The organism is Streptomyces sp. NPDC008001, from assembly GCF_042958085.1.
GTDB lineage: Bacteria > Actinomycetota > Actinomycetes > Streptomycetales > Streptomycetaceae > Streptomyces.
Window position 1 is genome coordinate 1 of record NZ_JBIBIZ010000014.1, and the last position, 57,354, is coordinate 57,354.

Annotated in this window: 50 protein-coding genes and 1 pseudogene (1 of these 51 only partly in view); 16 read left to right on the forward strand and 35 right to left on the reverse strand. The window is 72.1% G+C overall.

What is annotated here, in order from left to right; all coding sequences use genetic code 11:
• The 5 genes and pseudogenes from ACFZCD_RS31415 to ACFZCD_RS31435 all read left to right on the forward strand — a co-directional run.
• Window positions 1-195, forward strand: a pseudogene (locus tag ACFZCD_RS31415) (2-oxoglutarate ferredoxin oxidoreductase subunit alpha); the annotation flags it as partial.
• Window positions 188-1,237: a 2-oxoacid:ferredoxin oxidoreductase subunit beta gene (locus ACFZCD_RS31420; RefSeq protein ID WP_391836458.1), complete on the forward strand. Its 1,050-nt coding sequence runs from the start codon at window positions 188-190 to the stop codon at window positions 1,235-1,237. The pseudogene ACFZCD_RS31415 and the gene ACFZCD_RS31420, both read left to right, overlap by 8 nt.
• Window positions 1,238-1,362: 125 nt before the next feature.
• Window positions 1,363-3,327: an APC family permease gene (locus tag ACFZCD_RS31425; protein ID WP_391836459.1), complete on the forward strand. Its 1,965-nt coding sequence runs from the start codon at window positions 1,363-1,365 to the stop codon at window positions 3,325-3,327.
• Between the two features lie 116 nt (window positions 3,328-3,443).
• Complete coding sequence (gene rarD / locus ACFZCD_RS31430) at window positions 3,444-4,430, forward strand: EamA family transporter RarD (RefSeq protein WP_391836460.1); 987 nt, start codon at window positions 3,444-3,446, stop codon at window positions 4,428-4,430.
• A 60-nt stretch (window positions 4,431-4,490) separates the two neighbouring features.
• Window positions 4,491-5,861, forward strand: coding sequence for a M28 family metallopeptidase (locus ACFZCD_RS31435; protein WP_391836461.1), 1,371 nt, complete (start codon window positions 4,491-4,493; stop codon window positions 5,859-5,861).
• Window positions 5,862-5,988: 127 nt separating this feature from the next.
• On the opposite strand, the gene ACFZCD_RS31440 is transcribed toward ACFZCD_RS31435, so the two are convergent.
• The 6 genes from ACFZCD_RS31440 to ACFZCD_RS31465 form a co-directional block, all read right to left on the reverse strand.
• The gene (locus ACFZCD_RS31440; RefSeq protein ID WP_391836462.1) at window positions 5,989-6,873 is read right to left on the reverse strand and encodes an ABC transporter permease; all 885 of its coding nucleotides are present in this window, start codon (window positions 6,871-6,873) and stop codon (window positions 5,989-5,991) included.
• Window positions 6,860-7,819 carry an ABC transporter ATP-binding protein gene (locus ACFZCD_RS31445; protein WP_391836463.1) on the reverse strand — a complete coding sequence of 320 codons (960 nt, stop codon included), beginning with the start codon at window positions 7,817-7,819 and terminating at the stop codon, window positions 6,860-6,862. The genes ACFZCD_RS31440 and ACFZCD_RS31445 overlap by 14 nt, the downstream gene beginning before the upstream one ends.
• A 90-nt stretch (window positions 7,820-7,909) precedes the next feature.
• Complete coding sequence (locus ACFZCD_RS31450; protein ID WP_391836464.1) at window positions 7,910-9,166, reverse strand: outer membrane lipoprotein carrier protein LolA; 1,257 nt, start codon at window positions 9,164-9,166, stop codon at window positions 7,910-7,912.
• 310 nt (window positions 9,167-9,476) lie between these two features.
• Window positions 9,477-10,487 (reverse strand): polyprenyl synthetase family protein, encoded by a 1,011-nt coding sequence (locus ACFZCD_RS31455; RefSeq protein ID WP_391836465.1) that lies wholly within the window; start codon window positions 10,485-10,487, stop codon window positions 9,477-9,479.
• Window positions 10,488-11,112: 625 nt separating this feature from the next.
• Window positions 11,113-12,315, reverse strand: a complete 1,203-nt coding sequence (locus ACFZCD_RS31460; protein ID WP_391836466.1) for an FAD-dependent oxidoreductase — start codon at window positions 12,313-12,315, stop codon at window positions 11,113-11,115.
• Between the two features lie 139 nt (window positions 12,316-12,454).
• The gene (locus tag ACFZCD_RS31465) at window positions 12,455-13,738 is read right to left on the reverse strand and encodes an ATP-grasp domain-containing protein (protein ID WP_391836467.1); all 1,284 of its coding nucleotides are present in this window, start codon (window positions 13,736-13,738) and stop codon (window positions 12,455-12,457) included.
• Between the two features lie 379 nt (window positions 13,739-14,117).
• On the opposite strand from ACFZCD_RS31465, the gene fahA reads away from it, so the two are divergent.
• The 3 genes from fahA (at window position 14,118) to ACFZCD_RS31480 (ending at window position 16,607) form a co-directional block, all read left to right on the forward strand.
• The gene (gene fahA, locus ACFZCD_RS31470; protein ID WP_391836468.1) at window positions 14,118-15,296 is read left to right on the forward strand and encodes a fumarylacetoacetase; all 1,179 of its coding nucleotides are present in this window, start codon (window positions 14,118-14,120) and stop codon (window positions 15,294-15,296) included.
• Window positions 15,293-15,973 (forward strand): GPP34 family phosphoprotein, encoded by a 681-nt coding sequence (locus tag ACFZCD_RS31475; protein ID WP_391836469.1) that lies wholly within the window; start codon window positions 15,293-15,295, stop codon window positions 15,971-15,973. Before fahA ends, ACFZCD_RS31475 begins: the two co-directional genes overlap by 4 nt.
• A 103-nt stretch (window positions 15,974-16,076) precedes the next feature.
• A complete protein-coding gene (locus ACFZCD_RS31480) occupies window positions 16,077-16,607 on the forward strand; it encodes a hypothetical protein (protein ID WP_391836470.1) in 531 nt (176 codons plus the stop codon).
• Between the two features lie 115 nt (window positions 16,608-16,722).
• Here ACFZCD_RS31480 and nuoN read toward each other — a convergent pair whose 3' ends face one another.
• From nuoN to ACFZCD_RS31550, 14 genes are all read right to left on the reverse strand, one after another.
• A complete protein-coding gene (gene nuoN / locus ACFZCD_RS31485; protein ID WP_391836471.1) occupies window positions 16,723-18,375 on the reverse strand; it encodes an NADH-quinone oxidoreductase subunit NuoN in 1,653 nt (550 codons plus the stop codon).
• Complete coding sequence (locus ACFZCD_RS31490; RefSeq protein ID WP_391836472.1) at window positions 18,372-19,973, reverse strand: NADH-quinone oxidoreductase subunit M; 1,602 nt, start codon at window positions 19,971-19,973, stop codon at window positions 18,372-18,374. Before ACFZCD_RS31490 ends, nuoN begins: the two co-directional genes overlap by 4 nt.
• Window positions 19,974-19,975: 2 nt before the next feature.
• Window positions 19,976-21,916, reverse strand: a complete 1,941-nt coding sequence (gene nuoL, locus ACFZCD_RS31495; protein WP_391836473.1) for an NADH-quinone oxidoreductase subunit L — start codon at window positions 21,914-21,916, stop codon at window positions 19,976-19,978.
• Between the two features lie 12 nt (window positions 21,917-21,928).
• Window positions 21,929-22,228: an NADH-quinone oxidoreductase subunit NuoK gene (gene nuoK, locus ACFZCD_RS31500; protein ID WP_391836474.1), complete on the reverse strand. Its 300-nt coding sequence runs from the start codon at window positions 22,226-22,228 to the stop codon at window positions 21,929-21,931.
• A complete protein-coding gene (locus ACFZCD_RS31505) occupies window positions 22,225-23,073 on the reverse strand; it encodes an NADH-quinone oxidoreductase subunit J (protein WP_391836475.1) in 849 nt (282 codons plus the stop codon). Before ACFZCD_RS31505 ends, nuoK begins: the two co-directional genes overlap by 4 nt.
• Window positions 23,070-23,681 (reverse strand): NADH-quinone oxidoreductase subunit NuoI, encoded by a 612-nt coding sequence (nuoI, locus tag ACFZCD_RS31510; RefSeq protein ID WP_391836476.1) that lies wholly within the window; start codon window positions 23,679-23,681, stop codon window positions 23,070-23,072. Before nuoI ends, ACFZCD_RS31505 begins: the two co-directional genes overlap by 4 nt.
• Before the next feature lie 5 nt (window positions 23,682-23,686).
• Window positions 23,687-25,054 (reverse strand): NADH-quinone oxidoreductase subunit NuoH, encoded by a 1,368-nt coding sequence (gene nuoH, locus ACFZCD_RS31515; protein WP_391836477.1) that lies wholly within the window; start codon window positions 25,052-25,054, stop codon window positions 23,687-23,689.
• Complete coding sequence (locus tag ACFZCD_RS31520) at window positions 25,054-27,561, reverse strand: NADH-quinone oxidoreductase subunit G (RefSeq protein WP_391836478.1); 2,508 nt, start codon at window positions 27,559-27,561, stop codon at window positions 25,054-25,056. Before ACFZCD_RS31520 ends, nuoH begins: the two co-directional genes overlap by 1 nt.
• A complete protein-coding gene (gene nuoF / locus ACFZCD_RS31525) occupies window positions 27,558-28,919 on the reverse strand; it encodes an NADH-quinone oxidoreductase subunit NuoF (RefSeq protein ID WP_391836479.1) in 1,362 nt (453 codons plus the stop codon). The genes ACFZCD_RS31520 and nuoF overlap by 4 nt, the downstream gene beginning before the upstream one ends.
• Window positions 28,916-29,737, reverse strand: coding sequence for an NADH-quinone oxidoreductase subunit NuoE (nuoE, locus tag ACFZCD_RS31530; protein ID WP_391836531.1), 822 nt, complete (start codon window positions 29,735-29,737; stop codon window positions 28,916-28,918). The genes nuoF and nuoE overlap by 4 nt, the downstream gene beginning before the upstream one ends.
• A 112-nt stretch (window positions 29,738-29,849) precedes the next feature.
• Window positions 29,850-31,172 carry an NADH-quinone oxidoreductase subunit D gene (locus ACFZCD_RS31535; RefSeq protein WP_391836480.1) on the reverse strand — a complete coding sequence of 441 codons (1,323 nt, stop codon included), beginning with the start codon at window positions 31,170-31,172 and terminating at the stop codon, window positions 29,850-29,852.
• The gene (locus ACFZCD_RS31540) at window positions 31,172-31,936 is read right to left on the reverse strand and encodes an NADH-quinone oxidoreductase subunit C (RefSeq protein WP_391836481.1); all 765 of its coding nucleotides are present in this window, start codon (window positions 31,934-31,936) and stop codon (window positions 31,172-31,174) included. The genes ACFZCD_RS31535 and ACFZCD_RS31540 overlap by 1 nt, the downstream gene beginning before the upstream one ends.
• On the reverse strand, window positions 31,933-32,487 hold the full coding sequence (locus ACFZCD_RS31545; protein WP_391836482.1) for a NuoB/complex I 20 kDa subunit family protein: 555 nt from the start codon (window positions 32,485-32,487) through the stop codon (window positions 31,933-31,935). The genes ACFZCD_RS31540 and ACFZCD_RS31545 overlap by 4 nt, the downstream gene beginning before the upstream one ends.
• A 10-nt stretch (window positions 32,488-32,497) precedes the next feature.
• Window positions 32,498-32,857 (reverse strand): NADH-quinone oxidoreductase subunit A, encoded by a 360-nt coding sequence (locus ACFZCD_RS31550; protein WP_030368484.1) that lies wholly within the window; start codon window positions 32,855-32,857, stop codon window positions 32,498-32,500.
• 729 nt (window positions 32,858-33,586) lie between these two features.
• Here ACFZCD_RS31550 and ACFZCD_RS31555 point away from each other — a divergent pair.
• Window positions 33,587-34,429 carry a C40 family peptidase gene (locus ACFZCD_RS31555; protein ID WP_391836483.1) on the forward strand — a complete coding sequence of 281 codons (843 nt, stop codon included), beginning with the start codon at window positions 33,587-33,589 and terminating at the stop codon, window positions 34,427-34,429.
• 387 nt (window positions 34,430-34,816) lie between these two features.
• Window positions 34,817-35,845 carry a winged helix-turn-helix domain-containing protein gene (locus ACFZCD_RS31560; protein WP_391836484.1) on the forward strand — a complete coding sequence of 343 codons (1,029 nt, stop codon included), beginning with the start codon at window positions 34,817-34,819 and terminating at the stop codon, window positions 35,843-35,845.
• Between the two features lie 48 nt (window positions 35,846-35,893).
• Here ACFZCD_RS31560 and ACFZCD_RS31565 read toward each other — a convergent pair whose 3' ends face one another.
• From ACFZCD_RS31565 to mqnC, 5 genes are all read right to left on the reverse strand, one after another.
• Window positions 35,894-37,171: a geranylgeranyl reductase family protein gene (locus ACFZCD_RS31565; RefSeq protein ID WP_391836485.1), complete on the reverse strand. Its 1,278-nt coding sequence runs from the start codon at window positions 37,169-37,171 to the stop codon at window positions 35,894-35,896.
• A 95-nt stretch (window positions 37,172-37,266) separates the two neighbouring features.
• Window positions 37,267-38,373 carry a hypothetical protein gene (locus ACFZCD_RS31570; protein ID WP_391836486.1) on the reverse strand — a complete coding sequence of 369 codons (1,107 nt, stop codon included), beginning with the start codon at window positions 38,371-38,373 and terminating at the stop codon, window positions 37,267-37,269.
• Window positions 38,374-38,591: 218 nt separating this feature from the next.
• Window positions 38,592-39,290, reverse strand: coding sequence for a demethylmenaquinone methyltransferase (locus tag ACFZCD_RS31575; RefSeq protein WP_391836487.1), 699 nt, complete (start codon window positions 39,288-39,290; stop codon window positions 38,592-38,594).
• Window positions 39,291-39,386: 96 nt separating this feature from the next.
• Window positions 39,387-40,040, reverse strand: coding sequence for a hypothetical protein (locus ACFZCD_RS31580; protein ID WP_391836488.1), 654 nt, complete (start codon window positions 40,038-40,040; stop codon window positions 39,387-39,389).
• A 4-nt stretch (window positions 40,041-40,044) separates the two neighbouring features.
• A complete protein-coding gene (mqnC, locus tag ACFZCD_RS31585) occupies window positions 40,045-41,256 on the reverse strand; it encodes a cyclic dehypoxanthinyl futalosine synthase (protein WP_391836532.1) in 1,212 nt (403 codons plus the stop codon).
• Window positions 41,257-41,735: 479 nt separating this feature from the next.
• Between mqnC and ACFZCD_RS31590 the strand changes: the two genes are divergently transcribed.
• Window positions 41,736-42,764 carry an alpha/beta hydrolase gene (locus ACFZCD_RS31590; protein WP_391836533.1) on the forward strand — a complete coding sequence of 343 codons (1,029 nt, stop codon included), beginning with the start codon at window positions 41,736-41,738 and terminating at the stop codon, window positions 42,762-42,764.
• Between the two features lie 79 nt (window positions 42,765-42,843).
• On the opposite strand, the gene ACFZCD_RS31595 is transcribed toward ACFZCD_RS31590, so the two are convergent.
• Complete coding sequence (locus ACFZCD_RS31595) at window positions 42,844-43,665, reverse strand: menaquinone biosynthetic enzyme MqnA/MqnD family protein (RefSeq protein ID WP_391836534.1); 822 nt, start codon at window positions 43,663-43,665, stop codon at window positions 42,844-42,846.
• A gap of 400 nt (window positions 43,666-44,065) precedes the next feature.
• On the opposite strand from ACFZCD_RS31595, the gene ACFZCD_RS31600 reads away from it, so the two are divergent.
• Both ACFZCD_RS31600 and ACFZCD_RS31605 read left to right on the forward strand, forming a co-directional pair.
• A complete protein-coding gene (locus ACFZCD_RS31600; RefSeq protein ID WP_360846934.1) occupies window positions 44,066-44,269 on the forward strand; it encodes a cold-shock protein in 204 nt (67 codons plus the stop codon).
• Between the two features lie 290 nt (window positions 44,270-44,559).
• Window positions 44,560-45,792, forward strand: a complete 1,233-nt coding sequence (locus ACFZCD_RS31605; RefSeq protein WP_391836489.1) for a lipase family protein — start codon at window positions 44,560-44,562, stop codon at window positions 45,790-45,792.
• A 36-nt stretch (window positions 45,793-45,828) separates the two neighbouring features.
• On the opposite strand, the gene ACFZCD_RS31610 is transcribed toward ACFZCD_RS31605, so the two are convergent.
• From ACFZCD_RS31610 to ACFZCD_RS31635, 6 genes are all read right to left on the reverse strand, one after another.
• Window positions 45,829-47,712, reverse strand: coding sequence for an AMP-dependent synthetase/ligase (locus ACFZCD_RS31610; protein WP_391836490.1), 1,884 nt, complete (start codon window positions 47,710-47,712; stop codon window positions 45,829-45,831).
• 318 nt (window positions 47,713-48,030) lie between these two features.
• Window positions 48,031-48,657, reverse strand: a complete 627-nt coding sequence (locus ACFZCD_RS31615; protein ID WP_391836535.1) for a TetR/AcrR family transcriptional regulator — start codon at window positions 48,655-48,657, stop codon at window positions 48,031-48,033.
• Window positions 48,658-48,871: 214 nt separating this feature from the next.
• Window positions 48,872-50,200 carry a dicarboxylate/amino acid:cation symporter gene (locus ACFZCD_RS31620; RefSeq protein WP_391836491.1) on the reverse strand — a complete coding sequence of 443 codons (1,329 nt, stop codon included), beginning with the start codon at window positions 50,198-50,200 and terminating at the stop codon, window positions 48,872-48,874.
• A gap of 347 nt (window positions 50,201-50,547) precedes the next feature.
• Window positions 50,548-50,835 (reverse strand): DUF4229 domain-containing protein, encoded by a 288-nt coding sequence (locus ACFZCD_RS31625; protein WP_391836492.1) that lies wholly within the window; start codon window positions 50,833-50,835, stop codon window positions 50,548-50,550.
• Window positions 50,836-50,917: 82 nt separating this feature from the next.
• Window positions 50,918-52,081 (reverse strand): aminofutalosine synthase MqnE, encoded by a 1,164-nt coding sequence (gene mqnE, locus ACFZCD_RS31630; RefSeq protein ID WP_391836493.1) that lies wholly within the window; start codon window positions 52,079-52,081, stop codon window positions 50,918-50,920.
• Between the two features lie 51 nt (window positions 52,082-52,132).
• Window positions 52,133-52,588 (reverse strand): Lrp/AsnC family transcriptional regulator, encoded by a 456-nt coding sequence (locus ACFZCD_RS31635; protein WP_391836494.1) that lies wholly within the window; start codon window positions 52,586-52,588, stop codon window positions 52,133-52,135.
• A 118-nt stretch (window positions 52,589-52,706) separates the two neighbouring features.
• On the opposite strand from ACFZCD_RS31635, the gene ACFZCD_RS31640 reads away from it, so the two are divergent.
• Window positions 52,707-52,865, forward strand: a complete 159-nt coding sequence (locus ACFZCD_RS31640) for a hypothetical protein (protein WP_391836495.1) — start codon at window positions 52,707-52,709, stop codon at window positions 52,863-52,865.
• Here ACFZCD_RS31640 and ACFZCD_RS31645 read toward each other — a convergent pair.
• From ACFZCD_RS31645 to ACFZCD_RS31655, 3 genes are read right to left on the reverse strand one after another with little or no spacing between them, the layout of a single operon-like run.
• Window positions 52,862-53,557: a UbiX family flavin prenyltransferase gene (locus tag ACFZCD_RS31645; RefSeq protein ID WP_391836496.1), complete on the reverse strand. Its 696-nt coding sequence runs from the start codon at window positions 53,555-53,557 to the stop codon at window positions 52,862-52,864. The genes ACFZCD_RS31640 and ACFZCD_RS31645 overlap by 4 nt on opposite strands.
• Window positions 53,558-53,607: 50 nt before the next feature.
• Entirely contained in the window at window positions 53,608-54,510 is a 903-nt protein-coding gene (mqnP, locus tag ACFZCD_RS31650) for a menaquinone biosynthesis prenyltransferase MqnP (protein WP_391836497.1), read from the reverse strand.
• Window positions 54,507-55,958, reverse strand: coding sequence for a menaquinone biosynthesis decarboxylase (locus tag ACFZCD_RS31655; protein WP_391836498.1), 1,452 nt, complete (start codon window positions 55,956-55,958; stop codon window positions 54,507-54,509). The genes mqnP and ACFZCD_RS31655 overlap by 4 nt, the downstream gene beginning before the upstream one ends.
• Before the next feature lie 87 nt (window positions 55,959-56,045).
• Here ACFZCD_RS31655 and ACFZCD_RS31660 point away from each other — a divergent pair, with 87 nt between their 5' ends.
• Complete coding sequence (locus ACFZCD_RS31660) at window positions 56,046-56,351, forward strand: PLD nuclease N-terminal domain-containing protein (protein WP_391836499.1); 306 nt, start codon at window positions 56,046-56,048, stop codon at window positions 56,349-56,351.
• Between the two features lie 284 nt (window positions 56,352-56,635).
• On the forward strand, window positions 56,636-57,354 hold the 5' portion of the coding sequence (locus ACFZCD_RS31665; RefSeq protein WP_391836500.1) for a phosphocholine-specific phospholipase C. Its footprint extends 709 nt past the window's final position; the window shows 719 of its 1,428 coding nt (coding positions 1-719); it begins with the start codon at window positions 56,636-56,638; its stop codon lies off the right edge, out of view.

Below are 57,354 nucleotides of genomic sequence, written 5' to 3' on the forward strand. Positions count from 1 at the left end.
CCCTTCCCCGCCAACCTCGGCGAGGTGCTGGCCGCCTACGACACGGTGGTGGTCCCGGAGATGAACCTGGGCCAGCTCGCCACCTTGCTGCGGGCGAAGTATCTCGTCGACGTCCGCTCCCACACCCAGGTCAGCGGCATGCCGTTCAAGGCCGCCCAGCTCGCAGACGTGCTCAAGGAGGCCATCGATGACTGAGGCGCTGAAGCTGGTGCCCAAGGCCGAAGCCACCCAGACGATGAAGGACTTCAAGTCCGATCAGGAGGTGCGCTGGTGCCCGGGGTGTGGTGACTACGCGATCCTGGCGGCGGTGCAGGGCTTCATGCCCGAGCTGGGTCTGGCGAAGGAGAACATCGTCTTCGTCTCCGGCATCGGCTGCTCCTCGCGTTTCCCGTACTACATGAACACCTACGGGATGCACTCCATCCACGGCCGTGCCCCCGCCATCGCCACCGGCCTGGCCACCAGCCGCCGCGACCTGTCCGTGTGGGTCGTCACCGGCGACGGCGACGCCCTGTCCATCGGCGGCAACCACCTCATCCACGCCCTGCGCCGCAACGTCAACCTCAAGATCCTGCTGTTCAACAACCGGATCTACGGGCTGACCAAGGGCCAGTACTCCCCCACCTCCGAGACCGGGAAGATCACCAAGTCCACCCCCATGGGCTCCCTCGACGCCCCCTTCAACCCCGTCTCCCTCGCGCTCGGCGCCGAAGCCTCCTTCGTCGCCCGCACCGTCGACTCCGACCGCAAGCACCTCACCGAGGTCCTGCGCCAGGCCGCCGCCCACCCCGGCACCGCACTCGTCGAGATCTACCAGAACTGCAACATCTTCAACGACGGCGCCTTCGAACCCCTCAAAGACAAGGAGCAGGCGCAGGAAGCCGTCATCCGGCTCGAACACGGCCACCCCATCCGCTTCGGCGCCGAGAACGACAAGGGTGTCGTCCGCGACCCGGCCACCGGTGACCTGAAGGTCGTCACCGTCACACCCGAGAACGAAGCCGACGTCCTGGTCCACGACGCGCACTCCGCGTCCCCGACGACGGCCTTCGCGCTCTCCCGCCTGGCCGACCCGGACACGCTGCACCAGACCCCCATCGGCGTCTTCCGCAGCATCGACCGGCCCGTCTACGACACCCTGATGGCCGATCAGCTCGAAGCGGCCATCGAGCAGAAGGGCAAGGGGGACCTGTCGGCCCTCCTCGCCGGGAACGACACCTGGACGGTGGTCGGCTAGGCGCTCCGCCGCCGACCGGCGCCCGGAGGGGCCGGAGGGGCCGAAGATGACCGGACGGGCTGATTTCCGGCCCGTCCGGCGGCGTCCGGCTCCCCTTCCGTCCCGCTCCCCGCTCTCATAGGGGCATGGCCGACCCCGATGTCACGCCCCCCGTCGTCCGCGACCGGCTCGCCTACCGCGTGAAGTGCCGGCTCCTCGGGCCGCCGCTCGTCACCGACCAGCTCGCCCGCGAGAAGCTCAGCAACCCGATGGCGCTCGGGGTGCTGGCCTCCGACTGCATCTCGTCCACCGCGTACGGCAGCGAGGAGATGCTGCGCATCCTGGTGCCCGTCGTCGGGGCCGCCGCGTTCACCCTGCTGATGCCGGTGACCGGCGGGATCCTGCTCGTCCTGCTGCTCCTGACGCTCTCGTACCGCGACGTGGTGGCCGTGTACACGCGCGCCGGCGGCTCGTACGTCGTCGCCCGCGAGAACTTCGGGCCGCGCGTCGCGCAGATCGCCGCCGTCGCGCTGCTCGTCGACTACATCGTCACCGTCGCCGTGCAGACCGCCGCCGGCACGGACGCGCTGATCTCCCTGGCCCACCTCACGGGCGGCGGCTACACCGGCATCGACCACCTCAAACTGCCGCTCACCATCGGCGTCGTGGTGCTGCTGATGTACGGGAATCTGCGCGGGATCCGCGAGGCGGGGCGGGCGTTCGCGGCGCCGGCGTACCTGTTCATGCTCGCCATCGCGCTGATGCTCGTCGTCGGTCTCGTCCGGGCGCTCGGCGGCGGGCTGCCGCACGCCGACCTGCACGCCGCGGGCGTCGTGCCCCTGGGCCACGCGCAGGGCGGCTGGCTCTACGGCGCGTCGCTGTTCATGGTGCTGCGCGCCTTCGCCAACGGCGGCTCCTCGCTGACGGGCCTGGAGGCCATCTCCAACAGCGTCTCCGTCTTCCGCCGCCCCCAGGGCGTGAACGCCCGGCGCACGCTGACCGTCATGAGCTGCGTCCTCGGCGTCATGGTGCTGGGCGTCTCCGCCCTCGCCCACGCCACGCACGCCGTCCCCTACACGGACGGCAACCCGACCGTCCTCGCCCAGGAGGCCGACATCGTCTTCGGCGGCGGCTGGCTGGGCACGGCGGGGCTGGTGTACGTCCAGCTCGCGACCGCGCTCATCCTCTACACGGGGGCGAACACGCCCTTCACCGGCTTCCCCTTCCTCGCCAGCTTCGTCGCCGAGGACCGCTTCCTGCCCCGGAAGCTGACGCGGCGCGGGCACCGGCTCGCCTTCTCCGGCGGGATCATCTCGCTCACCGTCGTCGCGCTCGCCCTGCTCCTCGTCACGGGCGCGAACGTCGACAAGCTCGTCGCCCTCTACGCGATCGGCGTCTTCACCGGCTTCACGATGGCCGCCGCCGGGATGGCGGCGCACCACTGGCGGCGGAGTGAGAGCGGCTGGAAGGCGGGGGTGAACGTCGCGGCGGCCGTGGTGTCGGCGCTGGTCGTCGTCATCTTCGCGATCACCAAGTTCACGGAGGGCGCGTGGCTGGTGGTCGTGGTCTTCCCGCTCGGGGTGTGGGCGCTCATCCGCATCAACCGCGAGTACCGGGAGGAGGCCGCGGCGCTGGAGGGGATGACGCCGTTCACCGACGACGAGCCGCGGTGGCGGCGGCACCTGGTGTACGTGCTGGTCGACGCGCTCGACCTGGCCACGGTCAAGGCGCTGCGGTACGCGCACGAGCTGCGGCCGGACGAGGTGCGGGCGGTGCACTTCGTCATCGACGAGACGCGGGCGCGGCGGCTGGCGACGCGGTGGGAGGCGCTGCCGGGCACCAACGTGCCGCTGGAGCTGGTCGAGTGCCCGGACCGGCGGCTGCGGCACGCGGTGGCGGCGCTCTCCGCGCGCGTCACGGCCGACGGGACGACGGCCCTGACGCTCCTCGTCCCCCGCCGCACGTACGCCCGGCCGCTCGGCACCCTGCTCCACACGGACTCGGGCGACGAACTCGCGAAGACGCTGCAGCACGTGCCGAACGTGGCGGTGACGGTGGTGCCGTTCGACGTGTCGGCGGCGATGGCGCGGTTGCACGCGCGTCACCCCTGACGGATCCTCACCCGGCGTCACGCACGGCGGGCACCGCCGGACCGGCGGGCAGTGCCGTGCCCGCCCCGTCCCCGTTACCTTCGCAGTGGTCGCCGCACCACCACCTTGGAGGGGACATGCAAAAACCCGCATCGCCGGCGCGCAGCGCCACCCGTACCGGACTGCTCTGCAGCTTCGCCGCGTACGGGCTCTGGGGGCTGTTCCCCCTCTACTGGCCGCTCCTGGACGCGGCCGGACCCGTGGAGATCCTGGCGCACCGCATGGTGTGGTCCCTGGTGGCCGTGCTGGCCGTCCTCGCCATGACCCGCCGCTGGGCGTGGATACGCCCGCTGCTCCGGCAGCCCCGCCGCATCGCCCTGATCGCCGTGTGCGCCGTCACCATCTCGGTGAACTGGGGCACCTACATCTGGGGCGTCAATTCCGGGCACGTCGTGGAGACGTCGCTGGGATACTTCATCAATCCCCTCGTGAGCATCGCCTTCGGCGTCGTCGTCCTGCGGGAGCGGCTGCGCCCCGTGCAGTGGGTGGCGGTCGTCGTCGGCGCGTCCGCCGTGGTCGTGCTGGCGGTGGCCTACGGGAAGCCGCCGTGGATCGCGCTGGTGATCGCGGCCTCGTTCGGTACGTACAGCCTGGTCAAGAAGCAGGTGGGGCTGGACGGGCTGGAGTCGCTGGCGGCGGAGACGGCCGTGCTGTTCCTGCCCGCCGTGGCGTTCCTGGCCTTCCTGGGGGCGACGGGGCGCAGCACGTTCCTGTCCGGGGGCGGCGGGCACACGGCGCTGCTGATGTGCTCGGGGGCGATCACCGCGGTGCCGCTGATCCTCTTCGGCGCGGCGGCCGTGCGGCTGCCGCTGTCGGTGGTGGGGATGGTGCAGTACCTGGCGCCGACGTTCCAGTTCGTGCTGGGGCTGCTGGTGTTCCACGAGGGGATGCCGGCGGAGCGCTGGGCCGGTTTCGGGCTGGTGTGGCTCGCCCTGGCCCTGCTGACGTGGGACGCGCTGCGGACGGCGCGGCGCGCGCGGGCGGCGCTGCGGGAGGCGGAGCTCGCTCCCGGTGGTCGCCCGATATCCGGAAACCGGCGTCCCGTGTCCGGAATCCGCCCTTGACGCTCTTTCAGGTCGCCCCCAACATCATGGCCACGTCAAATGTAGTTGGGAGCACCCCCCATGCTTGAACCCAGCGGATCCCCCCTGCCCACGCATCCCCCGAGATCCCGCACCGCCGCCGCCCTGCTGGCCACCGGTGCCGCTCTCGCGGCCACCCTGCTCGGCGCCGCCTCCGGCCCGGCCCTGGCGGTCCCCACCACCGCCCCGGCCCGGCCCGCCGTCGCCGCCGGTCCCGACATACCCGTCGCCAACGTCAAGGCCCACCTCAACCAGCTGCAGGCGATAGCCAACGCCAACGGCGGCAACCGCGCCCACGGCCGCAGCGGCTACAAGGCGTCCATCGACTACGTGAAGGGCAAGCTGGACGCCGCCGGCTTCACGACCACCGTGCAGCAGTTCACCACCGGCGGCGCCACCGGCTACAACCTCGTCGCCGACTGGCCCGGCGGCGACGCGGACCACGTCGTCTTCGCCGGGGCCCACCTGGACTCCGTCAACGCCGGACCCGGCATCAACGACAACGGCTCCGGCTCGGCCGGCGTCCTGGAGGTCGCCCTCGCCGTCGCCCGCGAGGGCTACAAGCCCGCCAAGCACCTGCGGTTCGGCTGGTGGGGCGCGGAGGAGCTCGGCATGCGCGGGTCGAGCTACTACGTCAACCAGCTGCCCGCCGGCGAGCGCGGGAAGATCGACGCGTACCTCAACTTCGACATGATCGGCTCGCCCAACCCCGGCTACTTCGTCTACGGCTACGACCAGAACCTCAAGGCCCTCTTCGAGAACTGGTTCGCCGCGAAGAACATCGCCACCGAGATCGACACCGAGGGCGACGGCCGCTCCGACCACGCGCCCTTCCAGAACGCCGGCATACCGGTGGGCGGCCTCTTCAGCGGCGCCGACTACCGCAAGACCGCGGCCCAGGCCCAGAAGTGGGGCGGCACCGCGGGCCAGCCCTTCGACCGCTGCTACCACGCCTCCTGCGACACCTCGGCGAACATCAGCGACCAGGCGCTCGACACCGACACCGACGCCATCGCGAGCGCGGTGTGGACGCTGAGCGGCGGCGGCACCACGACCCCGCCCCAGGGCAAGGTCTTCGAGAGCAAGAGCCAGGTGCCCGTCCCCGACGCGGGGGCGGCCGTCGAGTCGCCCGTGACGGTCTCCGGGCTGACGGGCAACGCCCCGTCCGCCCTCAAGGTCTCCGTCGACATCAAGCACACGTACCGCGGTGACCTGGTCGTCGACCTCGTCGGGCCGAGCGGGCGCGCGTACCGCCTGAAGGACTCCAGCGGCGACGACTCCGCGAACGACGTCATCGCCACCTACACCGTCGACGCCTCCGGGGAGACGGCGAACGGGACGTGGAAGCTCCGCGTCCAGGACGTCGCCGCGCAGGACACGGGCCGGATCGACGGCTGGAAGCTCACGTTCTAGCCCACAGAACCGACCACTGAGGGCACAACCCCGCAGCGGGTCCGGGAGGTCGCTCACGACCTCCCGGACCCGCACCTTCCGGCGCGCCGGCCGGCCGCCGGCCACTCCGTACGGCCGGGCCCCGCCGCTAGGCGGTCACGTCCTTCGCCGTGAACCGCGCCCACGCCGCCGACCCGAACACCGCCGCGTACAGCGCCTGCAGCCCGAGGTTGTCCAGCAGCTGGTCCCAGTAGACGGGCGCGCGCAGCAGGTCCGCGAAGCTCAGCCAGTAGTGCGGGAAGAGGTACGGCTGGATCGCGTGCAGCTGCGGGAACTGGTCGAGGATCTGCGCCGTGATCAGCAGCCCCACGGTGGTCGCCATCGCCGCGATCCCGCTGCCCGTGAGCGTGGAGACGAACAGCCCGAGCGCCGCGATGCCGACCAGCGACAGCGCCACCGCCCCGGCGACCGCCAGCGCCCGCAGCAGCCCCTCGCCGAAGGACACCGTCACCCCGCTGATCAGCGTCACGTCCCCGAGCGGGAAGAGCAGCGCCCCGACGGCGAGCGCCGACGCCGCGACGGTCAGGGTGGCCGCGCAGCAGAACACGAGCGTCGCCGTGAACTTGGCCAGCAGCAGCCGGGTGCGGCCCGCCGGGGCCACGAGGAGGTAGCGCAGCGTGCCGGCGCTCGCCTCGCCCGCCACCGAGTCGCCCGCGATCACGCCGATGGCCATCGGCAGGAAGAAGGGCAGGGTCGCGGCGAGGGAGGTGAAGACCAGGAAGAGGCCGTTGTTGGTGACCTGGCTGATGAACGCCGGGCCCCCTCCCCCGTGCCCGGCCCCGCCACCGTCGCGCGTCTCCATCCGCACGGCGATACCGACCAGGACGGGGACGGCCGCCAGCACGGCCAGCAGCGCGATCGTGCGCCAGCGCCGGAACACCGTCACCACCTCGCTGCGGAAGAGCGCGAGCGCCCACAGCGGGCTGGGGGCGGGCCGCGCCGCGGCCGCCGTCATGGCCTCAGCCTGCGACATCGAATCCCTCTCCGGTGAGTGCGACGAAGGCGTCCTCCAGGGAGGCGCGGGCGGTGCCGAAGCCACGGACGCGGACCCCGGCCCGCACGAGCGCGGCGTTGAGGTCCGCGAGCTCCCGGGTCACGGCGGGCAGTTCTCCCGTGACGCGGTCGTCGTCCACGGTGAGGTCGTTCACGCCGTGCTCCTTGAGCACGCGGACGGCCTCCGCCGTGTCGGGCGTGGTGACGGCCAGCCTGCCGCGCGCGGAGGCCGCCAGAGCGGCCACCGTGCCCTGGGTCAGGAGACGGCCCTGGGCCATCACGGCGGCGTGCGTGCAGACCTGCTCGATCTCGTCCAGCAGGTGCGAGGAGAGGAACACCGTCGTGCCCTCGGCGGCGAGGCCGCGCACCAGGGTGCGGATCTCGCGCATGCCCTGCGGGTCGAGGCCGTTGGTCGGCTCGTCCAGGACCAGCAGCTCGCGGGGCTGCAGCAGGGCCGCGGCCAGGCCCAGGCGCTGCTTCATGCCGAGGGAGTACGCGCGGGCCTTCTTGCCCGCCGCGGCGACCAGCCCCACCCGGTCCAGGGCGGCGTCCACCCGGGCCCGCCGGGTGGCCGGGTCGGCCGTCGGGTCGGCCGCGTCGAACCGCAGGAGGTTGTCGCGGCCGGTGAGGAAGCCGTAGAGGGCGGGCCCCTCGATCAGGGCGCCCACCCGGGGCAGCACGCGCCGCCCGGCCCGCGGCATCTCCTCGCCGAGGACCCGGGCGGTGCCGGAGGTCGGCTCGATCAGCCCCATGAGCATGCGGATGGTCGTCGTCTTGCCGGAGCCGTTGGGGCCCAGGAAGCCGAAGACGCTGCCGCGCGGCACGACGAGGTCGAGCCGGTCGACGGCGAGCTGCCCGCCCCGGTAGCGCTTGGTGAGCGCGCGGGTGGCTATCGCCGGTTCCCCGGCGGCGGACAGCTCCTCCATCGGGCCTCCCCCTAGCGGTGTGCTTTCGCCTGCTGCTCCGGTCTGCTTCGACCGCTCCGGCCTGCTTCGACCTGCTCCGGCTGCTCCGGACTACTTCGACGCGGCCTTGACCAGCGCGTCCTTGGTGACCGCGCCCACGTACACCTTGCCGTCGTCCGTGACCAGGGCGTTGACCAGGCGGGTGCTGAAGACGCGGCCCGAGCCGAAGGAGCCCGAGACCTTGCTGCCGAGGCCGTCCAGCAGGGCACCGGCCGGGCCGGCGTCCTTGCCGCCCCTCGCCCCCGCGCCCAGCCCGGCGGGCGCCCCCTTGAGCTCGGCGATCGACGTCCAGCTCTTGCCGAGCACGTTCAGCCCGGACAGGTCGGGCGCGCCCGCGTCCCGGCCGCCCTTGTGCTCCTTGCCGCCCGCGTCGCCCTCGGTGACCCGGGCCCCCTTCGGCGGCGTGAAGGCGAAGGTGTCCGCGGAGGGCTTCCCGAAGTCGACCTTGGTGAACGCCGCGTCCACGACGGCCTTGCCGCCGCCCTTGGGGCTGAGCGTGAACTTCAGCGGCACGCCGTTCCCCGCGTCCACCGCGATGCGCACCGCGCCGACCGTCGACTCGGCCGCCTTGGGCTTGATGACCAGCTGGTAGGCGTCCCGCCCGGCGACCTTGGCCGTGCCCTCCACCGTCACCGTCGTGGAGTCGTCGACGGCGGCGAGCGCCTTCTTGGCGAGCTCCTGCGGCGAGGCGCCGCGCAGCTCGCCGGGGGCCTCGTGGCCCTTGCCGTCCTTGCCGTCCTTGCCCGCGTCCTTCGGAGCGGTGGAGTGGTGGACGGTGTTGCTCTTGCTGTCGTACGCCCAGACCTGGTCGCCGTTGTGGATCACGCTGTACTCCGCGGCGCGCTCCACGATCGACAGCCGCTGCTTGCCGGGGCCGTCGGCGGCGACGCGCAGCGTGTGCGTACCGGAGGCGAGCTCGGTGAGCTTGGCCTGCGGGGAGGCGTCCGCCCCCGCGTCCTTGCCGCCGGAGCCGTGCCCGGCCTTGCCGCCGGCCGGGGCGTCACCGAACGAGAGGCCGGACGGCATCGACGGCAGGCCCAGGTCGGTCGTGACCTTGACGGTGCCGGACAGCTGCTGGGTGTCCGACTTCGCCATCTTGGCTATCAGGTCCTGCGCGCTGATCTTCGGCAGATCCGGGTCGCCGCTGCTCGCGAGCGCGGTGCCGATCCCGATCGACGCCGCGGCGATGCCGGCCACCGCGACCGGGACGGCGTAGCGGACGGCCTTGCGGCGGCCGGGCGCCCGCCGGGCGTCCTCCCCGGCGCCGGCCGCCCCGTCGGTGCCGTGGGTCGGTTCGATGCGTGCCATGTCCTGTACCTCCGTCGTCGCCGGCGGTCTCGACCTGTCGTGCACTCGCCACCCCCAGGGCTCATTGTGAGCCCGGCCGCTCGGTGGCGGAGCGGGGAATCCGGGGCTTTTTTCCCCGGCGACTTCGCGTCATTCCCCTGCCTCGAGACACTTCGATTCCACCAGACCACGCCTGTCGGGTCATCAGACGACGGAATCAAGTCCGTATACCTCTTGGGTAGGACATCCCCGGGACGGACACCGACTTCCGGCTGGCCCGCCGGGGCCTCGCGCACCGGCGGAACCGGCGGGAGCGGCGGGTCCGGCGGGACTAGCCCGCGCGGTGCACGACCGCGTCGCAGAGGTTCTCCAGCGCGGCCTTCGCGTAGCACTCCGGCAGCGGGGCCAGCGTGGCCCGCGCCTCCTCCGCGTACCGCACGGTGTCGCGGCGGGCCTGCTCCAGGGCCGGGTGGACGCGCAGGCGGCGCAGCACCTCGGCGTGGAGGGCGTCGTCGGTGAGGTCGCCGTCGAGCATCTCGCACAGCTCCAGATCGGCGGCGGAGCCGGTCGCGGCGGCCTGGGCGCGCAGGTACAGGACGGGCAGGGTGGCGACGCCCTCGCGGAGGTCGGTGCCGGGGGTCTTGCCCGACTCGTGGGAGTCGCTGGCGATGTCGAGGAGGTCGTCGGCGAGCTGGAAGGCGATGCCGAGGCGCTCCCCGTAGTGGGTGAGGATGTCGACCGTGCGCTCGCCGGCGCCGGACATCATCGCGCCGTACCGCCCGGAGACGGCGACCAGCGAGCCGGTCTTGCCGGCGAGGACGTCCAGGTAGTGCTCGACGGGGTCGCGGCCGTCGCGGGGGCCGGCGGTCTCCAGGATCTGGCCGGTGACCAGCCGCTCGAAGGCCTCCGCCTGGATGCGGACGGCCTCGGGGCCCAGGTCGGCCAGGATGTGCGAGGCGCGGGCGAAGAGGAAGTCGCCGGTGAGGACCGCCAGGGAGTTGCCCCAGCGGACGTTGGCGCTGTCGACGCCGCGCCGCTTCTCGGCCTCGTCCATGACGTCGTCGTGGTAGAGCGTGGCCAGGTGGGTGAGCTCGACGACCACGGCGGAGGGCACCACGCCGGGGGCGTAGGGGTCGCCGAACTGGGCGGCGAGCATCACCAGCAGTGGCCGGAAACGCTTCCCCCCGGCGCGCACGAGGTGCTGCGCCGCCTCGGTGATGAAGGGCACGTCGCTCTTGGTGGCCTCAAGGAGGCCCTCCTCGACAGCGGCCAGTCCCGCCTGGACATCGGCTTCAAGAGCCTGGTCCCGCACGCTCAGCCCGAACGGCCCGACGACGGTCACGAGGGGTACTCCTGTCTGCCTGCGAACACGGGGTTTGTCGATGTGTCGCTGTCTCCACCGAAAGTCAGCGTATCCGGTCGGCTCTGGATCACCGTGGCCGCCCGTCCGGGTTGCGCCGTCGCGGGCCTCACGCGGGCCCCCGGCCCCGGCCGGTCTCCGGGGCTCCTGCGGCCCGTTGCACGCTCCGGTACGCGAGCTGGTGTGCGATGGGGATGCGACTTGACATGTGCCCCGCTGCGCCCTCGTTCACCCCGCCGGGGGCCCTGCCCGGCGGGCCGCAGACCGTGGCTTTCGGCCACCCGGGAACGGCCGGGGCACGGCCTTCCCGCGGCGGGCTGCCGCTCCGGCCGGCGCGCCCGCCGGCAAGGCACCGCCGGGCCCCACCGCCGGACCCCGTCGCCCCGGACACGCGCCGTCGCGGCGGAGGCTCAGCAGGCCCCGGCCCGGCAGCCCCTCGCCCCGGGCCGGGAGGCTCCGCCGCGGCGCGTCCCGCCACCCCGGCGCCGTCCGGCGATGCCGTCCCGCGGTGCCGTCCCGCCCTGACCTGCGGGTCCCGCGGGACGGCGGCCGTGCCTGCCCCTGCCCCACCCCTACGCGTCACGGCAGCGGCAGGCCGGGCCGGCGGCTACGGCAGCGCGGCGACCGCCCGCGCCAGCCGCGGCGAGGCGTACTCCGTACCGCAGACGAACCGCATGACCGGGCCGTAGCTGGCCGCGGCCGGCAGGCCCGTGAAGAACAGCCCCGGGACCGAGGAGCGGTAGCCGGGCCCGAGCCGGGGACCGCCCGCGCCGACGGCGAGCCGGGTGCGCAGGCCGTGGCCGAGGAAGTCCAGGGCCGCGAGGTCGACGCGGTAGCCGGTCGCCGCGATGACGTGGTCGGCGGCGAGCTCGCCCGCGCTCGCGCCGTCCGGGCCGACGAGGCCGAGCACGGGACGGCCCCGCTCGACCCGCGCCGAGCCGATCCGCGTGCCCTCCGAGACCTGCACCCGGCCGATGAAGCGCTCCCGCAGCCACCAGGCGCCGAGCGGGCCGAGCACCCGCCCCACGAGGAACCGGCGGGCCGGCGCCGGAAGATGGCGGAAACCATCGGCGTGGTACGAGAACGCGTAGAGCGACCAGGCCCGGCCGAACGGGGTGTCGGGCTTCAGCCGCGACTGGCCGTCCGGCGCCGCACCGAAGCGGACGGCACCCTTCCGGCGGGCGACCACCCGGACCGACGCCGCCCCCGCGTCCGCCAGCAGCACCGCCGTCTCCAGCGCCGACTGCCCGGCGCCGATGACGGCCACGTCGCGCCCCGCGAACCGCGACAGGTCCCGGTGCTGCGAGCTGTGCGAGACCGGCCCCGCGGCGGACGGGCCGTCCGGGACGGCCGCGGCCAGCTCGGGCGGGAGCTGGGCCAGCCCGCTCAGACCGCTGGCGATCACCACCGCGCGGGCGGCGAACGTCTCCCCGGAGTCGAGCTTCAGCTCGAAGTCCGCCGACCGGCGGTCCACGGACACCACGCGCACCTGCTCCAGCTCCGGCACCAGGCGCTCCTGGAACCACAGGCCGTAGCGCGCGAACGTCTCGACCGGGATGGCGTCCCAGTCCGACTCGTAGCGCCGCTCGCCGGTCTCCCGGCAGAAGTCGAGCAGGGTGTGCCCGGGCTGCGGCGCGTCGATGCTGGAGGCCGAGGGGGTGGATTTGAGGAGCATCCCGGCGGGCATGTGTTCGCGCCAGCTCACCATCGGCAGGCCGAAGACGCGGGTCGCCACCCCGCGGGCCCGCAGATGGGCGGCGGTCGACAGGCCGTACGGTCCGGCTCCGATGACTGCTACGGGAAGTGTCACGAGTCCCCTCCCAGGGCGTTCCTCGCTATGGCTTCACACTGCTCACTGCTCACTGCACACTGCATCACTGCGCGCTGATCACTGATGGCTGATCACTGATGGCTGCTCGCTGATCGCTGTCCGGTCCGGCGCCGTTCCGCTACCGGTCGCCGGCCGCCGGCCGTTCGGCCCTGGACGCGGCAGCACGCCTGGAGCGCCACATCTGCCACAGGTGCCGCACACCGGGCCGGACGAACCGGGCGAGCATCGTGAAGAACGGCTTCATGTCGTCCCACGCGACCCAGGCCAGCTCCGTGCTGCTGGGGCGCGCGGGCGCGTGCGGGGTGGTGTAGCCGCTGCGGCGGTACGCGGCGAGCGCGGGCAGGTCGATGTTCTCCACGACGAACCGCCGGCCGGCCGGCTGCTCCCCCTCCGGGACCCGGCGCCCGGTCAGGTCCAGGTGCTGCGCCCGGACGACGTCCACGCCCGTCCCGCTCTCGAAGAGCCGGAACTGCGCGCCCATCCGGGGGTTGAAGTCCAGCAGCTTGTACCGCCCGTCGCGGCGGTCGTACCGCCAGTCCAGGTCGACGATGCCGCTGAAGCCGATCTGCTTGATGAACTGGGCGGTCATGTCGGCCAGTTCGGGGTTGTCCACCACGTAGGCGTTGGCGGTCATGCCCGCGTGCGGGGGCCAGGAGCGCACCTTCACGCCCGTGAAGAGCGCCAGCGGCGTGCTCTCGCCGTCGAAGTAGGCGTGCACGATCCAGTCCTCGGCCTGCTCGCGGGGCAGGTACTCCTGGAGGATCACCCCCGGCGACGGGCCCCAGCCGCGGGCCAGCTCCAGCAGCTCGCGGGGTCCTTGGATGCGGGTGGTGCCGTGCACGGCGGGCTTGCGGCGGCGCTCGAACGCCTCCCGGTTCTTGGCGACGAGGGGGAAGCGGGCGCGCTCGGCGAACTCCTCGATCTCCTCGAACGACCCCGGGAACAGGGCCTCCGGCGACGGCACGCCGTGCTCCACGCAGAGCTCGTGCAGCCCCTGCTTGCTGGCCAGCCGCCGCGGCAACTCCGGCTCCACCGGCGGAAAGAGGAAGCTGCCCGACAGCTCCGCGGCGTGCTCGGCGATGAGCACCGCGGCCTCTTCGTCGGTGGGGATCAGGACGGCGGGCCGGCCGATCTCGCGGCCGATCCGCTGCAGGCCCTCGACCAGCTCGGCGGGCTGCTCGGTGCCCGTCGTGCGCCAGACGAAGCCGGCGCGGAGGTAGCGGGAGACGGCGGCCGGGGTCCAGCGGTCCTCCGTGATCGCGTACATGGGCACGCCGAGTCTGCCGAGGCTGCGGATCGCACCCACCCCGCCGTGGTGCAGGGGATAGTCGCCGATCTTCACGATCAGTCCCGGAACGGACCGGTCCGCCGCGATGGGCGTGCTCCTGCTCGCCACCAGCATCCCCCTCGGCCCCTCAGCCGCAGCGGCCCCCCACTGTGCCTGGCCCGATTAAGGACGCTACTTCGGAATCGCCGCTTCCAGCAAGGAATTACCGGATATTGCGCGCTCTTTTGCCGAAGGCCGGGCGGTGGTTCGGACAGTGGTTCGGGAGCCGGTCCGGGCGGTCCGCGGACAGCCGTCCGGAGCAGCGCACACGCCCCTTCCCGCGCCCCCGGCGGACGCTCTCCCGGCAACCCGGCAAGGGCCCTTCCGGCACCCCCGGCAGGCGCCCCTCTGACACCCCTTGCCTGGCGGCCGTCAGCACGTAATGTGGGCCGCGGGCCTCCACCCGGGCCCACCGGCTTCCCGGCGCGTCCAGGAGAGAGCGAGGCAGCGTCCCATGCCCCAGCACAGCCCCCGCGAGCTGCCCGAAGGCGACCCCTTCGGCGCGGACACCCTCCCGTACGGCGTCTTCACCACCGCCGGCGCCCCGGACCGCCCCCGCATCGGCGTCCGCTACGGGGACTCCGTCCTGGACGCGGCGGCCGCGGCGGCCGCGCACGGCTCCGCGTACGCCGCCCTGCTGGACGCACCGACGCTCAACCCCCTCCTCGCGGCCGGGCGCCCCGCCTGGCGGGCCGTACGCGCCGAGGTGCGCTCCTGGCTGGCCGACGGGCCCTTCCACGCGCTCTCCGACGTGACGCTGCACCTGCCGTTCGAGGTCGCCGACTACGTCGACTTCTACTCCAGCGAGCACCACGCCACCAACGTCGGCCGCATCTTCCGCCCCGACGGCGACCCCCTCACGCCGAACTGGAAGCACCTGCCGATCGGTTACCACGGCCGCGCCGGCACCGTCGTGGTCAGCGGCACGGACGTCGTGCGCCCCCAGGGCCAGCGCAAGGCCCCCGCCGACGCCCTGCCGTCCTTCGGCCCCTCCCGCCGCCTCGACATCGAGGCCGAGGTCGGCTTCGTCGTCGGCACGCCCTCGGACACCCCCGTCGCCCTCGCGGACTTCCGCGAGCACGTCTTCGGCGTCTGCCTCGTCAACGACTGGTCGGCGCGCGACCTGCAGGCGTGGGAGTACGTGCCCCTCGGCCCGTTCCTGGGCAAGTCCTTCGCCACGTCGGCCTCGGCCTGGATCACCCCGCTCGACGCCTTCGACGAGGCCCGTACGGCGCCGCCGGAGCGCACCCACCCGCTCCTGCCCTACCTGGACGACTCAGCGGCCGAGCCGGGCGGCATCGACCTGCGCATCGAGGTGCGGATCAACGGCGAGACGGTCTCCCGGCCGCCGTTCTCCGCGATGTACTGGACCGCCGCCCAGCAGCTGGCGCACATGACGGTCAACGGCGCCACCCTGCGCACCGGCGACCTCTTCGCCTCCGGCACGGTCAGCGGCCCCGAGCCCGACCAGCTCGGCTGCCTCCTCGAACTGACCGCGGGCAAGGGCCCGTGGCTCGAGGACGGCGACGAGGTCACCCTCACGGCATGGGCGCCCGGCCCCGGCGGGGCGCGGATCGGCCTCGGCGAGGTCACCGGGCGCATCCTCCCGGCCCGCGGCGGCGCGTCGTCATGACGCCGGGCCCGCCGGTCCTCACGCTGCCCGAGGAGCTGCTGCTGCTCTCCTTCGACCCGGTCAGCGGGCGCAGGCTGTGCGGCGGCCAGGCCCTGGAGTACGGCGTGGCCGGTGCGGTGCTGGCCGAACTGGAGCTGGCCGGGCGGGTGACGGAGGAGCGCGGCCGGGTGACGGTGACGAACCCGGTGCCGCCGGGCGACCCCCTGCTGGCCATGGCGCTGGCCGCACTGCCGCCCGCCGGCAAGGGCGCGCGCGGCCGCGGGCCGCGGACGGTCTCCTGGGTGCGGACCGCGTCGCGGCACCTCGAAGAACCCTGGCTGGCCCGGCTGGTGAAGAACGGCGCCCTGCGCAGGGAGAAGCACCGCTTCCTGGGCGTCGTCCCGTACTACCGCCATCCCGTGGGCCCGGTGGACCGGACGACGGAGACGCGGCAGCGCTTCGAGGAGGCGCGGCGCGCGGGCTTCGCCGGCCCGCGCTCCCGCGTGCTCGCCGCGCTGGCGTCCGCCACCGGCACGGCCCGGGCGCTCTACCCCGGCTGGGACGGCCGCCACGACCGGAGCGCGATGCGCCGGCTCAGGCGCGAGGAGTGGACCGCGTGGGCCGTGCACCGCAATGTGATGCGCGACCGGTCCGACAGCAGCAGCGGGAGCGGCGGGGGTGACGGCGGGGGCGGGTGACTTCAACGGTTGTGTCACCGATCCCGCGAGGGGAGCGCGGAGACCCGGACGGCTGGGCCAGGGCTGCTAATTTGTCGTGTCCAGAACCAGACGGAGGAGTGACGTGCGCAAGGCAGTGCAGATCACGGGGGCGGCGCTCTGCGCCGCTGTGCTGATGACCGGTTGCAGCAGCGGGAGCGACGGCGGCAAGAAGGACGACAAGCCGGCCGCGGGCACCACGCCGGCCTCCCAGGCCCCGGCGGAGCAGCCGTCCTCGCCCGCCGCGGACGCCGGCGGGCAGCGCGCCACCGCGGCCACGCTCGCGGGCGGCTGGACGAACGGCGGCAAGCTCGCCGACCAGACCATCGTCATCATGTCGTTCGCCGGGAACACGGTGATGCTCAGCGGGAAGACCGCCTGCTCGGGCACGCTCGTCGACAACTCCCAGCCGGCGACGGTCACGATCAAGCACTGCCAGGACGGCAGCAAGGACTACACCACGGGCACGATCAAGGGCTTCGACGGCAAGTCCTTCACCGTCGCCTGGGCCTCCGGCAAGACGGAGAAGATGACCAAGACGGTCGGCAGCGACGGCAAGCCGACGGGCGTCCCGGGCGGCATCGCGGGCGGCCTGCCCAAGCCCCCGGCCGGCTGAGCCCCCGTACGCGTGCCACTGCCCGGCAACCGGGGAAGGCTGCCGGGCAGTTGCGCCCGCACGAAACGGGACCGGGCTTCCGCGCGTACGGAAGGGAACGGCCCGCCGCCACCGGCTACCGCACGAACACCCCGGCCTGACCCGCGAGATCCAGGAAGTACTGCGGCGCCACGCCCAGCGCCAGCGTCACCGCGACACCGATCGCGATCGCCGAGGAGGTCAGCGGGCTCGGGACGGCTACCGTCGGCCCGTCGGCCTTCGGCTCGCTGAAGAACATCAGCACGATCACCCGGACGTAGAAGAACGCGGCGATCGCCGAGGACACCACACCGACGATGACCAGCGGCCCCGCCCCGCCCTGCGCCGCCGCCTTGAACACGGCGAACTTCCCCGCGAACCCGCTCGTGAGCGGGATGCCCGCGAAGGCCAGCAGGAAGACGGCGAACGTCGCGGCCGTGAGCGGCGAACGGCGGCCCAGCCCGGCCCACTTGGACAGGTGCGTGGCCTCCCCGCCCGCGTCGCGCACCAGCGTCACGACCGAGAAGGCGCCGAGCGTGACGAAGGAGTACGCGCCCAGGTAGAACAGCACGGACGACACGCCGTCGGGGGACGTCGCGATGACGCCCGCGAGGATGAATCCCGCGTGGGCGATGGAGGAGTAGGCCAGCAGCCGCTTCACGTCGGTCTGGGTGACGGCCGCGATCGCGCCCACCAGCATCGTGACGATCGCGACGCCCCACATCACCGGCCGCCAGTCCCAGCGCAGGCCCGGCAGGACCACGTACAGCAGCCGCAGCAGGGCGCCGAAGCCGGCGACCTTGGTGGCGGCGGCCATGAAGCCCGTGACGGGCGTGGGGGCGCCCTGGTAGACGTCCGGCGTCCACATGTGGAAGGGGACGGCGCCGACCTTGAAGAGCAGGCCCATCAGGACGAGCGCACCGCCGATCAGCAGCAGGGCGTCGTTGCCGGTGGTGGCCGCGAGGGCGGGGTCGAGCACCCGGGCGGAGCCGCTCACGACGTCGGCGATGCCCGCGTACGTGACGGTGCCCGCGTAGCCGTAGAGCAGGGCCACGCCGAACAGCAGGAAGGCCGAGGAGAAGGCGCCGAGCAGGAAGTACTTCACGGCGGACTCCTGCGACAGGAGCCGCTTGCGGCGGGCCAGCGCGCACAGCACGTACAGCGGGAGGGAGAAGACCTCCAGGGCGACGAACAGCGTCAGCAGGTCGTCCGCGGCGGGGAAGACGAGCATGCCGCCCACCGCGAAGAGCACGAGCGGGAAGACCTCGGTGGTGGCGAAGCCCGCCTTGACGGCCTCCTGCTCCGCCTTGCCGCCGGGCACGGCGGCGCCCTGCGCGGCGAAGGAGTCGACGGGCCGGCCGTGCGCCGCCGGGTCCAGGCGCCGCTCGGCGAACGTGAACACGGCGACCAGGGAGACGAGGAGAATGGTGCCCTGCAGGAACAGCGCCGGGCCGTCGACGGCGACGGCGCCCATGGCGGCGGCGTGCGCCTTGCCCGTGGCGTAGCCGCCGGCCGCGAGGGCGACGACGGCGGCGAAGGCCGCGGCCAGGGAGACGCAGGACAGGGCCAGTTGGGCGTGGTAGCGGGCGCGGCGCGGGAGGAAGGCCTCCACGAGGACGCCGAGCACCGCGGCGCCGAGCACGATCAGCGTCGGGGACAGCTGGGCGTACTCGATGTGCGGTGCCGGGATCTTCTGCGGCGCGTCCGCCGACATCGTCCACAGGCTGTGGACGGATGCTGCGTGGCTCACTTCGCGGCCTCCACATCGTTCGCATCGGGCTTGGGGTCGGCCTGGTGGACCTGCGACATCGTGTGCCGGACCGCCGGGTCGAGGATCTCCGTCACCGGCTTGGGGTAGACGCCGAGGAAGAGCAGCAGGGCGATCAGGGGGGTGACCACGGCCAGCTCGCGCGCCCTGAGGTCGGGCATGCCCCGCACCTCCTCCTTCACCGGGCCGGTCATGGTGCGCTGGTAGAGCACGAGGACGTACAGCGCGGCGAGCACGATGCCGAGCGTGGCGACGGCACCGGCGACCGGGTAGCGGCTGAACGTGCCGACCAGGACGAGGAATTCGGAGACGAACGGCGCGAGGCCGGGCAGCGACAGCGTCGCGAGGCCGCCGATGAGGAAGGTGCCCGCGAGGACCGGGGCGACCTTCTGGACGCCGCCGTAGTCCGCGATGAGGCGGGAGCCGCGGCGGGAGATCAGGAAGCCGGCGACGAGCATCAGGGCGGCCGTCGAGATGCCGTGGTTGACCATGTACAGCGTCGCGCCGCTCTGGCCCTGGCTGGTCATCGCGAAGATGCCGAGCACGATGAACCCGAAGTGGGAGATCGAGGCGTACGCCACCAGCCGCTTGATGTCCCGCTGCCCGACGGCGAGCAGCGCCCCGTACAGGATGCTGATCAGCGCCAGGACGACGATGACGGGGGTGGCCCACTTCGAGGCCGCGGGGAAGAGCTGGAGGCAGAAGCGGAGCATCGCGAACGTGCCGACCTTGTCGACCACGGCGGTGATCAGCACGGCGACGGGGGCGGTGGCCTCGCCCATGGCGTTGGGCAGCCAGGTGTGCAGCGGCCACAGCGGGGCCTTCACGGCGAAGGCGAAGAAGAAGCCGAGGAAGAGGGCGCGTTCGGTGGTGGTCGCGAAGTCCAGCTTGCCGGCGGCGCGCGCCTGGACGATCTCCTGGAGGGAGAAGGTGCCGGTGCCGAGCTGGTGGGCGGTGACCGCGTACAGCCCGATGACGGCGGCCAGCATGATCAGGCCGCCGGCCAGGTTGTAGAGGAGGAACTTCACCGCGGCGTAGGAGCGCTGGGCCGCGGCGCCGGCCTCGGTGCGCTCGCCCGCGCGGTCCCCGAAGCCGCCGATGAGGAAGTACATCGGGATGAGCATGGCTTCGAAGAAGACGTAGAAGAGGAAGACGTCGGTGGCCTCGAAGGAGAGCACCACCATGGCCTCGACCATGAGGATGAGGGCGAAGAAGCCCTGGGTGGGGCGCCAGCGCGACGAACCGCTCTCCTGGGGGTCGGCGTCGTGCCAGCCGGCCAGCATGACGAAGGGGATCAGCAGCGCGGCCAGGCCGATCAGGACGACCGCGATGCCGTCGACGCCCAGCTCGTAGCGGACGCCGAAGTCCGCGATCCAGGCGTGCGACTCGGTGAGCTGGAACGGCCCCTTCGCACCGGGGTCGAAGCGCACGAGCTGGACGGCCGCCAGGACCAGCGTCGCGAGCGAGAAGGCGAGCGCGAGCCACTTGGCGGCGGTGCGCCGCCCGGCCGGCACGGCCGCGGTGGCGACCGCGCCGACCGCGGGGACCGCGGCCGTCAGCGTGAGCAGGGGAAAGGCCATGATCAAACCGCCCTCATCAGCAGGGTGGCGGCGATGAGCACCGCCGCACCGCCGAACATCGAGACCGCGTACGAACGGGCGTAGCCGTTCTGCAGCTTGCGCATCCGGCCCGACAGCCCGCCCACCGAGGCGGCGGTGCCGTTGACGACGCCGTCGACCAGGCTGTGGTCGACGTAGACCAGGCTGCGGGTGAGGTGCTCCCCGCCGCGGACCAGCACGACGTGGTTGAAGTCGTCCTGCAGCAGGTCCCGCCGGGCGGCCCGGGTGAGGAGGCTGCCGCGGGGGGCCGTGACGGGGACCGGCCTGCGGCCGTACTGCAGCCAGGCGACGGCCACGCCGATGACGAGCACGACCATGGTGGCGGCGGTGACGGTGAGGGCACTGACGGGCGAGTGGCCCTCCTCGTGCCCGGTGACCGGCTCCAGCCACTTCAGGAAGGCGTCGTTGATGCTGAACAGGCCGCCGGCGAAGACCGATCCCACCGCCAGGACGATCATCGGGATCGTCATGACCTTGGGTGACTCGTGCGGGTGGGGCAGCTCGCCCTCGCCCCGGGTCTCCGCGGCCGGCTCGGCGCTCGGCTCGTCCGGCGAGGGCGCCCGCCGCCACCGCTCCTCGCCGAAGAAGGTCAGGAGCATCACTCGTGTCATGTAGTACGCGGTGATGGCCGCGCCCAGCAGGGCCGCGCCGCCGAGGATCCAGCCCTCGGTGCCGCCCTTGGCGAAGGCGGCCTCGATGATCTTGTCCTTGGAGAAGAAGCCGGACAGGCCGGGGAAGCCGATGATGGCGAGGTAGCCGAGACCGAAGGTGACGAACGTGACCGGCATGTACTTGCGCAGGCCGCCGTAGCGGCGCATGTCGACCTCGTCGTTCATGCCGTGCATGACGGACCCGGCGCCGAGGAAGAGCCCGGCCTTGAAGAAGCCGTGCGTCACCAGGTGCATGATCGCGAAGACGTAGCCGACGGGGCCCAGCCCGGCGGCCAGGATCATGTACCCGATCTGGGACATGGTGGAGCCGGCCAGGGCCTTCTTGATGTCGTCCTTGGCGCAACCGACGATCGCACCGAAGAGGAGCGTGACCGCGCCGACCGTGACCACGGCGGTCTGGGCGTCCGGCGCCGCGTCGAAGACCGCGCCGGAGCGGACGATCAGATAGACGCCGGCGGTCACCATCGTCGCCGCGTGGATGAGGGCGGAGACCGGAGTCGGGCCCTCCATCGCGTCACCGAGCCAGGACTGCAGCGGTACCTGGGCCGACTTGCCGCAGGCGGCGAGCAGCAGCATCAGCGCGACGGCCGTCAGCCTGCCCTCCCCCGCGTCGCCCGCCCGGTCCAGCACGGGGTCGAAGGCGAAGGTGCCGAACGTGGTGAAGAGCAGCATGATCGCGATCGACAGCCCCATGTCACCGACGCGGTTGACCAGGAACGCCTTCTTGGCGGCGGTGGCCGCGCTCGGCTTGTGCTGCCAGAAGCCGATCAGCAGGTACGAGGCGAGGCCGACGCCCTCCCAGCCCACGTACAGGAGCAGGTAGTTGTCGGCGAGGACGAGCAGCAGCATCGCGGCGAGGAAGAGGTTGAGATAGCCGAAGAAGCGCCGCTTGCGCTCGTCGTGGGCCATGTAGCCCACCGAGTAGAGGTGGATGAGCGTGCCCACGCCCGTGATCAGCAGGACGAAGGTCATCGACAGCTGGTCGAGGTGGAAGCCGACGTCCGCGCGGAAGCCGCCGACCGGCACCCACTGGAACACCGTGACGTCCAGGGCACGGTCCTCGCCGCTCCGGCCGAGCATGCCCGCGAAGAGCACCGCGCCGAGCGCGAACGACACGGCCGCGAGCAGCGTGCCCAGCCAGGGGGCGCTCCGGTCGAGCCGCTGCCCGCCGCACAGCAGCAGGCCCGCTCCCAGCAGGGGCGCGAGGACGAGCAATCCGATGAGGTTCTCCACGTCAGCGTCCCCTTACAGCTTCAGCAGGCCGGCGTCGTCCACCGAGGCCGAGTGCCGGGAGCGGAAGATCGTCACGATGATGGCGAGGCCGATCACGACCTCGGCCGCGGCCACGACCATCGTGAAGAAGGCGATGATCTGGCCGTCGAGATTGCCGTGCAGCCGGGCGAAGGTGACGAACGCGAGGTTGCAGGCGTTCAGCATCAGCTCGACGCACATGAAGATGACGATCGCGTTCCGCCGGATGAGCACGCCGGCCGCCCCGATGGTGAACAACAGGACCGCCAGATAGAGGTAGTTGACCGGGTTCACTTGCTCGCCCCCCTCGCGTCGGCGTCCTCGCTGCGGCCCCGCTCCTGCCAGTCGCTGGAGCGCTGCTCCAGGGCCTTGAGGTCCTCCAGGGCCTCGCCCGAGACGTCGCGGACCTGGCCGCGGGCGCGCAGGGTGGGGCTGACGGTCAGGTCGGAGACGGTGCCGTCGGGGAGGAGGCCGGGGATGTCGACGGCGTTGTGCCGGGCGTAGACGCCGGGCGCCGGGAGCGGCGTGACCTGCTTGCCCTCGCGGACGCGCTGCTCGGCGCGCTCGCGCTGGGTGGCGGCGCGCTCGGTGCGCTCGCGGTGGGTGAGGACCATCGCGCCGACGGCCGCGGTGATCAGCAGGGCGCCGGTGATCTCGAAGGCGAAGACGTACTTGGTGAAGACGAGGGCGGCGAGCCCCTCCACATTGCCGCCGGCGTTGGCCCGGCCGACGCCGTTCCAGTCCTTCAGGGCGGCGTTGGAGATGCCGGCCGTGAGCAGGATGCCGAAGCCGAGGACGCACAGGGCGGCGAGCCACCGCTGGCCCTTGATGGTCTCCTTGAGGGAGTCGGCGGCGGTGACGCCCACGAGCATGACGACGAAGAGGAAGAGCATCATGATCGCGCCGGTGTAGACGACGATCTGCACGACGCCCAGGAAGTAGGCGCCGTTGGCGAGGTAGAAGACCGCCAGGACGATCATGGTGCCGGCGAGCGAGAGGGCGCTGTGCACGGCCTTCTTCATCAGGACGGCGCCCAGCGCCCCGAGGACGGCGACGACGGCGAGGATCCAGAACTGGACCGCCTCGCCCGTCGACGTCGTGGAGGCGGCCGGGGCGGCCAGGGAGGCGGCGAGGCTCACGCGTCCGCCCCTTCCTCTTGGGGCCGTTCGCCCTTGGAGACGGCGGCCTGCCGGACCGTGCCGGGCGCGGCCTCGGTCACCAGGCCGCGGTAGTAGTCCTGCTCGGTCATGCCGGGGAAGATCGCGTGCGGGGTGTCGACCATGCCCTCCTCCAGGCCCGCGAGCAGCTCTTCCTTCGTGTAGATGAGGGATTCGCGGCTGGAGTCGGCCAGTTCGTACTCGTTGGTCATGGTGAGGGCGCGGGTGGGGCACGCCTCGACGCACAGGCCGCAGAGGATGCAGCGGAGGTAGTTGATCTGGTAGACGCGGCCGTAGCGCTCGCCGGGCGAATACCGCTCCTCGGCCTTGTTGTCCGCGCCCTCCACGTAGATGGCGTCGGCGGGGCAGGCCCAGGCGCACAGCTCGCAGCCGATGCACTTCTCCAGGCCGTCCGGGTGCCGGTTGAGCTGGTGGCGGCCGTGGAAGCGGGGGGCCGTGGGCTTCTTGTACTCCGGGTACTGCTCGGTGAGCCGCTTCTTGAACATGGCCTTGAAGGTCACGCCGAAGCCGGCCACGGGATTGCGGGGGGTCTCGCGGGGAGCATCGCCCCGCGCGGGTTCGCTGGTCACCGCCGTCAGCCCTCCTTTCCGTCACGCACAGTATCGGACCCGCCACTGACAATGAGCTCTCCGTCACGGCGCGGCCTGCGGCGCGGCACCGGCGGGAGGGTCTGCCCGGGCAGCGGCGGCACGGGGAACCCGCCGCCCGCCGGGTCGAACTCCCGCTCCGGCGCGGCCTCCCCGTCCCCGTCGCCGCGCTCGCCCTTGCGGAAGACGTCCGCCACGAAGGAGAGCAGCAGGACCGCGACGACGGCGCCGCCGACGTAGAGCACGATCCGCTGGAAGTCGTAGTCCTCGTTGCGCAGCGCCCGCACCGAGGCGACGAGCATCAGCCACACCATCGAGACCGGGATGAGGACCTTCCAGCCCAGCTTCATGAACTGGTCGTAGCGCAGCCGCGGCAGCGTGCCGCGCAGCCAGATGAAGAAGAACAGCAGCACCTGAAGCTTGATCACGAACCAGAGCAGCGGCCACCAGCCGTGGTTCGCGCCCTCCCAGAACGCCGAGACCGGGTACGGGGCCCGCCAGCCGCCCAGGAACAGCGTCACGGCCACCGCCGAGACGGTCACCATGTTGACGTACTCGGCCAGCATGAACATCGCGAACTTGATGGAGGAGTACTCGGTGTTGAAGCCGCCGACGAGGTCGCCCTCGGACTCCGGCAGGTCGAACGGCGCCCGGTTGGTCTCCCCCACCATCGCCACGATGTAGATGATGAAGGAGACCGGCAGCAGCAGGACGTACCAGCGGTCGTGCTGGGCCTCCACGATCGCCGAGGTCGACATCGACCCGGAGTAGAGGAAGACGGCGGCGAAGGAGACGCCCATCGCGATCTCGTAGGAGATCATCTGCGCGCACGAGCGCAGGCCGCCCAGCAGCGGGTACGTCGAGCCGGACGACCAGCCCGCGAGCACGATGCCGTAGATGCCCACGGAGGCCGTGGCGAGGATGTAGAGCACGCCGATCGGCAGGTCCGTGAGCTGCATCGTCGTGCGGTGCCCGAAGACCGAGATCTCGTTCCCGGCGGGGCCGAAGGGGATCACGGCGATCGCCATGAACGCGGGGACGGCCGCCACGACGGGGGCCAGCAGATAGACCGCCTTGTCCGCCCGCTTGACGATCACGTCCTCTTTCAGCATCAGCTTGATGCCGTCCGCGAGGGACTGCAGCATCCCCCACGGGCCGTGCCGGTTGGGGCCGATCCGCAGCTGCATCCAGGCGACGACCTTGCGCTCCCAGACGATCGAGAACAGCACGGTCAGCATGACGAACGCGAAGCAGAAGACCGCCTTCACGACGATCAGCCACCACGGGTCCCGGCCGAACACCGAGAGGTCCCCGGCGGCCAGCTCGCTCAGGCTGTAAGCCTCGACAGTCTTCACTACCGTGCCTCCGGTGTCCCGGTCCCGGTGCCCTCACCGGGATCCGCCCCGATCCGTACGAGCTCGCCGGGGCGCGCGCCCGTGTCCCCGGCGACACCACCGCCCGCCGAGTTCAGCGGCAGCCACACCACGCGGTCCGGCATGGCCGTCACGCGCAGCGGCAGCCGTACCGTTCCGCCGGGGCCCGTCACCGCCAGCAGGTCGCCGTCGCGCACGCCCGCCTCGGCGGCCGTCGCGGGCGACAGGCGGGCGAGCGCCGCGTGCCGCGTGGCGGCGAGGGCGTCGTCGCCGTCCTGCAGGCGGCCCTGGTCCAGCAGCATCCGGTGGCCCGCGAGCACCGCCTCGCCCGCGGCGGGCTGCGGCAGCGGCCGGCCGGCCTCCACCGGGTCCGCGGCGTGCGCCCCGTCCCAGGGGCCGAGGCGGCGCAGCTCCGCGCGCACGGCGTCCACGTCCGGCAGGCCCAGCCCGATGCCCATGGCGTCGGCCAGCATGTGCAGCACCCGGGCGTCCGCGGGGACGTGGCGGCGCGGCAGCTGGTCGGGCTTGATCGCGACCTCGAACGGCCGGGCCCGGCCCTCCCAGTTGAGGAACGTGCCCGCCTTCTCCACGACGGCCGCGACCGGCAGGACGACGTCCGCCCGGTCCGACACCTCGCTCGGCCGCTGCTCCAGGCTGACCAGGAAGCCGACGGCGTCCAGCGCTTCACGCGCGCGTGCCGGGTCGGGCAGGTCCGCGACCTCGACGCCACCCACCAGCAGGGCGCCCAGTTCGCCCCGGGCCGCCGCCTCCACGATCTCGCCGGTGTCCCGGCCCGGGCTGCGCGGCAGACCGGACACGCCCCAGGCGGCCGCGGTCTCCTCCCGCGCCCGCGGGTCGGTGGCCGGGCGGCCGCCGGGCAGCAGCCCCGGCAGGGCCCCCGCCTCGACCGCGCCCCGCTCCCCGGCCCGGCGCGGGATCCACACCAGCTGCGCGCCCGTCGCCGCGGCCGCCGCGACGGCGGCCGTCAGCGCACCGGGCACGCCCGCGAGCCGCTCGCCGACGACGATCACTGCCCCGCCTGCGCGCAGGGCCTCGGCCGCGGCCGCCACCCCGGCGTCCGCTCCGGGGGCGCCGGCCAGCGCCCGCAGCCACTCCGTCTCGGTGCCGGGCGCGGCGGGCAGCAGCGTGCCGCCGGCCTTCTCCAGGCCGCGGCTGGCGTGCGTGGCGAGCGCGAAGACGCGCTGCCCGTGCTTGCGCCAGGCCTTGCGCAGCCGCAGGAAGACGCCGGGCGCCTCCTCCTCCGCCTCGAAGCCCGCCAGCAGGACCGCCGGGGCCTTCTCCAGCGCCGCGTAGGTGACGCCGGAACCGTCCAGGTCGCGGCCCCGGCCGGCGACGCGGGCGGCCAGGAAGTCGGCCTCCTCACCGCTGTGCACCCGGGCCCGGAAGTCGACGTCGTGCGTGTCGAGCGCCACCCGCGCGAACTTGGCGTACGCGTAGGCGTCCTCGACCGTCAGCCGGCCGCCGGTCAGGACGCCCGCCCTGCCCCGCGCCGCCGCCAGCCCCCGGCCCGCGGCCTCCAGGGCCTCCGGCCAGCTCGCCGGTTCGAGGACGCCTCCGGCGCCGCGCACCAGCGGGTGGGTGAACCGCTCCGGCCGCTGTGCGTAGCGGAACGCGAAGCGGCCCTTGTCGCACACCCACTCCTCGTTGACCTCCGGGTCGTCGGCGGCCAGGCGGCGCATCACCTTGCCGCGCCGGTGGTCCGTCCGCAGCGCGCAGCCGCCCGCGCAGTGCTCGCACACCGACGGCGACGACACCAGGTCGAAGGGGCGCGAACGGAAGCGGTACGCCGCCGAGGTCAGCGCCCCCACCGGGCAGATCTGGATGGTGTTGCCCGAGAAGTACGACTCGAAGGGCACGCCCTCGCCCGTGCCGACCTGCTGCAGCGCCCCGCGCTCCAGCAGCTCGATCATCGGGTCTCCCGCGATCTGCTGGGAGAAGCGCGTGCAGCGCGCGCACAGCACGCACCGCTCGCGGTCCAGCAGCACCTGCGGGGAGATCGGCACCGGCTTCTCGAAGGTGCGCTTGCGGCCCTCGAAGCGGGTGTCCGCCTGCCCCGCCGACATCGCCTGGTTCTGCAGGGGGCACTCGCCGCCCTTGTCGCAGACGGGGCAGTCCAGCGGGTGGTTGATCAGCAGCAGCTCCATCACGCCGCGCTGCGCCTTCTCGGCGACGGGCGAGGTCAGCTGCGTTCTGACGACCATGCCGTCGGTGCAGGTGATGGTGCAGGACGCCATCGGCTTGCGCTGGCCCTCCACCTCCACGATGCACTGCCGGCAGGCGCCGGCCGGATCGAGCAGCGGGTGGTCGCAGAAGCGGGGGATCTCGATGCCCAGCAGCTCCGCGGCGCGGATGACCAGCGTCCCCTTGGGGACGGAGATCGCGGCGCCGTCGATGGTGAGGGAGACGAGGTCCTCCGGCGGCGGCTCGGCGCCCCCTCCTCCGGAGGGGGCAGACGTCGTGACCGTCACGCGTTCACCTCCAGGGGGAAGTTCTGCGGGCCGTCGGCCCACAGCGTCGACTTCGAGGGGTCGAAGGGGCAGCCCTTGCCCGTGATGTGCTGCTCGTACTCCGCGCGGAAGTGCTGCAGCGAGGAGAGGATGGGCGCCGCGGCGCCGTCGCCGAGGGCGCAGAACGACTTGCCGTTGATGTTGTCGGAGATGTCGGCGAGCTTGTCGAGGTCGGACTTGCGGCCCTTGCCGGCCTCGATGTCGCGCAGCAGCTGGACCAGCCAGTACGTGCCCTCGCGGCAGGGGGTGCACTTGCCGCACGACTCGTGCGCGTAGAACTCCGTCCAGCGGGTGACCGCGCGCACCACGCACGTCGTCTCGTCGAAGCACTGCAGCGACTTGGTGCCCAGCAGCGAGCCGGCCGCGCCCACGCTGTCGAAGTCCAGCGGCACGTCGAGCTGTTCGGCGGTGAACATCGGGCTGGAGGAGCCGCCCGGCGTCCAGAACTTCAGCCGGTGGCCGGGGCGCATGCCGCCGCTCATGTCGAGCAGCTGGCGCAGCGTGATGCCCATCGGCGCCTCGTACTGGCCGGGGTGGGCGACGTGCCCGGAGAGCGAGTAGAGCGTGAAGCCGGGGCACTTTTCGGTGCCCATCGAACGGAACCACTCCTTGCCCCGGTGGAGGATCGCGGGAACGGACGCGATGGACTCCACGTTGTTCACGACGGTGGGGCAGGCGTAGAGGCCGGCGACGGCGGGGAAGGGCGGCCGGAGCCGGGGCTGGCCGCGGCGGCCCTCCAGCGAGTCGAGGAGGGCGGTCTCCTCGCCGCAGATGTACGCGCCCGCGCCCGCGTGCACGGTCAGCTCCAGGTCCAGGCCGGAGCCGAGGACGTTCGTGCCGAGGTAGCCCGCGGCGTAGGCCTCGCGCACGGCCTCGTGCAGCCTGCGCAGCACGGGCACGACCTCGCCGCGCAGATAGATGAACGCCCGGTTCGAGCGGATCGCGTGGCAGGCGATCAGGATGCCCTCGATGAGGGTGTGCGGGGCGGCGAAGAGGAGCGGGATGTCCTTGCAGGCGCCCGGCTCGGACTCGTCCGCGTTGACCACGAGGTAGTGCGGCTTGCCGTCGCCCTGCGGGATGAACTGCCACTTCATCCCGGTCGGGAAGCCCGCGCCGCCGCGGCCGCGCAGCCCCGAGTCCTTCACGTAGGCGATCACGTCGTCGGGGTCCATCGCGAGCGCCTTGCGCGCGCCCTGGTAGCCGTCGTGGCGCAGGTAGGTCTCCAGCGTCCAGGAGCGCGGCTCGTCCCAGAACGCGGAGAGCACGGGTGCGAGCAGCTTCTCCGGGCTCGTCTCCCCCATCGCTGGTGCCATGGTCATCCCTCCCCCTCCTCGGTGACCGGGCCCGCGGGGTGACCGGGGTCCGAGGCGGACGTCTCTTGCGGCGCGTCGTGGGAGCTGAGGTGCTCTTCCGGGTGGCCGGGGGCGGTGGCCGGCGGGGCGCCGCGCGGCGGTCCCACGCGGGCCGCCGCTCCGGGCCGCTCGCCCTTGGCCAGCCGGAGGCCCGCCAGCGAGGCCGGGCCCGCGCCGCCGCTCGCGTCGACCGCGCCCGGGCGGGGGTCGGGGAAGCCGGCGAGGATCCGGGAGGTCTCCCGGAAGGTGCAGAGCGGGGCGCCGCGGGTCGGCTCGGCGGGGCGGCCCGCGCGCAGGTCGTCGACGAGGGCCTTGGCGCTCTCGACGGTCTGGTTGTCGAAGAACTCCCAGTTGACCATCACGACGGGCGCGAAGTCGCAGGCGGCGTTGCACTCGACGTGCTCAAGGGTGATCTTGCCGTCGGGGGTGGTGCCGCCGTTGTCCACGCCGAGGTGGCGGCGCAGCCCCTCGAAGATCGCGTCGCCGCCCATCACCGCGCACAGGGTGTTGGTGCACACCCCCACCTGGTACTCGCCGCCCGGCTCGCGCCGGTACATGGTGTAGAAGGTGGCGACCGCCGTGACCTCGGCGCTGGTCAGGCCGAGCGTCTCGGCGCAGTAGCGCAGGCCGGTGCGGGTGACGTGGCCCTCCTCGGCCTGGACGAGGTGGAGCAGCGGCAGCAGGGCGCTCCGGCTGTCCGGATAGCGGGCGATCACCTCCCGGGCGTCGGCGTCGAGCCGCTCCCGGACCTCGGGGGGAAAGTCCGGCGCCGGGAGCGCGGGCATCCCCAGCTGTACGTCGTGCGTCACTGCGCCTCCTCGTTCGCTTCTCCGCCCACGCGGCGCAGAGGTGCGGGCATCGTGTCCGTCTGCGGCCCGGCGGCCGCGTGTGCGACGCTCACCGGTCGACGCCTCCCATCACGGGGTCGATGGACGCCACCGCGACGATCACGTCGGCCACCTGGCCGCCCTCGCACATCGCCGCCATGGACTGCAGGTTGGTGAAGGACGGGTCGCGGAAGTGGACGCGGTACGGGCGGGTGCCGCCGTCGCTCACGATGTGGACGCCCAGCTCGCCCTTGGGCGACTCGACCGCCGCGTAGACCTGGCCGGGCGGCACCCGGAAGCCCTCCGTGACCAGCTTGAAGTGGTGGATCAGGGCCTCCATGGAGGTGCCCATGATCTTCTTGATGTGGTCGAGGGAGTTGCCGAGGCCGTCGGGGCCGAGGGCCAGCTGCGCGGGCCAGGCGATCTTCTTGTCGGCGACCATGACCGGGCCGGGCGCCAGCCGGTCCAGGCACTGCTCGATGATCCGCAGGGACTCGTGCATCTCCTCGATGCGGATGAGGAAGCGCCCGTACGCGTCGCAGGTGTCGGCGGTCGGCACCGCGAAGTCGTAGGTCTCGTAGCCGCAGTAGGGCTGGGCCTTGCGCAGGTCGTGCGGGAGGCCGGTGGCGCGCAGGATGGGGCCGGTCGCGCCGAGGGCCATGCAGCCGGCCAGGTCGAGGTGGCCGATGTCCTGGAGGCGGCCCTTGAAGATGGGGTTGCCGGTGGCGAGCTTGTCGTACTCCGGAAGGTTCTTGCGCATCTTCTTCACGAAGGCGCGCACCTGGTCCACGGCACCGGGCGGCAGGTCCTGCGCGAGGCCGCCGGGGCGGACGTAGGCGTGGTTCATGCGCAGGCCGGTGATCAGCTCGTAGATGTCGAGGACGAGCTCGCGGTCCCGGAAGCCGTAGATCATGATCGTGGTGGCGCCGAGCTCCATGCCGCCCGTGGCGATGCACACCAGGTGCGAGGAGATGCGGTTCAGCTCCATCAGCAGGACGCGGATGACCGAGGCGCGGTCGGGGATCTGCTCCTCGATGCCCAGCAGCTTCTCCACGCCCAGGCAGTACGCCGTCTCGTTGAAGAACGGCGTCAGGTAATCCATGCGCGTGACGAAGGTGGTGCCCTGCGTCCACGTCCGGTATTCGAGGTTCTTCTCGATGCCGGTGTGGAGGTAGCCGATGCCGCAGCGGGCCTCGGTGACGGTCTCGCCGTCGATCTCCAGGATCAGGCGGAGCACTCCGTGGGTGGACGGGTGCTGCGGACCCATGTTGACGATGATGCGCTCGTCGTCGGCCTGTTCGGCGGCGGCCGCCAGCTCGTCCCAGTCGCCGCCGGTGACGGTGTAGACGGTGCCTTCCGTGGTCTCGCGCGGGCTTGCCTGTGATGCGCTCATCAGCTGTACGACCTCCGCTCGTCCGGAGCCGGGATCCGGGCGCCCTTGTACTCGACGGGGATGCCGCCGAGGGGGTAGTCCTTGCGCTGCGGGAAGCCCTGCCAGTCGTCCGGCATCATGATCCGCGTGAGCGCGGGGTGGCCGTCGAAGACGAGGCCGAAAAAGTCGTAGGCCTCGCGCTCGTGCCAGTCGTTGGTCGGATAGACGTCCACGACCGACGGCAGGTGCGGGTCGGCGTCGGGGACGCTCACCTCCAGCCGGATCAGCCGGTTGTGGGTGATCGAGCGCAGGTGGTAGACCGCGTGCAGCTCGCGGCCCTTGTCCTCGGGGAAGTGCACTCCGCTCACGCCCGTGCACAGCTCGAAGCGGAGCGCCGGGTCGTCGCGGAGGGTGCGGGCGACGCGGGGCAGGTGCTCGCGGGCGATGTGGAAGGTGAGCTCGCCGCGGTCGACGACGGTCTTCTCGATCGCGTTCTCCGGGAGGAGGCCCTGTTCCTCCAGGGCGCCTTCCAGCTCGTCCGCCACCTCGTCGAAGCTTCCATATGCGCCTCCGCCGCGTGGGCCGCCGTACGGGCGCGTGGCCTCGCCCGGCAGCCGGACGGTGCGCACCAGGCCGCCGTAGCCGGAGGTGTCGCCACCGTTGCGGGCGCCGAACATGCCGCGCTGGACGCGGATCGTCTCGCCGTGGTCGCCGCGCTGGCCGGGGAGGTTCTGGGCGCTGAGGTCCTTGTCGGGGTTCACGCCGTCGGCGTGCGGGTCGCTCATCGCAGCAGCCCCTTCATCTCGATCAGGGGCAGCGCCTTGAGGGCCGCTTCCTCCGCCTCGCGGTCGGCCTCCTCGCGGTGCGGCCCGAGCTTCTCGCCCTGGATCTTCTTGTGGAGCTTCAAGATCGCGTCCATCAGCATCTCGGGGCGCGGCGGGCAGCCGGGCAGATAGATGTCGACCGGCACGATGTGGTCGACGCCCTGGACGATCGCGTAGTTGTTGAACATGCCGCCGCTGGAGGCGCAGACGCCCATGGAGATCACCCACTTGGGGTTGGGCATCTGGTCGTAGACCTGGCGCAGGACGGGGGCCATCTTCTGGCTGACCCGGCCGGCGACGATCATCAGATCGGCCTGGCGGGGCGAGCCGCGGAAGACCTCCATGCCGAAGCGGGCCAGGTCGTAGCGGCCGGCGCCGGTGGTCATCATCTCGATGGCGCAGCAGGCCAGGCCGAAGGTCGCCGGGAAGACGGACGACTTGCGGACCCAGCCGGCGGCCTGCTCGACGGTGGTCAGCGCGAAGCCGCTGGGCAGCTTCTCCTCGAGTCCCATGTGGTGCCCCCTAGTCCCATTCCAGGCCGCCGCGGCGCCAGACGTAGGCGTAGGCGACGAAGACGGTGAGCACGAAGAGGAGCATCTCCACGAGCCCGAACAGACCCAGGGCGTCGAAGGTGACGGCCCAGGGGTAGAGGAAGACGATCTCGATGTCGAAGACGATGAAAAGCATCGCCGTCAGGTAGTACTTGATCGGGAAGCGCCCGCCGCCCGCGGGCTGCGGGGTGGGCTCGATACCGCACTCGTAGGCCTCGAGCTTGGCGCGGTTGTACCTCTTGGGCCCGACGATCGAGGCCATGACCACGGAGAAGATCGCGAAGCCTGCCCCGAGGGCTCCCAGTACGAGGATGGGCGCGTAGGCGTTCACCGCTCCTCGCTCCTTCCAGTCGACGCTGACTGCCGGATGGACCGGACCCGGCCGGGCGCACCGCCCCTGCGGGCCACCGGAGATCACCGCGAAGATCACCGATATGTGAGGCAGTTCACAAGCCCGGGTCGATTGCATCCTATGCCCGCCGGTCTGTGATCTGCGACACGGGGTACGCACCCGCGTTTGTGATCTCCACCACCTGACGAACGATCATCAAGTCGGATGAGCGGCGATCTTCGTACACGAAGCGCCCAAGTGATCACCAGGGGTGACATTTGGTCGTCCGGCGCCTGGTCAGAGGGGTATCGCACTATCAAAAAACGAGTCGTGCACGCAAATTGGCAAGGGGTGGGGTCAACTGCTATAGGGCGGCCGCCGGCTGATCCGGCATCGGCCGCGGCGCGCGTCCGCGGCGCGACCCGTGCCCGCGTTCACGAGGGCCCCGGGCGGGGCGGCGGGGACGTGAGCTGCGCCACGCGACAGGAGGTTCACGGACCGGTTTTCGTGGGTAGCCTCGACACGCGAGCCGTGATGGTGATATGACCATCGCCGATCTTGGTCGATGGCCAAAACCCCATGCTGAGGCGGCTGATGAGGCTCGGCGGGTGATCGGGCACCGTGATGTTCCCGTGATCAAATGCCCGAATTCTGAGCGCGTACACGCCAATTGTGACGCACGTCACCTTTATTGAACTCAACCTGCGCGTACTGATAGTCCGTTGTCCCATGTCCCCCAACGCGCACATAACCAGCCACCGGAAGCCCCGTCGTACGGCCACCCAGTCGTGGGTCGTCCGCACTGGTGTTGCCGGTGGCGTCCTCAGCACCCTGGCCGTGGCCGGCGCCGGTTCCGCCGGTGCCGCCGAGAAGCCCGTCGAGTCGACCGTCGAGATGCCCGCGGTGAACGCGGCCCTGGCCACGTCCATCGCGCAGAGCGCGGCGGCCACCCAGCAGACGTCCTTCGACTTCCAGGACCGCGCGCAGCAGGACGAGGCCACGAGCAAGGTCGAGGCCGCCGCCAAGAAGGCCGCGGACGAGGCCCAGCGCAAGGCGGAGGCGGAGCGCAAGGCCGCCGAGGCCAAGGAGAAGCGCGAGAAGGAGGAGGCGGACCGCGCCTCCCGCGCCACCGAGCGCAAGAGCCTCAGCACCAAGTCCGCCGCCCAGACCTCCGAGGACGCGGCCACGGCCGCCTCGTCCTCCTCGCACGGCGCGACCGGCTCCACCGCCACCCTGGTCTCCTTCCTGGAGGCCCAGCTCGGCAAGGCGTACGTGATGGGCACCACCGGCCCGTCCTCCTACGACTGCTCCGGCCTGGTCATGGCGGCCTACAACCAGATCGGCATCAGCCTGCCGCGCGTCTCGCAGGACCAGTCGACGGCCGGCACCCAGGTCTCGATGAGCAACCTGCAGGTGGGCGACATCCTGTACTGGGGCCCCGCGGGCAGCGCGTACCACGTGGCCGTGTACGTCGGCGGCGGCAAGTTCATCGGCGCGCAGAACCCGAGCACGGGCATCGTCGAGCGCGACATGAGCTACTCCCCGCCCACCGGCGCCGTCCGCGTCCTGTAGGCCCGCCGGGCCCGGCAGGGCCCCGGGAGGCCGGGCACGCCACCGGAAACGCACGAAGGGCCGCCGTCCCACCGCTCGGGACGGCGGCCCTTCGCCATGCCCGCCACCGGCCGTGTCCCCCGCACGGCCCGCGGCGCGGCTGCCGGCCGGACGCCCTGCGGCCCCCGTCTTCCCCAGGACTCCCCGGCCTCTCCCCCGACACCGGGACGGGCGATCCGAGCCGCTGGAGAGGCGCCCGCCCCGGTAGGTGAAGTCTGCAAGCACCGCCCCCGGCGGGACAAAGCCCTTCGGCGGGGACCGAATCCGGACGCGTGGCCGGGATCCGCCGCGAAGTTGTCCGGTTCCGGCCATCCGGCCGATACCGGCCGCGCGCTACCGTCGGTCGTCGTGCTCCGCATCCACTTCGGTCCGGACGACCTCGGCAGGGTGCGCCTCGCGCCGGGCCCCGACCCGCTGGCGGAGGCGGCGCTGAGCCTGCCCGTGCTGCAGAACCGCTGGATGGGCGGGATCGCCCTCGACGGCTGGCGGCAGCGCACGCAGCGCAGCCTCAGCCCCGTCATGCGGCCCCTGCTGGAGCTGGCCCCGGCGAACATGGGCGAGTACCTCCCGGAGGCGTTCCTGCACGCCGAGGACGGGGCCTCCACCCTGGCGGAGAGCCTGGAGTCCGTGTGGGCCCTGCCGCAGAAGGTCTGGACGGCCGAGCTGGAGTGCGCGCTGGACCACCGCCCCGTGCCCCGCTGGTTCGGCGACCTGCACACCGCCGACCGCCCGGCAGCCCGGACCGTCGACCACGCCTTCCGCTCGTACTACGACACCGCCCTCGCGCCCTACTGGTCGCAGGTGACCGCCTGCGTCCGGGCCGACCGCACGCGCCGGACCCGCACCGCGGCGGAGCAGGGCGTGGAGCACCTCCTGGCCACCCTGCACCCCACGGTGCGCTGGGAGTCGCCCGTGCTGCACGTGCCCTGCATGCACAACGAGGGCTTCCACCGGGACTTCCACGACGTGCACCTGGCGGGCCGCGGCCTGACGCTCACGCCCTCGTTCTTCTGGCCGCACCCCACGGCGCGGGCCCACAGCGCGGACCCCGAGGCGCCCATCGACCTCTGCTATCCCGTCGCCATCGACCTCACCGCCTACCAGACGGTGCTCACGGGCCCCGCCGAGCGCGGCGCCGGCGACATGGCGCGGCTGACCGCCCTGCTGGGCCGCACCCGCGCCCGCGTGCTGGACGCCGCCGCGGACGGCGGCAGCACCGCGCAGCTCGCCCGCCGCGCCGGGGTCTCCCCGGCCTCGGCGAGCGAGCACGCGACCGTCCTGCGGGAAGCGGGGCTCCTCACCACCCGCCGCAACGGGCCCTCCGTGCACCACACGCTCACGCCGCTCGGGCAGGCGCTGCTGAACGGGGTCACGTAGCCCCGCTCCGGGCGCTCCGCGGAAGTCACCCGAAGGGTGGAACCCGCGTCACGCCTTCGGCGCCACCTTGCTCAGCCCGTTGATGATGCGGTCCATCGCGTCCCCGCCCACCGGGTCCGTCAGGTTGGCCAGCATCTTCAGCGTGAACTTCATCAGCAGCGGGTGCGTCAGGCCGTGCTGGGCACCGATCTTCATGATCTTCGGGTTGCCGATGAGCTTCACGAAGGCCCGGCCGAGCGTGTAGTAGCCGCCGTAGGTGTCCTTGAGGACCTTCGGGTAGCGCTGCAGGGCCAGCTCGCGCTGTGCGTACGAGGCCCGCGCGTGGGCCTGGACGATGACGTCCGCGGCGATCTGCCCGGACTCCATGGCGTACGCGATGCCCTCGCCGTTGAACGGGTTCACCAGCCCGCCCGCGTCACCGACGAGCAGCAGGCCGCGCGTGTAGTGGGGCTGGCGGTTGAAGGCCATGGGGAGGGCGGCGCCGCGGATCGGGCCGGTCATGTTCTCCGGGGTGTAGCCCCAGTCCTCGGGCATCGAGGCGCACCAGGCCTTGAGGACCTCCCGCCAGTCCAGCTCCTTGAAGGACTCGGAGGTGTTGAGGACGCCCAGGCCGACGTTGCTCGTGCCGTCGCCCATGCCGAAGATCCAGCCGTAGCCGGGCAGCAGCCGGTCCTTCGCCCCGCGCCGGTCCCACAGCTCCAGCCACGACTCCAGGTAGTCGTCCTCGTGGCGCGGGGAGGTGAAGTACGTCCGCACGGCCACGCCCATCGGGCGGTCCTCACGGCGGTGCAGGCCCATGCCCAGCGACAGCCGGGAGGAGTTGCCGTCGGCCGCGACCACGAGCGGGGCGCGGAAGGTGACCGGCGTCTTCTCCTCGCCGAGCCTGGCCTCGACGCCGACGATGCGGCCCGTGCGGTCGTCGATGACCGGCGCGCCCACGTTACAGCGCTCGTACATCCGGGCGCCGGCCTTCGCCGCGTTGCGGGCCAGCTGCTCGTCGAAGTCGTCGCGCTTGCGGACCAGTCCGTAGTCCGGGAAGGACGCCAGGTCCGGCCAGTCGAGCTGCAGCCGGACGCCGCCGCCGATGATGCGCAGGCCCTTGTTGCGCAGCCAGCCCGCCTCCTCGGAGATGTCGATGCCCATCGACACGAGCTGCTTGGTGGCGCGCGGGGTCAGGCCGTCGCCGCACACCTTCTCGCGCGGGAACGCCGTCTTCTCCAGCAGGAGGACGTCCAGTCCGGCCTTGGCGAGGTAGTACGCGGTGGTCGACCCGGCCGGGCCGGCCCCGACGACGATCACATCCGCGGAGTGTTCGGTATCGGTCACGGTCGGCTCTCCCGGTTCGGCTGAGGACTGGTCACCCGAGTCTATGAGCCGGGCCGGGCGCGGCCGGGGCGGGGCCGCCCGGCCCCGGCGCAGCGTCAGCCGGACGCCCGCGGACCGGCCTGCCAGGAGCCGAGCGCGGTGTCGAAGGGCTTCCGGGTGGAGTCCCCCTCGTCGCGGCCGGCGAACATGATGGCGTACTCGGTGCCCGAGGCGTCCACGTACGCCTGGTTGTAGGCGTGCATGGTGCGGCCGGTGGACTTCTCGGTCCAGGTCCACTCCCACAGGGCGCCCGGCCGTCCCTGGAAGGTGTTCTCCGTCATCGACACCCGCCGGTAGCCGTTCTGGCCCGACCCGGCCTTCTCCAGCTCCTTGAAGTGGTCGTACGGCGACTGCTTGGTGCCGTGCACGATGCCGATCCGCAGGTGCTCGGGGCCCGTGCTGCCCGTGTAGTCGATCTGGCCGCTCCCCTTGTCCTCCCTGCGCCACCCCCGGGGCACGGCGAGGGAGAACCCCTCCGGGGCGGACACGTTCGCGTAGCCCTCGGGCGCGGGGCCCGCCGCGGGGGCGGACGACGACGCGGACGGCGACGGCGAGGCCGGGGCGGACTCGGAGGCGGAGGCCGACGGGGACGCCGAAGCGGAGGCGGACGCCGACGCGGAGGGCGAGGCGGACGGCGACGGGGCGGCCGGGCCGGTGCTCGCCACCGGCTTCGGCGCGGGGCCGGTGTCCTCGGTGCGGGCGGTGTCCTGCTTGCCGCTGTGCTGGGACTGCGCCACGAGGATCCCGCCGCCCACGGCCCCGGAGATCACCACGACGCCCACGGCGGCCGCCACCCAGCCGAGGCTGAGCCTGCGGCGGGGCTTGGGGAGCACGAAGAACTCGGGGGTGGGGCCGGTGCCCGGGCCGGGAGCGGCGGGCGCCGACCAGGAGGCGGGGGGCGGGGGAAGGGCGGGGGCGGCGGGAGCCGGGGCTCCGGGGCCGGGGGCCGGGGCTCCGGGAGCCGGAGTCGCGGGGGCCGGAGCCGAGGGGGCCGCTGCGGGGGCCGCCTGGGGCGTGGCCGGAGGGGCCGCCTCCGGAGGCGTGGCCGGGGTCGTGGGCGAGGCCGGCGGGGCGGCCGGCGGGCCGGGTATCGCCGGGGTTCCCGCCCCGGGCCGCGCGGCCGCCGGTTCCGCCTCCTGCGGCCGCTCCCGCCCGCACTTCATGCAGAAGCGCGCTTCCGCGGGGAACGGGGAACCGCAAGCGGGGCAGCAGGGCAAGGTCATGGAGCACTCCGGAGCTCGGGCGGGTCGTTCGGAGGGCGGGGGAGCTTGATCGTATCGACTGTGAGCGCCCTGCCCATGACAACCAGTCAGCCCGGCCCCGGACACCGGCCCCGGACACCGGGTCCGGCGCCCCGGACCCGGCCCGTGCGGGGAGCGGGTCACTCCGCCGGCTTGGTCCCCCGGTGCAGGGCGACGACGCCGCCCGTGAGGTTGCGCCACGCCACCTTCGACCAGCCCGCCTCCTGCAGCAGACCGGCGAGCGCCGGCTGGTCGGGCCAGGCGCGGATCGACTCGGCGAGGTACACGTACGCGTCCGGGCTGCTGCTGACGGCGCGCGCGACGGGGGGCAGCGCGCGCATCAGGTACTCGGTGTAGACCGTGCGGAACGGCGCCCAGGTCGGCGTGGAGAACTCGCAGATCACGACGCGGCCGCCCGGCCGGGTCACGCGCAGCATCTCGCGCAGCGCGGCCCCGGTGTCCTGCACGTTGCGCAGCCCGAAGGAGATCGTGACGGCGTCGAACACGCCGTCCGCGAAGGGAAGGCGCGTGGCGTCACCGGCGGTCAGCGGCATCCAGGGGTTGCGCTTCTTGCCCTCGCGCAGCATGCCGACGGAGAAGTCGCAGGGGACGACGTACGCCCCGTCCACGACGAACGGCAGCGAGGAGGTGCCCGTGCCGGCCGCGAGGTCCAGCACCTTCTCCCCCGGCCGCGCGCCGACGGCCCGGGCGACGGCCTTGCGCCACAGACGGGCCTGGCCGAGCGACAGCACGTCGTTGGTGAGGTCGTAGTTGGCCGCCACGTCGTCGAACATCGCGGCGACTTCGTGCGGCTGCTTGTCCAGGGATGCTCGGGTCACGCCCCCATTGTTCACCCCGGGGGCGGGAGGGGACGCAGAGGGTTGGACGGGACGCCCCCATCAGGGGGCCGCGGCTCCGGGCCGGCCCCGGGCGCCTCAGCGACGCCGGTACACCAGCCGGCCGCCCAGCACGGTCGCCACGCACGTCCCCGCGCCCGCCTCCCGCAGGGCGGCCTCGTCCGGCACGTCGAAGACGGCGAAGTCGGCGCGGCCGCCGGCCGTCAGCGGCTCGGCGAAGGCGACCGCCGGATCGGAGACGTTCCGCAAGGGGTCGAGACCCGGCTCGTCCACCGGAACCCCCGGCGTCCACGCCGCCGAGACGAACCTCAGCCCCGAGCGGGCGAGGGCGGTCGTCAGCGCGGGGTCGTCGAAGCAGCTGCGGGCCACGGCCGTGGTGCCGTGCCGGAGCATCTGCTGGATGCCCCGGCGGACGCTGCCCGCCCACCGGGTCTCGCTCATCTCCAGGGCCGCCAGGCGCTCGCCCGTCAGCGGCTGCTCGCCCAGCTCGTTGTACTCCCGCGGATCGGGGTGGTAGCACCGCTCCAGCAGCCACTTCGCGTACCACTGCCGCAGCCCCGGGGTGAGCACCCCCGGCCACCGCCGCACGCGCGCCTGCGGGAAGGCCGCGGCCACCTCCCCGTACGGGCCGGTCGCCGCGATCGTGCCGCCGTCGGCCACCACGGCGCCGCCGGGCACCGGGGCCGCGCCGGGGGCGGTCAGCAGCAGGCCGGCGGCGTGCAGCGTCAGCAAGGGGTCAGCCCGCGTCGATGAGCTTCAGCTCGGGATGCGCCGTACCGCCCTCGATCGCCGTCGACGACAGGTGCGAGACGACGCGGTCGTCGACCGGGTCGTTCGCCGGGTCGTCGTGCACGACCAGGTGCTCGTACGTCGTCGCGCGCTGCGCCGGCACGCGGCCCGCCTTGCGGATGAGGTCGATGAGCTCCATGCGGTTGGAGCGGTGCTTCGCGCCGGCCGAGGAGACGACGTTCTCCTCCAGCATCACCGAGCCCAGGTCGTCCGCGCCGTAGTGCAGCGAGAGCTGGCCCGCCTCCTTGCCGACGGTCAGCCAGGAACCCTGGATGTGGGCGACGTTGTCGAGGAAGAGCCGCGCGATCGCGATCATCCGCAGGTACTCGAAGACGGTCGCCTGCGTACGGCCCTTCAGCACGTTGTTCTGCGGCTGGTAGGTGTACGGGATGAAGGCGCGGAAGCCGCCCGTGCGGTCCTGCACGTCACGGATCATCCGGATGTGCTCGATGCGCTCGGCGTTCGTCTCGCCGGTGCCCATGAGCATCGTGGAGGTCGACTCCACACCCAGGTTGTGGGCGAGCTCCATGATCTCCAGCCAGCGCTCGCCCGACTCCTTGAGCGGCGCGATGGCCTTGCGCGGCCGGGCGGGCAGGAGCTCGGCGCCGGCGCCCGCGAAGGAGTCCAGGCCGGCGGCGTGGATGCGGCGGATGGCCTCCTCGGCGCTCACCCCGGAGATCCGCGCCATGTGGTCCACCTCGGACGCGCCGAGGGAGTGGATCACCAGCTGCGGGAACTCCTTCTTGATGGCGGCGAAGTGCTCCTCGTAGTACTCCACGCCGTAGTCCGGGTGGTGGCCGCCCTGGAACATGATCTGCGTGCCGCCGAGCTCCACGGTCTCCGCGCAGCGGCGCAGGATGTCGTCGAGGGGGCGCGTCCAGACCTTGTCGCTCTTCGGCGGGGCGTAGAAGGCGCAGAACTTGCACGCGGTGACGCACGAGTTCGTGTAGTTGATGTTGCGCTCGATGATGTACGTCGCGATGTGCTCGGTGCCCGCGTAGCGCCGGCGCCGGGCGGCGTCCGCGGCGGCGCCCAGGGCGTGCAGCGGAGCGTGCCGGTAGAGGTCGAGGGCCTCCTCCGGGGTGATGCGGCCACCGGCCGCGGCACGGTCGAGGACGGCTGTGACGTCCATGGACGTGAGGTCGGCCTTCTCGCTCACCGGGGCGTCCCTTCGGAGGGGGTTTGACACGACCGTCAGCCTACGCCAGCCCCCTTCCGGCCCGGCGGGCCGGGGAGCCCGGAGCGCCGTCCCCGGGCGGCCGGCGGGCTGCCGGACGGTGCCCTCCCGCCGCGAAGAAGCGCGAAACCGGCCGACCGGGCAAAATGGGGATGCACCACCGTCACGGCCCCGGTACGGCCGCCCGGCGCTGCGCCCCGGACACCCACCTCACACGTCCCCGGGGCCCGCGGTCCGCGGATTTCGGCCTATGACTCAATTCACGGGGTGTCCCAGGAACCCCTCAGGACGGTTTTCCCATCCACCTGGACGGAACGAACCGTCATGTCCTTCGGGGCAGCAGCAACGTCCGGAGCGACGCGATGACGTACCAGCAACCAGGGACCTGCCAGTCCTGCGGCCACCCCTGTGGCCACGGCCGCGGATCCCGTGGCAAGAAATGGACGATCGTCGTGGCGTCCATAGCCGTGGTGGGCCTCATAGCCGCCGGCATCCTGAACTACTTCAAGATCGGCCCGTTCTCGGACAAGGGCGAGCCGGTCAGCTTCGGCCAGGAGCAGGCGAACGGCGGCGGCCAGGCGGGCGGTGCGAACGGCCCGCAGAAGCCGGACTCGAAGGTCCTGATGCCGACCGGCCCGGCGGCCGAGTTCAAGAACACCAGCACCCTCTCCGACGGCACCCACGTCGCCGTCACGACGCTGGACGGCAAGAAGTCCGGCTTCAAGGGCAAGGTGTGGGTCTGGGCGCCCAAGGCGTACATGGACCCGAAGTTCAAGGACCACGGCTTCCCGGTCCTGATCGCGCTCCCGGGCGGCCCCGGCTTCCCGAACAACTACTGGATGGACGACGGGGGCCTGCACCTCGAGTCGTCCGTCACCAAGTGGTACAACGAGGGCAAGGGCAAGCCGTTCATCCTGGCGATGCCGGTCCTCAACCCCCAGCCGGACACCGGCGGCCTCTACTGGGACGGCAGTGACATCCCGGGCCAGCCGAAGATGGGCACCTGGCTGACGGAGGACGTCCCGGACCTGATCAAGGCCAACTTCCGCACGGTGAAGTCGCGCGACGGCTGGGCGTTCATGGGCTCCTCCTCCGGCGCCTTCGCGGGCCTGAAGGCCGTCCTGAAGCACCCGGACAAGTTCAAGGCCGTGATCGCCTCCGGCCCGGACATCGTCCCGGACTCGCGGCTGTGGAACGGCCACGAGAAGGAGAAGGCCGAGAACAACCCCGAGGTGCTGGCCAAGCAGCTGATCGCCGAGAACAAGCCCGGGAACGACGTCTACCTGGCCTTCCAGTACGGGACGAAGGAGTCGTCCGTCATCCCGCACGTGGACAAGTTCATCGCGACCTACGGCAACAAGGGCCCGATCCACACCCGGCTGCAGAAGATCGAGGGCGGCAAGCACAACGCCGTGACCTACATCCAGGGCATGGACATGGGCAGCATGCAGTGGATCAGCGAGCAGATGGCGGGGCCCGTCGCCCCCTAGCGGGCCGGCGCCCCGCGGCGCCCCTGCCCCGGCCTGCCGCTGCCGTTCCTGCCCGGAGCCCTGACCCCCTCCCCGGGGGTCAGGGCTCCAGCAGTTCCACCCGCACATCGGCCGCGAAGCCCGTGGTCGGGCCCGTGCGGCGGGCGAACTCGGTCACGCCCGCGAGCTGCTCCGGCCCGAAGCGGAAATCCAGCGTCGTGAAGTAGCGCTCCAGCAGTCCGGCGTCGAAGGCCTCCCAGCGCGCCGCCTGCTCGGCCACCTTCGCCACCTCCTCCAGGGAGACGTCCCGGGAGGCGAGGAAGGCCTCGTGGACCTTGGCGACGATGTGCGGCTCGCGGGCCAGGTAGTCCTTGCGCACGGCCCACACCGCGAAGACGAACGGCAGGCCCGTCCAGTCCTTCCACATCTGCCCCAGGTCGTGGACCTCCAGGCCCAGCCGCGGGGCGTCGTGCAGGGAGGCCCGCAGGGCGGCGTCCCCGATCAGGACGGCGGCGTCCGCCTCGCGCATCATCAGGCCCAGATCCGGCGGGCACGTGTAGTAATCCGGTCGTACGCCGTACTGCTCCGCCAGCAGGAGCTGCGCCAAGCGCACGGACGTACGGGACGTGGAGCCCAGCGCGACACGGGCGCCGTCCAGCTCGCTCAGCGGCACCTGCGAGACGATCACGCAGGACATGACCGGGCCGTCGCAGCCCACGGCGATGTCCTTCAGGGCGACCAGGTCGCCGGCGTTGCGCAGGAACTCGACGAGGGTGACGGGGGCGATGTCCAGCTCGCCGTCGATCAGCTGCCGGCTGAGCTTCTCCGGGGTGTCCTTGGTGAGGTCCAGGTCCAGCAGCGTGCCCGTGCGGGCGAGGCCCCAGTAGAGGGGCAGGCAGTTCAGGAACTGGATGTGACCCACGCGCGGACGGCTGCGGCAGTCGCTCGCACCGGGGTCGCCGGCGGGGGCGGCGCCGGGGACGGCAGCGGATCCGGAATCGGGGTCGGTCGTTACGGCCGAGGCTGAAATGTCCACATCCGGAGGCTAGTCCCGGGCGGCGGGAGCGGCGGGAGCGGGGGGTGCTCCGGGCGGGTGCCCGACCGGGGATCTTTTCCGTCAGGAACACCGGGAAAACCATCCGACAGCGTGATCTTCAACTCCTTCCACGCAAGGAGCTCGCGTGCTAGGCTCGCCGCAAGTTGCAGTTTGGTTTCCCTTGCAGTACAGAGCCTGCGGAGCATGTGACCCGCAGGCTTTTGTAGTTTTCAGACTTCTCGCAGGTTCTGGAGCAGGGCAACCCTTTGGGCCCAAGGAGGGCTTTATGGCTACCGGAACCGTGAAGTGGTTCAACGCTGAAAAGGGCTTTGGCTTCATCGCCCAGGACGGCGGGGGCCCCGACGTCTTCGTTCACTACTCCGCGATCAACGCCTCTGGCTTCCGCTCCCTCGAGGAGAACCAGGCCGTTAACTTCGACGTCACGCAGGGCCCGAAGGGCCCGCAGGCGGAGAACGTCACCCCGGTCTGATCCTCGGATCCTTCCGGTGTGACACCTCGGCCGATCGCGGCCGACGTGCTGTACCCAAGGAGCCCTGCCTTCCGCTTCGGCGGAGGAGCAGGGCTCCTGCCTTTTCCCGGTTGTTCATGAACCCTTAACGGCCCCTTTTTGATCAGATTCTTTCGTTTTCTTTCGCCCGGGCGGGGATTTCGATCACCGTGGGGGGCGATCACGGCGGCAGGAGCGTTTCGGAGTTTCATCCGAGCGTTTCGCGACGAGACATGAGTGACCGGACACAACTGAACAGTCAGGAGAGCCGCATGCACTTGCGCACGCACCTGCGTTGGCACCTCCGCACGAAGCCCTCCCGCCGGCCCTTCCGCACGAAACCCCTTCGCCCGAAGCACCTCCGCGCGAGAGCCTGGGCCGCCGCCGGCGCGCTCGCCGTCTCCCTCGGCCTCGCGGGCCCCGCCGGAACCGCAGCGGGCAGCGCCCCCGCCCCCGGCGACATCGTCACCTCCGCGCCCACCTCCTTCCACCCGCTGCCCGGCCAGCCCACCCGCACCAGGGCCTGGCACATCACCTACCGCTCCACCACCGCCAAGGGCGCCCCGGACGTCGTCTCCGGCACCGTGATCGTCCCCGACGACGGCAGACGCGGCCCGCGCCCGCTCGTCACCTACGCCGTCGGCACCGTGGGCATCGCCGACCACTGCGCCCCCTCGGCCGGCTTCCCGCACGGCACGACCGTGGAAGCCAACCTGATCCAGCAGCTCACGCAGCGCAGCTGGGCCGTGGCCGTCACCGACTACGAGGGCCTCGGGACGCCCGGCACCCACACGTACACCGTCGGCCGGTCCGAGGGCCACGCCGTCCTCGACGCCGCCCGCGCGGCACTGCGGCTGCCCGAGGCCGGGCTCGACCGGGAGAGCCCCGTCGGCGTCATGGGCTACTCGCAGGGCGGTCAGGCCGCCGGCTGGGCGGCCGAGCTGCGGGACACGTACGCACCCGAGCTGAACGTCAAGGGCACGGCCGCCGGCGGCGTTCCCGCCGACCTCGTCCGGACCGCCGACTTCGACGACGGCCGCATCGGCGCGGGCCTGGTCCTCATGGGTGCCGTCGGGCAGGACGCGGCCTTCCCCGAGCTGGCCCTCGACTCCTACCTCAACGCCCGGGGCCGCTCCCTGGTGGCCCGGCTCAAGGAACACTGCGTGGCCGCCGACGTCCTGGCGGGCATGTTCAAGCGCATCTCCGACGTGACCGTCCGGAACCCGCTGCAGATGCCGGACTGGCAGCGCGTCCTGCACTCCTCGGACCTCGGCACCCACGCCCCCGACCGGCCCGTCCGCCTCTACCACGGCACCCTCGACGAGCTCATCCCCTACGCGGGCGCCCGGCAGCTGCGCAGCGACTGGTGCGCCAAGGGAGCCGTGGTGGACTGGAAGCCCCTGCCGCTCGCGGAGCACGTCACCGGCGGGATCGCCGGATCCGTCCCCGCGGCGGACTGGCTCGCGGACCGGTTCGCGGGCAAGCAGGCGGCCGCCGACTGCTGAGCCTGCCGCGCCCCGTGAGGGGCGCGGCACCTCCGTTCAGCGCGCGTACAGCCGCTCCACCTCGTCGGCGAAGTCCTGGGCGATCACGTTCCGTTTGAGCTTCAGCGACGGCGTGAGGTGGCCGGCGTCCTCCGTGAAGTCGGTGGTCAGGACGGCGAAGCGGCGTATCGACTCGGCCCGCGACACCGTCGCGTTCGCGTCGTCCACCGCCGTCTGCAGCTCCGCGAGGAGTTCCGGATCGCGTACGAGGTCCTCCGGCGCCGTCTCCTCCTTGTGGTGCATGCGGCGCCAGTGGGCGATCCCGTCGGGCTCCAGGGTGAGCAGGGCGGTGACGTACGGGCGGTTGTCGCCGACGACCATGCACTGGCCGACGAGGGGGTGCGCGCGCACCCGGTCCTCCAGGGGCGCCGGGGCGACGTTCTTGCCGCCGGAGGTGACGATCAGCTCCTTCTTGCGGCCGGTGATGGTGAGGTAGCCGTCGGCGTCGAGCGCGCCCAGGTCCCCGGTGGGGAACCACTCCCCCGGCGCCGCGGGCACCGCCGTGCCGCGCTCGCCGTCCCAGTACCCGGCGAAGACGTGCCCGCCGCGCAGCAGCACCTCGCCGTCCTCGGCGATCCGCACGGCCCCGCCCGGCAGCGGCCAGCCGACGGTGCCGAGGCAGGGGCGGTGCGGCGGGGTGAGGGTCGCGGCGGCCGTCGTCTCGGTCAGGCCGTAGCCCTCGAAGACGTCGATGCCGGCGCCCACGCAGAACGCCGCGAGGCGCTCGCCGAGCGGGGAGCCGCCGCTGATCACGTAGCGGACCCCGCCGCCGAGGGCGGCCCGCAGCCGGCGGTAGACCAGCGGGTCGTACAGCGCCCGGGACAGGCGCAGGGCGGGGCCGGGCCCGGGGCCGCTGCCGTGCCGGCGGGCCAGCTCCGCCTCGCCGTAGCGCCGGGCGACCCGGGCGGCGCGGTCGAAGGAGGCGGCGCGGCCGAGCTTCTCGGCGGTCGCGCGGCCGGTGTTGTAGACCTTCTCCAAGACGTACGGGATGACCAGCAGGAACGTGGGCCGGAACGCGGCGAGGTCCGCCAGCAGGTCGTCGGTGCGCAGGGACGCGGCGTGGCCCATGCGCACGCGGGCGCGCATGCAGCCGACGGCGACGGTCCGGCCGAAGACGTGCGAGAGCGGCAGGAAGAGCAGCGTGGCGGCGGGCTCCTTGGTGGCCGCCTTGAAGACGGGGTGCAGCAGTTCGGTGGAGTTGTCGGCCTCGGCGAAGAAGTTGGCGTGGGTGAGGACGCAGCCCTTGGGGCGGCCGGTGGTGCCCGAGGTGTAGATGAGGGTGGCGACGTCGTCAGGGCCGCGGGTGGCGCGGGCCTCGGTGACGGCGTCGTCGGGCAGGCCGCGGCCCGCCGCCATCAGGCCGGGTACGGCGCCGGAGTCGAACTCCCACAGGTGCGCGAGGCCGGGAAGTGCGGCGCGCTCGCCCTCCACCAGCCGCGTCTGCTCCGGGCCCTCGACGGCACAGGCGACGGCCCCGGAGTCCCGCACGATCCAGCGCACCTGGGCGGCGGAGGAGGTGGGGTAGACGGGGACGGTGACCAGCCCGGCGGCCCAGGCGGCGAAGTCCAGGAGCGTCCACTCGTAGCGGGTGCGGGCCATGAGGGCGAGCCGGTCGCCGGGCCGCAGCCCGTGGGCGATCAGTCCCTTGGCGACGGCCAGCACCTCGGCGGCGAAGGTGGCGGCGCTGACGTCGCGCCAGGTGCCGTCGGGCTGTCTGCGGCTGAGGACGGGGGCGGCGGGGGCTTCGGCGGCGTTGTCGAAGGGCAGGTCGCCGAGCGAGCCCTTCGCCACGGGCGGGACGAGCGGGGGAAGGGACGCTTCGCGGACGACGCCGTCGACGAAGGTGACGCGGGGTGGGGCTGCGGTGTACGGGATGGACACGTGCGGCTCCCTACGGGGGTCGTTCCCTGTGGGCTACTGGCCGGTAAAGGCGGCAATCTACGCCCGGGAAGCCGCGCGTTGAAGACCGCGGTGGCTCCCGTACGGCCGGTATCAGCCGCGCCCGGGCCGCGGCGGCCAAGGCCCGCCCGGCGGATCGTGCAGGCCCCGTAGGGGCGCGGGGAACTGCGCGATCGGCCACTGACGGCCCGCAGCCGACACGCGACATGGAGTCCCGGCGGAGCACAGCACGCCCTCTGCGGGCGCGTCGTGGCTTGTCACGCAGTTCCCCGCGCCCCTTACGGGGCGTCCCCGCGGCGGCTAGGCGCGGACCGGAGCCCACCGCCGCCCGTGCGTCAGGTTCTCCAGCCCCGTCCACGCGAAGTTCATCAGCGTCGCCGCCGTCTCCTGCTCGGAAGGGGCGGCGCCGTCGCGCTGGTTGGACCAGCCGGCGAGCGACTCGGCGGCGCCCACGAGGGCGTGGGCGATCCCGGCGACCTCGGTCTCGGGCAGCGGATCCGTGCAGCCGCCGTCCGCGGCCGTCTCGGCGATCAGCTGGATGACGAGGTCGACGAGCTGCTGCCGCAGCGCGGCCACCTCCAGGGCGAACGGCTCGCCGTGGGTGCGCGCCTGGCAGTGCAGGACGGCCCAGCCGTCGGGGTGGGCGGCCGTGTGCGCGAAGAACCCGCGCAGGCCGTTCCACAGCCGCCGGTCGGCCGGGGCCCCGGGGTCCACCGAGGCCCGTACGGCCGCGATGAGCGCCCTCGCCTCCCGCCGGATGCAGGCGCTGAAGAGGTCTTCCTTCGAGTGCAGGTAGAGGTAGACCAGGGGCTTCGACGCCCCGGCCAGCTCGGCGATCTCGTCCATCGACGCGGCCCGGTACCCGCGGCGTGCGAAGACGGCCACGGCGGCGTCGAGCATCTGGCGCTCGCGCACCTCCCGCGGCATGCGCTTCGGCCTGGCCCTGGAGCCGTCCCGCCCCCCAGCCGCGTCGGTGTGCGCGTCGGTCTGTGCAGCGTTCACAACAAACATCCCTCCGCCCCCGTCACGTTACCGGCAGGTAATGTTACGGGGCGGAGGGATGCGGGGTAGGGCCGTTCGGGCACTCCCTACGGACGAGTCAGTCAAGATCCCGTCAGCGGCAGCCCAAGAGCCGGTTCGCTCAGGCGGCCACGGGCTGCGGCGCGGCCTCCACGCGGGGCTCGTCCTCCAAGCGGGAGCCGTCCGCCGTGGCGTACGCCTCGCGGTCCAGGATCTTCTCCCGGGAGGCCACCAGGATGGGGACGACCGACTGACCCGCGACATTGGTTGCCGTACGCATCATGTCCACGATCGGGTCTATCGCCAGCAGCAGGCCGACACCCGCCATCGGCAGGCCCAGCGTCGACAGGGTCAGCGTGAGCATCACCGTGGCACCGGTCAGGCCGGCGGTCGCGGCGGAGCCGATCACCGAGACAAAGGCGATCAGGATGTAGTCCTTGAGCTCCAGCGGCACGTCGAAGACCTGCGCAACGAAGATCGCGGCGATGGCCGGGTAGATCGAGGCGCAGCCGTCCATCTTGGTCGTCGAGCCGAAGGGCACGGCGAAGGAGGCGTACTCCTTGGGCACGCCGAGGCGCTCGGTGACCTTCTGGGTGAGCGGCATGGTGCCGACGGAGGAGCGGGAGACGAAGGCCAGCTGGATGGCGGGCCAGGCGCCGCGGAAGAACTGCAGCGGGTTGACCTTGGCGACGCCGGCCAGCAGCAGCGGGTAGACGACGAACAGGACGATGGCGCAGCCGACGTAGATGTCCGCGGTGAAGGTCGCGTACTTGCTGAGCAGGTTCCAGCCGTACGTGGAGATGGCCGTGCCGACGAGGCCGAGCGTGCCCAGCGGGGCGAGCTTGATGACCCACCACAGGGCCTTCTGCAGCAGCTCCAGGACGGAGTGGCTGAACGTGAGGACCGGCTTCGCCTTCTCGCCGGTCTTCAGGATCGCGATGCCCACGACCACGGCCATGAAGACGATCTGCAGGACCTTGAGCTGGGTGAAGGGCGTGACGACGTCGGTGGGGATGATCCCGGTGAGGAAGTCCAGCCAGGAGCCGTGCTTCTTGGGCTCGGCGCCGTCGGCGGCGGTGAGGCCGGTGCCCGCGCCCGGGTCGGTGAGCAGGCCGATGCCGAGGCCGATGAGGACCGCGATCAGCGACGTGATCATGAACCACATCAGGGTGCGGGTGGCCAGCCGGGCGGCGTTGGACACGTTCCGCAGGTTGGTGATCGAGACGAGGATCGCGAAGAACACCAGCGGCGCGATGACCAGCATCAGCAGCTGGACGAAGAGGTCGCCGATCTTTCCCAGGGTGGTGGAGAGCCAGGAGATGTCGCCGCTCTTGGCGGCCCAGCCGAGCAGGGCGCCGACGACGAGGCCGAGCAGGATCTGGGCCCAGAACGGGACCTTGGGTATGCGCCCGCGGAGGGACGCCGTGGAGGACTGGGGTGTCGATGACAACGGATGCTCCGGTTACAGACGGAAGAAAAAGGGCGTGAGGCGCCGAGGAAATCCGTTTGCGCAGGATCTCCGGCCGCGGGGGACATGCGTCAGCGGCGGCGACAGGCCGCGACGACACAGCGGCAAAGATCGACGTGCAGGCGCGCCACGAGCGCGGGGCTCGTGGGGAACGGGTGCGCTACTGCTGTCTTCATGTCCAATACGTTAACACTCGAACTTTGAGGAGCTCAAAGCTCCGCTTTGGGCCGGTGAGGCCGGTGGGGCCACGAAAAAACGCCGGTGCCCCGGTGTGGAGCGGATTGCTCCACACCGGGGCACCGGTGCGAATCGGGCAAACGTGACGAGGCTTACACCCCATCCTCCTGGCCGGCGTTGGCGTTGATCGCCGCCTTGGCCCGGTCCACGCGGCCGACGATCTGCGCGGACATGGCGTCGCGCTGCTTGCGCAGCAGCACCCAGCTGAGCGGGGCGGAGAGCACGAGCGCGAGCAGGACCATCCACATGAGGTTCGAGCTGCCCACGCCCAGCGGGATGACGTGCGCGTAGCAGAGCACGTAGACGACGGCGAAGCAGCCGATGAGCAGGCCGAATCGCAGGGCGGTGTAGCGGAGCGACGCGTACTTCTGGCTACTCACGGACGGGACCTTCTTCTCGACGACGACCGAAGGGGGCATGTTCAGTCAAACACAGCCAGTAGAGCACGCCCCGAAGTGGATCTCAGACCCGCATCGCCTGCGGCGTCTCGCGCAGCGAGGCGTCCGGACCCGGGTACTCGCGGATGATCTCGTAACGGGTGTTGCGCTCGACCGGCCGGAAGCCCGCCTCGCGGATCAGCTCCAGCAGGTCGTCACGGGTGAGCTTGTTCGGCGTGCCGTAGTTGTCGGCGTCGTGCGTGATCTTGTACTCGACGACCGAGCCGTCCATGTCGTCCGCGCCGTGCTGCAGCGCGAGCTGGGCGGTCTGCACGCCGTGCATCACCCAGAACACCTTGACGTGCGGGACGTTGTCGAACAGCAGCCGCGAGACCGCGAAGGTCTTCAGCGCCTCCGCGCCCGTCGCCATCGTCGTCCGCGCCTGGAGCCGGTTGCGGATCTTGCCGTCCTTCATGTCCACGAAGTCGTGCTGGTAGCGCAGCGGGATGAAGACGTGGAAGCCGCCGGTCTCGTCCTGCAGCTCGCGCAGCCGCAGGACGTGGTCGACGCGGTGCCGCGGCTCCTCGATGTGCCCGTAGAGCATCGTCGCCGGGCCCTTGAGGCCCTTGGAGTGGGCGAGGCGGTGGATGCGCGACCAGTCCTCCCAGTGGGTGTCGTGGTCGACGATGTGCTGACGGACCTCCCAGTCGAAGATCTCCGCGCCGCCGCCGGTCAGCGACTCCAGGCCGGCGTCGATCAGCTCGTCGAGGATCTCGTCGGCGGGCAGCCCGGAGATCTTCTCGAAGTGCTGGATCTCGGTGGCGGTGAAGGCCTTCAGCGAGACGTCCGGCAGCGCCTCCTTGAGGGCCTTCAGCGAGCGCGGGTAGTAGCGCCACGGCAGCGTCGGGTGCAGGCCGTTGACGATGTGCAGCTCGGTGAGGTTCTCGCTCTCCATCGCCTTGGCGAGGCGGACGGCCTCCTCGATGCGCATCGTGTACGCGTCCTTCTCGCCCGGCTTGCGCTGGAACGAGCAGTACGCGCACGACGCCGTGCACACGTTCGTCATGTTCAGATGACGGTTGACGTTGAAGTGGACGACGTCGCCGTTCTTCTGCGTGCGGACGTGGTGGGCGAGCCCGCCCAGCCACGCCAGGTCGTCGGACTCGTAGAGGGCGATGCCGTCCTCACGGGTCAGCCGCTCCCCGGCGAAGACCTTCTCCTCCAGCTCGCGCTTGAGCCCAGCGTCCATGGCGTCCGCCTCTCCGATACTTCCGCTTTACGCAACTCTCCGAGCGTATCCCTACGCCTCGTCGGGCAGTTCGCCGACCCGGTTCTCCCACTTCGTGGAGAGCACGATCGTGGTACGGGTGCGGCTGACGCCCTTGGTGCCGGAGAGCCGGCGGATGGTGCGCTCCAGGCCGTCCACGTCGCTGACGCGGACCTTGAGCATGTACGAGTCGTCGCCCGCGATGAACCAGCAGTCCTCGATCTCCTCCAGGTCGCGCAGCCGCCGTGCGACGTCCTCGTGGTCGGCGGAGTCCGAGAGCTGAAGGCCGATCAGCGCGGTGACGCCGAGGCCCAGCGACGCGGCGTTGACGGTCGCGCGGTAGCCCGTGATGACGCCGGCCGCCTCCAGGCGGTTGATCCGGTCGGTGACGCTCGGCCCGGAGAGGCCCACGAGCCGGCCCAGCTCCGCGTACGAGGCCCGGCCGTTCTCCCGCAGGGCCTGGATGAGCTGCCTGTCCACCGCGTCCATAACGCACCTTTCAATAATCGGCGAACTCGCCGCGTTTCATGTAGAATCTAAGGCATGCAGGGCCCAACGCCCCGCAAATCTTCGCTCAACTCGCTAGATCAACGACGATCCTTCAGGAGTGACGTACACCGTGTACACGATCGAGATGGCCTACGCCCGCATGCGTGAGATGCAGGACCTGGCCAACCGCTCGCGTGCCCACCAGACCGCCGAGCGCCGCGCCGAGACCCGGGCCGCACGTGCCGAGGGCCGGGCCGCGCGCGCCAAGAAGCGCTAGTCCCCTTCCCGGGAGCGCGCCTCACCCAGCTCCCCCTTCCACCGGCGGTACAGCCGGTGCGGCACACCCGCCGCATCCAGCACCCGCCCCGCGACGAAGTCCACCAGATCCTGGATGTGCGTCGCGCCCGCGTAGAACGCCGGAGAGGCGGGCAGCACCACTGCGCCCGCCTCGTCCAGCGCCACCAGCTGCTTGAGCGACTGACCGCTCAGCGGCGTCTCCCGCACGGCGACGACCAGCGGCCGCCGCTCCTTGAGCGTCACGCTCGCCGCCCGCTGCAGCAGATCCTTCGACAGCCCCAGCGCCACCCCGGCCACACAGGCCGTGCTCGCCGGGACGATCAGCATCCCCTTCGCCGGATACGAGCCGGACGACGGCCCCGCCGCGAGGTCACCCGCCGGCCAGTACCGCACGTCTTCCAGCCCGGCCGCCGGGAAGTGCGGCTTGCCGTCGGCGCCCAGCGTCAGCCACTCGCGCAGGTCCTCCTGCCAGTGGGCGTCACGGAACTTGATCCCGGTCTCGTCGAGCAGCGTCAGCCGCGACGCGCGGCTCACCACCAGGTCCACGGCCTCACCGGCCGCCAGCAGCCCCCGCACCACGGCGGCGGCGTACGGCGTACCGGACGCCCCGGACACCCCGACGACCCACGGCCGGCGCTCCTGGCGCTGCGTTACACGTTCGTACGGCTCCACGCCCCGAGCCTAGCCGCAGGCCCGGGAGCGCCCGCGCGAGGCGGTCCCGGCTAGAGGCCGAGCCCCCGCGCCACCAGATCCAGCAGGGCGCACACGAAAAGCGCAATGCCGATGAAACCGTTGACCGTGAAAAATGCCCTGTTCAGGCGGGACAGGTCGTGCGGCTTGACGATGGTGTGCTCGTAGAGGAACGCCGCGGCCACGACGGCCAGGCCCACCCAGAAGAACGCCCCCGCCCCGGTGACCGCCCCGTACCAGGCCAGCAGGCCCGTGGTGATCACGTGGCAGACGCGGGCGCCGTGCAGTGCCGCCGGGACGCCGAAGCGGGCCGGCGTCGACTTCACGCCGTGCGCGCGGTCCGCCATCACGTCCTGGCAGGCGAAGATCAGGTCGAAGCCGCCGATCCACACGCCCACCGCGAGGCCCAGGACCACCGCCTCCCACGACCACTCCCCCGTCACCGCGAGCCACGCGCCGACCGGGCCCATCGCCTGGGCCAGGCCCAGGATCGCGTGCGGGAAGTCGGTGAATCGTTTCCCGTACGGATAGACCACCATCGGGACGACCGCGATCGGGGCCAGCGCCAGGCACAGCGGGTTCAGCAGCGCCGCCGCGCCCAGGAAGAAGAAGACGGCGATGCCGGCGCCCGTCCACGCCGAGCGGACGGACACCGCGCCGGTGACGATCTCGCGGTTCGCGGTGCGCGGGTTCCGGGCGTCGATCTCGCGGTCGATGATGCGGTTGCAGGCCATCGCGAACGTGCGCAGGCCGACCATGGCGACGGTGACCAGCAGCAGCCGCGTCCAGTGGATGTTGCCGTAGGTGCGGAACATCGCGGTGAGGGTGGCGATGTAGGCGAAGGGCAACGCGAAGACCGAGTGCTCGATCATCACGAGGCGCAGGAACGCCCTGGTCCGGCCCGGCTGCGGCATCGCGGCCGCGGAAGCGCTCACAGCCCGTACTCCTTCCACCGGCGGTCGACCTTCGCCGCCGTCTCCGGGTCGGACTCGACCATCTGCGGCCAGCCCCCGTCCCGCGTGTAGCCCTCCTCGGGCCACTTCGCCGTCGCGTCGATGCCGGCCTTGCCGCCCCAGAACTGCTGGTACGAGGCGTGGTCGAGGTGGTCGACCGGGCCCTCGACGACGGTGAGGTCACGGGCGTAGTCGGTGTTGCCCAGCGCCCGCCAGGACACCTCGTGCAGGTCGTGCACGTCGCAGTCCGCGTCCACCACGATGATCAGCTTGGTCAGCGACATCATGTGCGCGCCCCAGACGGCGTGCATGACCTTCTGCGCGTGCTTCGGGTACTTCTTGTCGATCGAGACGATCGCGCAGTTGTGGAAGCCGCCGGACTCCGGCAGGTGGTAGTCCACGATGTCCGGAATGATGATCTTCAGCAGGGGCAGGAAGAACCGCTCCGTGGCCCGGCCCAGCGGGCCGTCCTCCGTCGGCGGCCGGCCGACCACGATGGACTGCAGCAGCGGACGCTTGCGCATCGTCACGCAGTCGATCGTCAGCGCGGGGAACGGCTCCTGCGGCGTGTAGAAGCCGGTGTGGTCGCCGAAGGGGCCCTCGGGGAGCATCTCGCCCGGCTCCAGCCAGCCCTCGATGACGACCTCGGCGTTGGCCGGGACCTGCAGCGGGACGGTCTTGCAGTCGACCATGTCGATGCGCTTGCCCGAGATGAAGCCCGCGAACAGGTACTCGTCGATGTCGCCGGGCAGCGGCGCCGTGGAGGCGTACGTCACGGCCGGCGGGCAGCCGAAGGCGATCGCGACCGGCAGCCGCTCGCCGCGCTTGGCGGCGACCTGGTAGTGGTTGCGGCTGTCCTTGTGGATCTGCCAGTGCATGCCGATGGTGCGCTTGTCGTGGCGCTGGAGGCGGTAGAGGCCCAGGTTCCGCACGCCCGTCTCGGGGTGCTTGGTGTGGGTCAGGCCCAGGTTGAAGAAGGAGCCGCCGTCCTCGGGCCAGGTGAAGAGCGCCGGCAGCGCGTCGAGGTCGACGTCGTCGCCGGTGAGGACGACCTCCTGGACCGGGGCGTCCTTGATCTTGCGCGGCGGGACGTGCGTCATCGCGCCGAGCTTGCCGAACGCCTCGCGGATGCCCGTGAAGCCCTGCGGCAGCTCGGGCCTGAGCAGGCCGCCGATCTTGTCACTGATCTCGTCGTAGGAGGTCAGGCCGAGCGCCTTGAGCAGCCGGCGGTCGGTGCCGAAGACGTTCATGGCGAGCGGCATGGCCGCGCCCTTGACGTTCTCGAAGAGGAGGGCGGGACCGCCCGCCTTGTTCACCCGGTCCGTGATCTCGCCGATTTCCAGGTACGGATCGACTTCCGCCTTGATGCGCTTGAGGTCGCCGTCGCGCTCCAGCGCCCGGAGGAACGAGCGAAGGTCGTCGTAAGCCATGCGTTCCAGTATCAAGCACGCACTACTCTGGCCGGGTATCGGGGCCGCCGCGCGGCCCGCACCGCCGTTCCCGGGGAGCCGTCCGCCATGCTCAGGTATCTGCCGTTCCTGCTGATCCTGGCGTTGTGGATCTACGCCTTCGTGGACTGCCTGAACACCCCGGAGGACGAGGTCCGCGGCCTGCCGAAGCTCGTCTGGGTGTTCGTCATCCTGCTCTTCGGCGAGGTGCTGGTCGGTCCGGTCGCCTGGCTGATCGCGGGGCGCCCGCGGGCCGCGACCGGGTCGCGGGGCCACGGCCGCGGCGGCGGGCGGCAGTGGGTCGCGCCCGACGACAACCCCGAGTTCCTGAAGTCCCTCCGCCGCGACCAGGGCGATCCGCCGCCCGCAAGCTGAGTGCCCCGCCCGGCTGACGCCCCGTCAGCCGATTCGCCCGTCCGGCCGTCACCCGGTGTCGCACGCGTCACCCGCCGTACGGCGTAGCAGGCCGTCCCCCGATCGGGTCATAAGAAAAGCCGATTCCGGGCCCCGTACACCGGCTTCCCGGCCAACTAGCTCCTCTTCACCGCCATTTGGCGCCCCGTTCACGCCCTCTCCCCTCCCCTTGACGCAGCCGTGGCGGGAGAGTCCCAGAGGCCACACTGAGGCCTCACGCGACTCCAGGGAGAGGGGCACACGCCATGCCCGACATGACCCGACGCAGACTCCTCGGCTCCGCCGCGGGTGCCGTCGGAGGCGCCGCCGCGCTGTCACTGCTGCCGCCCAGCGTGCGGCGGGCGGTCGCCGCCGGACCGGCCCGGCGCGGCTCGCTGCGCGACATCGAGCACGTGGTCCTGCTCATGCAGGAGAACCGGTCGTTCGACCACTACTTCGGCACGCTGAAGGGCGTGCGGGGCTTCGCGGACCCGGACGCCGTGAAGCTGCCGAACGGCAAGGACGTCTTCCACCAGCCGGACGAGAAGAACCCGGCGGGCTATCTGCTGCCGTTCCGGCTCGACACGCACAAGTCGAGCGCCCAGGCCATCCCGACCACCAGCCACGCCTGGTCCGTGCAGCACGAGGCGTGGAACGGCGGGAAGATGGACCGCTGGATGACGGCGCACCGCAAGGCGGACGGCGCGAACGCCCCGTACGTGATGGGCTACCACACGCGCGAGGACATCCCCTTCCAGTTCGCGCTCGCGGAGGCGTTCACCCTCTGCGACAACTACTTCTGCTCGGTCCTCGGGCCCACCTGGCCCAACCGGCTGTACTGGATGACGGGCACCATCGACCCGTCCGGCAAGCGCGGCGGCCCGGTCACCGACAACACCGCCCCCGAGCCCTACCGCTGGACGACGTACGCGGAGCGGCTGCAGGCGGCGGGGGTCAGCTGGCGGGTGTACCAGGAGGAGGACAA

What these genes read in the sequence shown, in the direction of transcription:
- ACFZCD_RS31615 (WP_391836535.1), bottom strand. Translation starts at nt 48,657, where the DNA reads ATGCCGCGGGAGGTGCGCGAGCGCCAGATGCTCGACGCCGCCGTGGCC.
- ACFZCD_RS31540 (WP_391836481.1), bottom strand. Translation starts at nt 31,936, where the DNA reads ATGAGCGACCCGCACGCCGACGGCGTGAACCCCGACAAGGACCTCAGC.
- ACFZCD_RS31600 (WP_360846934.1), top strand. Translation starts at nt 44,066, where the DNA reads ATGGCTACCGGAACCGTGAAGTGGTTCAACGCTGAAAAGGGCTTTGGC.
- rarD (WP_391836460.1), top strand. Translation starts at nt 3,444, where the DNA reads ATGCAAAAACCCGCATCGCCGGCGCGCAGCGCCACCCGTACCGGACTG.
- ACFZCD_RS31570 (WP_391836486.1), bottom strand. Translation starts at nt 38,373, where the DNA reads ATGAAGTGCGGGCGGGAGCGGCCGCAGGAGGCGGAACCGGCGGCCGCG.
- ACFZCD_RS31545 (WP_391836482.1), bottom strand. Translation starts at nt 32,487, where the DNA reads ATGGGACTCGAGGAGAAGCTGCCCAGCGGCTTCGCGCTGACCACCGTC.
- ACFZCD_RS31655 (WP_391836498.1), bottom strand. Translation starts at nt 55,958, where the DNA reads ATGGCTTACGACGACCTTCGCTCGTTCCTCCGGGCGCTGGAGCGCGAC.
- ACFZCD_RS31475 (WP_391836469.1), top strand. Translation starts at nt 15,293, where the DNA reads ATGACGCCGGGCCCGCCGGTCCTCACGCTGCCCGAGGAGCTGCTGCTG.
- ACFZCD_RS31605 (WP_391836489.1), top strand. Translation starts at nt 44,560, where the DNA reads ATGCACTTGCGCACGCACCTGCGTTGGCACCTCCGCACGAAGCCCTCC.
- nuoE (WP_391836531.1), bottom strand. Translation starts at nt 29,737, where the DNA reads ATGCCCGCGCTCCCGGCGCCGGACTTTCCCCCCGAGGTCCGGGAGCGG.
- ACFZCD_RS31490 (WP_391836472.1), bottom strand. Translation starts at nt 19,973, where the DNA reads ATGGCCTTTCCCCTGCTCACGCTGACGGCCGCGGTCCCCGCGGTCGGC.
- mqnE (WP_391836493.1), bottom strand. Translation starts at nt 52,081, where the DNA reads ATGGACGCTGGGCTCAAGCGCGAGCTGGAGGAGAAGGTCTTCGCCGGG.
- ACFZCD_RS31555 (WP_391836483.1), top strand. Translation starts at nt 33,587, where the DNA reads ATGTCCCCCAACGCGCACATAACCAGCCACCGGAAGCCCCGTCGTACG.
- ACFZCD_RS31445 (WP_391836463.1), bottom strand. Translation starts at nt 7,819, where the DNA reads ATGGAGGAGCTGTCCGCCGCCGGGGAACCGGCGATAGCCACCCGCGCG.
- ACFZCD_RS31635 (WP_391836494.1), bottom strand. Translation starts at nt 52,588, where the DNA reads ATGGACGCGGTGGACAGGCAGCTCATCCAGGCCCTGCGGGAGAACGGC.
- fahA (WP_391836468.1), top strand. Translation starts at nt 14,118, where the DNA reads ATGCCCCAGCACAGCCCCCGCGAGCTGCCCGAAGGCGACCCCTTCGGC.
- ACFZCD_RS31425 (WP_391836459.1), top strand. Translation starts at nt 1,363, where the DNA reads ATGGCCGACCCCGATGTCACGCCCCCCGTCGTCCGCGACCGGCTCGCC.
- ACFZCD_RS31465 (WP_391836467.1), bottom strand. Translation starts at nt 13,738, where the DNA reads ATGCTGGTGGCGAGCAGGAGCACGCCCATCGCGGCGGACCGGTCCGTT.
- ACFZCD_RS31450 (WP_391836464.1), bottom strand. Translation starts at nt 9,166, where the DNA reads ATGGCACGCATCGAACCGACCCACGGCACCGACGGGGCGGCCGGCGCC.
- ACFZCD_RS31440 (WP_391836462.1), bottom strand. Translation starts at nt 6,873, where the DNA reads ATGTCGCAGGCTGAGGCCATGACGGCGGCCGCGGCGCGGCCCGCCCCC.
- ACFZCD_RS31660 (WP_391836499.1), top strand. Translation starts at nt 56,046, where the DNA reads ATGCTCAGGTATCTGCCGTTCCTGCTGATCCTGGCGTTGTGGATCTAC.
- nuoF (WP_391836479.1), bottom strand. Translation starts at nt 28,919, where the DNA reads ATGACCATGGCACCAGCGATGGGGGAGACGAGCCCGGAGAAGCTGCTC.
- ACFZCD_RS31420 (WP_391836458.1), top strand. Translation starts at nt 188, where the DNA reads ATGACTGAGGCGCTGAAGCTGGTGCCCAAGGCCGAAGCCACCCAGACG.
- ACFZCD_RS31435 (WP_391836461.1), top strand. Translation starts at nt 4,491, where the DNA reads ATGCTTGAACCCAGCGGATCCCCCCTGCCCACGCATCCCCCGAGATCC.
- ACFZCD_RS31535 (WP_391836480.1), bottom strand. Translation starts at nt 31,172, where the DNA reads ATGAGCGCATCACAGGCAAGCCCGCGCGAGACCACGGAAGGCACCGTC.